Genomic DNA, 57,361 nt, shown 5'->3' on the forward strand with positions numbered 1-57,361 from the left:
CACCACGATGAGCCCGTCCAAGATCGGGATGATCGTGCAAGCCGCGTTGGCGCTGACCAATATCGAGAAGCAAACTCGCTGAGATCACCTCATTGGATTCCCTTTAAATAGTGCATAAGTCAACTGACCCTGCTCTGACTTTTCGGAAATATATTCAGCAAGAGATTCTTCGTCAATAAATGACCTCCCCCCGATTTTCTGCACTCCAGGGATCTTCGAACCCTCCCCAACGGGAATAAGAGAACCTTCACCACGCCTTAGCATTGCGTCAAGGGTTGAATCAACATAACCACTGGTCCCCTGCATGACATCGGCAGGTCTCCCACCCTTCGGGGCATGAATCCTTGTGCCCAAGGAAGTCGTCGTGCTGGCCTTGGCCTCGACGATGACGATGTCCCCGTCTTTGGTCTCATAGATCAGGTCGAACTGACTGTTTCCGTTTCCAGGAGCCCCGGACCCACGGCCCAAAAGGGTCGCACCTTCCAGGTCCGGTTTGACGACCTTCTCCTCCCCGATCACGTTGCCTTGATCATCCTTGACCTCCCGCATAACCTCATTGCCATGCTTGTCAAGCAGAGGACTTCCGTCGAATTCGTAGCGGGCGGCGATCTTCGCCGACTCCTCGCCAAAGGTTTCGGCCACCTTCGTCGATTTGTGATAAGCATCCACCTTGTCCTGGTGTGCCCTTTCGAGCAGGCCATGATTTTCTCCACCTTCTACATATTTCCCGTATTTTTTCTCCGCCGCCTTGAAGGTTTCGTTTTTTCTTACCGCATCATCGTACGTCTTCGCCTTCTGTTCCGCCAAAGCATCAAGGCTCCTGAAATCTTCGCGGAGTTTCTCCTTCCTGGCGAGTTCGTCACCTGTAAGCGGATTTCCATTTGAATCCTTGAGGAAGTCAGGGCTATTGATCCTGACCTTGGTCTTGTCCCCATAGTAGTCCGGTGAATCCGGCTGCTTGAGAGGTGTGCGCCAACCAGTATTCTCATCGATGTGGAGCTTGGGAAGCTGCCAATTCTCCAGCCCAATCTTAAGATCTTCTTTAACCCGATGACCGATCCGGTTGTAATATTTCTTCCGGAAATCCTCGTCGTGGTTGACCAGATGTTCCACATCCCGCAGGAAGGCTTCCTCCGCGGCCGGGTCCTTCTGGTCACCCCAGCGGTGTTTCTCGAACTCCGCCAGGGTCTTGGGGCCGGGTGGCCTGGGATCGTCCCCGGTTCCATTGGCGAAGGGATCATCGGGGCGACCACCGCCTCCATCACCCCCGCCACCGAAGTGAGCGGGACCTCCGCCGGAACCGAAAGCACCGCCCGTGCCGGTCCCCCCAGAGTGACCGCCGGAGTCGCGCTCCAGCAAAGCGGTACTTCCAGGGCTCTGTCCGTCTCGCGCCCGGGTTCCATCATGTCCACCATGTGGTTCGCCGGCGGTGGAATTCTGAGCCTGGAAACCGTCCTCTCCATTGCGGCGTCCGAGACCGTCGGGCCCGGGGATCTCCATCCCGCCGGGTCCGACCGTTGCCCGGTCCAAACTGCGTTTCAGCAGACGGGCACGCTTTTCCGCGTCCATCGCGCTGAACCGGTCGACCTCCTCGGACAGTTCACGAACCGATCGGTCCTCGGTTTCGTTCCGACGCCCCGTCGAGGCGGGCTCCTCCGAATGGCGGTCGTCGCGGGAGCCTTCGGATTCGTCGGAGCGCGTAGGTCTGCTACCCGAGCCATCTGCGTCGCCGTGGTTCGCGAACGGTGGCGTGGGCCGGTCCGGAACCGACTGTTCCGGTGTCGACCAACGGGTGGTGAGTTCGTTGAGCCGCACGGAGAGGTCGTTCAACCGACCGAGCACTCCCCGGACCCATCCGGATTCCGGCCACGGAAGACATCGGACAGGTCGAAACCCGGACGTGCGGCCAACCCTGGGCCGAGGTGGAGGGATGGAGTGAACTCGTCGAGGTCCAGTCGGAACGCCCCGGTCCCCACCCTGGCGAGCATGGTCGCACCTCGCACCGGCAGACCACCCACCAGCGTCAGCGCGAGGTTTCCTCCGGCAGTGGTGATCGTGTACATGGGACGGTCGTCCCACTCCCGCCACGGCACCAGGTCGTGGGCGACCTCCTTCCAGGACTCGCCCATGTTCTGCAGCCAGGCTTCCCCGGTGAAATCACCATCGTCGAGGACGGTGCCGGATCCGCCGTACAAGCCCGCGAGCGCCCCGTATCCCTTGAGGGTCTCCTTCAGGTGGTCCTTGGCGTTGTCGTAGACTTCGGAACCGTTCTGGGCCCAACCACTGTTCGCGTGCCACAGCCCGGTCGCCGACACGGCGTTGACACCGATGCCCCAGACCATGCCGCCGCCGAAGTTGTCCCAGCCGGCCATACCGGCGTCGACCGCCCAGTTCATGCCCTTGGGCTTGTCGCCGTTTTCCAGGTAGTCCCAGGTGAACTCATGGACCCGTTTCCAATCGGAGAACTTGCCGGGGTCGAAGTTCGGATCGGGGACGTCGTTCGGGTCGATCCCGTAGACGACCTCTCCGGTGTCGGGTTCGCCCTCACCGGCGGCCACGTAGGTGTTACCGGAGCCACTGATCGATGAAAGCCCGGTCGCGCAGTCGCGCTCGGCGTCCTGGTACTCACCCCATGCCTTGTTGACCGCGAGTTTGAGTTGCAGGTTACGGAGCGTGTTGATCGGGTTCTCGCTCCAGGCGTCCTCGGCCTGCATCTCCTCACGAAACTCCCAGGCCTCCTCCCGGAGCGAACCGAGCCTCTCCTTGGCGGTCTCGGCCGCGTCGGCGAAGGTCTCCAATTCGGATACCGCCGAGGCGATGTCGCCATCGATGTCGTCCCCCCGTTCGGAGACCCGTCCCATGGCGGAGAAGAGGGTGTCGCTGCCAGGCGCCGAGTAGTGGTTGGGGAGGGCACCCCAGGTGTCCTCGATGTCGTGGCCGCTGTCGCTGATCGACCCGGCCGCCGACCTCATCGTGCCGATCGCCTCCCGAAGGTTCTCCACGATCGTGGCGGGTCGGGGGATCAGCGGAGGATAGATGAGGGTGTTGGGATCGTGGTCGATCGCTTGTTGGTTGCGGGGATCGTCATCGTGTGAGGGCCTGAAGTCCTCGATGAGGGGCATGTGATTCGTCTGTCCTAGCGAGAGTGGGGGATCAAGCCGGGTCGTCGATTGTTCCCGCGGCGCTCTGGGCCTCCGCCGCCATCTCCATGTCGCCGACGAGGAAGGCGTCGACGGCTTCCGCGCATCCTTCGACCGCGGATCCGGCCCGACCGACCATTTCCTCGCACATCTCGCCGACGTGTTCGAGCAACGCGTAAAGCTCGGATCCGACGGGTCCGCTCATGGACGAGCCGGCGGCCTCGACAAGTGAGTTCGCGAGCGAGGTGAGGTGACCGTCGAGCGCTTCTCCACCGCCGTCACCGACCTGGTCGGCCACGTTGTGGAGAACCCCGCCCACGCCGGTGGGGTCGACATCCCACTCGCTCATAGGTCGCCCCCGCCGGAGAAGAGTTCGGGACGGAAGTTCTCCGGGGGTGGGGACTCGTCTATGGCGTGGTGGTCCACTCGCTCGTGCTCGTAGCGAACGATGTTGGAGTCCAGTCGTCGCAGGACGGAGTGCAATGAGCGGGCGACCGTGGTGACACGGCCTCCCAAGGAGCCCGCACGCCGGGCCATCACGGTCCTGACCTCACCACCGGGTGACGGGGGCGAGCCGTTTCGAGAGGTGACCCGTTCTCGGTCTCCTCCGGCCGGTCCAGGGGTGGAACCAGCTCGAACCTCACGGTCCTCGCACCTGCTTTCCGTGTTTTCAGGGCGTTTGCAAACTCTGTACATCACTTATATCGACAATTGGTGACAGAGTGGACGTAGAAGTCACATGCGCCGTTCATGTGACCTTCCCTACAGATCCCCCGACCAGGCAGAGCCGAAGGACCCTGGATGAGTTATGACGTGGTGGCGCTCGTAGCGGAGAATCCGGACCTGCGGACACTCACCCGAGCGTTGGAGGATGCCGGTGCCGACTTGAGGGTGGGAGCGTTGGCCGGCGGTGGTCTCCTCCAGTTGCGCGATTCCCACGGGGTGCTGTTGACGTTGGAGCCCGGCCAGGCGGTCGAGGCTCCCGGAGAGGTGGAGAGGCTGCTCGGTCCTGACCTCGGGTCAGGGCTACCCGGGCGCTTCTGGTGGGTCGAGCTCCGGGCCCGTCCGGACGATGCCGGACGCGAGGTGGCGCACCGGGTCGCGGACCGACTGGCGCTGCGGCTGGGTGGGGCCGTATGGACTTCGGGACCTGCCGACTTCGGGGTCTGGGAAGAGACCCCGCACCCGACGGTGGAGCACTCGGCGAGCCGGGCCGTCGTAGTAGCGCAGGATCGCGAGGTCGTCCCCTACTCCTCCTGGATCGCCGACGCCTTGACCGTCCACGCGTCCCGGGGTGACGGCTTCCAACTACTGACCCCGACACACACCCGCCTGACCTACTCGCTGCGCACCCTGATGACCCTGCCCCTGGCTCGCTGGGTCGTGCGCGACGAGGCCGGTGGCCACTACGACGGCATTTCCGGGCTACCACTGCGCTGGGACCCCGAACACGGCCACGTGCCCGTACGGCGGGTGGGGGACATCGCGCCGGCCGAGGGGTTCCTGGACGACTCCCCGACCGGTCGGCAGCTCGTCCTCGAAGCCACCCTGCGGTTTCCAAAGTCGGATTTCACTCCGGGCAGGTCGGTCGAACTGATGGCGGAGCGATTGCGGGGATCCCTTCCGGTCGCGTGGGGACAGTACGAACCAGCACTGACCCCCTGGGACGGGGAACGTTTGGCACGCCTGGTCCGGCATCGGGCACCACGCACCACGTTGGTGCGTTTCCGGGGGAACGGATTCTGTGGGGACCTGCGGGTGAGCCACGACTCGGGGAGTGTGCGGGAGGAGGTCTCCTTGGTGTTGGGGTGCGAAAGCGCGGACGCGTTCCCCTACGACCACGTACCTTCGGCCGCGGCCTCGCTGGCGGAGGGCTTGGAGGTGCTACACGTGAGGCGGATGCGAGGGCGCACCGACTGCACCTACGCGCCGCGCTGGTACGGCCTGGCCGAACCGGTGGGATTCGCCGTGGGTTCGGGTCGGGCCGAAGCGGCCGAGGAACTCTCGGGGCGACTGAAGGGCGCCCGGGTGGGCGACGCCGTCTGGTTCGCCGCGCCGAAGGACGCCACTCGGGAACAGGCACTGCGGCTGATGGCGGCGCGCATTCGCCGGCTGTGACCGGGTGGGGGCACGGACCGCACAGAAGCTTAATCACCAGACGTAGTCATTCGACTACTTCATGCAAGAATGGGGGCACCGCAGCCGTTCCCCCGCCCAAGGAGAGAAACCCGTGAAATCGGCCCGATCGTTCGCCGCCCTGACCATGGGCTCGCTGCTCCTGCTTCCACTCGGTGTCGCGACCACCGCCCCGGCCGCCGCCGCACCCCACGAGGGCGTGGTCGGCGAAAGCCCCGTGGACTGGACGCCGCACGTGTTGAACGGCTCGGTGAAGGACATCCTTCGGATCGGCGACATCGTCGTGGTCGCCGGTGAGTTCGACCGGGTCTCCGACTCCAACGGCGATGGCACACACGATCGGCGCAACCTGTTCGCCTTCCGTCATGGCAGCGGGGAGATCCTGGGGGACTTCACCCCCTCTGTGGACGGGACCGTCACCTCCCTGGCGGAGGGGCCGGACGGGACGGTGATCCTCGGCGGACACTTCAATCAGGTCAACGGGAAGGACAGCCGGGGCGTGGCCCGGATCGACACCACCGCCGGCGACACCGTCGACGGGTTCGACGCCGCGGTGGGCGACGGGAACGTGTACCGACTCGCCTCCGACGGCACCGACGTCTACCTCGGCGGCAACTTCTCCACCGTGAACGGGGAGAGCCGCACCGGGCTGGCCCGTGTCGACTCCACAGACGGGACCGTGGACGCCGGCTTCACCCCGACCATCGCCGAGCAGCGGCGCGGAAGCCTGCGCGTGCAGGAGTTGGCCTTGAGTCCCGACGGGCGGCGTCTGGCCATCAACGGGACCTTCACCGAGGTGGACGGCGAGGACCGCTACCAGATCGCCATGATCGACACCGGATCCGGCGGCCTCACCCCATGGTCGACCTCGGTCTACGAGGCGCCCTGCGACTACGAACGCATGCACACCTACATGCGGCAGATGGACTTCTCCCCCGACGGTTCCTACTTCGCCGTGGTGACCGCGGGCGGCCCACGGGTCAAGCCGGGGTTGTGCAAGTCCATCGCCCGGTTCGAGAACGACTCCACCGCGAACGCCGAACCCACCTGGACCAACCTGACCGGCGGGGACTCCATCTACTCGGTCGAGGTCACGTCCAGCGCGGTCTACGTGGGCGGCCACCAGCGCTGGATGGACAACGAGGAGGGCGCCCTCAACCCGGGCCCCGGTTCCGTGGAGCGCGAGGGGATCGCGGCGGTGGACCCGATCTCCGGGCGCGCGCTGGAGTGGAACCCGGGCCGGGCGCGCGGCCACGGGGCCGAGGCCCTGCACGCGACCTCCGACGGGCTGTACGTGGGCAGCGACACCGAGCGGCTGGGGGGCGCCCGCCACGCCCGTCTGGGCATGTTCCCGGCCTCCTGAGGCCGGATTCCGCACCGGGGTGGTGGCCGCGTGGCGCGGCGGCCACCCCGTCGTCGTCGGGGGCTACTTGACGGGTTTGTCCGCCTTGGGCTCGACCTCGGACCCGGTGTCGGCTTCGGCAACGGTGTCGGTGGCGCTCTCGTCGGCGGTCCTCGCGTCGGAGTCGGCGCTCTCGGCGGCCTTCTCCTCCTGCGCCCGCAGGACCTCGTCCTGGATCTCGTCCTCACGGGCGGCTCCGCCGACCAGACGCCCCCCGACCGACTCCTCCTTGCGTTTGTCCGACCATTCGGTGACGGAGGAAGACATCTGATCGCGCCACTTGGACAACAGAACATAGGAGGCCAGACCACTGATCACCCACGCCAGGACCAGCGCGACCCAGGACCTCGCACCGAACAGGTAGACGACTCCGAAGGCGCCCGCGAAGAGCGCCACCCGGGCGGCGGTATAGGTCAACCAGCTACGCATCGAAAAAGCCTCACAACAGACGATTACCTGCACTAGATTGGTCAGCACACCCATCCACGTACGTTCACGTGCGTGTACGGCCGAGCCGGACGAGCGCGGCAGAAGGGGTGTTGTCCCGGTCAGACGGCCCTCACCCCAGGTTAAGGGCCTGCTGCGGGCATCGTGCACCAGGTCCGGGTGTGTTCCGTCGCCACTGGAACGGGGCACCCAAGGCATCGGATACGGGTATTCGTGGGATGTTTCCAATCCCGACAGTGGGGACCGAACATCACGTTCCGATCACATATCCCCCAGCTATCCCCCGATCGCCGTAAATTCTCCGAAAACTAGGGAGGAAACGGTCCAACTCGTGCACACTAGGGGATCAAACGCCCGCCGCCCCCTCACTCAAGGCGGGCATGATTGGGGGAATGTGAAGGTGGAACGAGCAAGCGAACGCCTGTTGACCCCCGGGGAAGTGGCCTCACTCTTCCGGGTTGATCCCAAGACCGTGACCCGCTGGGCCGCATCCGGGCGGATCAGCAGCATCCGCACTCCTGGCGGGCACCGCCGTTTCCGGGAGTCCGAGGTACGGGCACTCCTCCTCGGGGAACCCAGCGAGACCACCCCCTGACCTAAGACAGAGCAACGTCCTCGACGGCCCCGGGCACCCGCTCCGCGGGGTCTCCGGCAGCCCTGGGCCGGGCCACGGGGAGTGGACAGCGAGAGTAGGCTGGAACCATGGTGTGGCTCGGTGGCCTGATCACGCTCGTATCGATCGTTCTATGGGTGTACGCGTTCTTCGACGCGTTGACCACCCCTGCCCAGGAGGCTCGGAACCTACCGAAGATCCTGTGGTTGGTCGTCATCGGACTGTTCGTACCCGTGGGATGGATCCTCTGGTTCTTCCTCGGCCGGCCACGCAAGACCGCTCCTGTGCCGGGTGACGCGCCCTCTCCGGCCCAGGACGTGTCCGCGGATGACCTTGACCCGTCCGACTTCTCCAAACCCTCCGGCAGCCCGCACCCGCTCGGACCCGATGACGATCCGGAGTTCCTCCGTCGACTGAACCGACGGATCGACCCTGAGGACTAGTCGTCCCGAGTGGTACCGCCGCTCGAACCAACGTTGGGGGCCGCGCCCGAGGAAATCGGGTGCGGCCCCCAACGCGTTTCAGGGAGCGGGTGAGGACCTCACAGGAGTCCGGCCCCGACCTCCCGCGCGAGCCCGCGGATCGCGTGCACCGGTTCGACCTCGGCCGTGAACTGCGGCACCCAGGTGAGTCCGGTGCCCAGCGGCGCGTTCGGGTAGAGCACGTTGTGTTCGGCGACCAGGTCCACCGGGGTGAGACGACCGCCGCCCTGCGACATCGTCACGTTCCCGTGCTCCACGATGTCGGTGCCGCCCCAGTTGCGGAGCAGTTCCCCGGCCCCGATCCCGTCGTGCAGGTCGAAGACGTTGTTCTCCGCGTACAGGTGCGACTCCAGGCCGACTCCCAGGCTGTAGCCGAAGTGCTCCGGATCCCGGACGGTGTAGAGATTGTTGTGGACGTGCACCTGCCCGAACCGCACTCGGGGCGCCCGCTCCCCCAGCCCGTCGAAGTGGTTGTGCCGATAGGTCACCCGCAGATACCCGCGGTCGGTGGTCCGGCCGTCGCTGTTGCCCAACAGCATCGCCTTGTCCCTGCCGTCGAAGTGGTTGCGGGACACCGTCACCAGGTCGGTCTCCCGGACGATGTCGAGCAGTCCGTCGTGTACTTCGTACTTGCGGCCGAAGTACTCGGGGAGTTCGGTGCCGGGGTTGTCGCCGTCGTCGAAGGTGTTGTGGTCCACCCACACGTTGGTGGCGCCGGAGACCTCCACCTGGTCGTACTCTGAGTTCCAGTTGCCGGTCTCGCCATCGGTGGGGTCCCAGCCGGGGAAGCAGTCGTGCGCGTCGGAGAAGGTCAGGTCGCGCAGGATGACGTTGTCGACGTCGTGGACGCGCAGGTTCGTCCCGGAGAGGACGGCGTCGTCGCCCGCGCCCACGATGGTGGTGTTGGATCCGACCTCGACGCGGATCCGTTCCGCCTGCACCGCGGCGGAGGCCAGGCGGGCCTCTTCCAGGGGACCCTCGGGGTCGTCCCGACCCCAGACCTCTGGATCGTAGGCCTCCAGGTACTCCTCCATCGTGTATCCGTCGACCGCGTAGTCCTCGCACTTGAGCGGGGCACCGTTCGAGTCGGTGTTGGCGTCGATGTGCCCCTCGACGTAGACGATCTTGGGGGTGTCGTCGTCCTTGCCGCCGACCGCGTCGCGGAACTCCTCGAAGGTGGAGACCACGTGGACGTCCTCGGGGGCGGCCGACGAGCCGCCGGTCGTTCCGTGTCCGGCCGACCCCCAACCGTCGCCCTCATGGAGGGCCTCACGACCGATGCCGCGGGGGTCGACGTCGGGTTCGGCGCTCGCCGGAGCGGCGGCGACGAGAGTGGTCGTGGCCAGGACGGCCGCCAAGGTCAGGGACGGAATCGGGGGTGGCTTGCGCATCGGCGCTCCTCCGGGGGATGACGGGTCGGGACCCGTGTACAAACGTTTGCATGAACGTCCCCGATACACGTGACCCCCGTCAACCCTCCTCCATCGAGTTGTTGCGGGAAAATGCTGGAAAGCCGGGCCTTCGATGGGTCACGATGACAAAAGCGGCAAGGCCCGAAGGGTGCTCTTGGAGCAAACGCTTGCCGTCCCCAAGATCGAACAGCGGAACGGAGTCCACGGGTGGCCGTCACCATCAAGGACGTCGCCAGGGTGAGCGGGGTCCACGTCTCCACGGTCTCGCGGGCCTTCTCCGCGACGCACCTGGTCAACGCCGACACACGCGCGCGCGTCCTCGCCGCGGCCGAGGAACTCGGCTACCGCCCCAACCGGGCGGCGCGGGCGCTGTCCACCAGTAGGACCGGCAACCTCGGGCTCATCGTCGCCGACATCGCCAACCCCTTCTTCCCGCCCCTGATCAAGGCGGCCCAGGCCCAGGCCCGAGCCCGCGACTACCACGTGTTCATCGCCGACACCGACGAGCAGGCCCGGGTGGAGGAGGAACTCATCCGGTCCATGGCCAAGCAGGTGGACGGCGCCGTGCTGGTCGCACCACGTCTGACCAACCGGGCCATAGCGGAGCTGGCGCAGGAGATCCCGCTGGTCGTGGTGAACCGACGGCTGCGCGGGGTGTCCGGGGTCCTGATGGACGTCGGAACCGGCGCCCGCCGGGCCATGGAACACCTCATCGAACTCGGCCACCGGGAGATCGCCGTGGTGGGCGGGCCCTCACGCGCCTGGACCAGCGGGGAGATCGAGAGCGCCACCGAGCACATCGCGCGGGACCACGGGATCCTGATCCAACGCGTGGGCCCCAACCCACCGACCGAAGAGGGCGGCCGCGCCGTGGCCGACGAGGTCGTGGCCGGTAACGCCACCGCGGTCCTGGCCCACAACGACCTGCTCGCCTTCGGTCTCGTTCGGCGGGCCACCGAACTCGGCCTCGACGTTCCGGGCGACCTCAGTGTGATCGGCGTGGACAACAGTCACGTGGCCCGGTACTCCAGCCCCGCCCTGACCACGGTGGCCATGCCGGTCGCCGAGGCCGGGCACGGGGCCGTCGACCTCCTCCTGCGCTCGGTGGACGCGGCCGGATCCACCGGCACGGTCACCCTGGAGACCTCACTGATCGTCCGCGGGTCGACCGCGCCTCCGGGGATCGGCGAGGACCCTCGCTGACGCCTCGACCCTCGACCAAGAGGCCGAGGGGCGACCCGATCCCTCGGGCCGCCCCTCGCAGGAGTCGCGTTCGCTCTCCGCCGCCGATCAGGCGTAGGAGTGCAGACCGCTGAACATGTAGTTCACCGCGAAGAAGTTGAACATCACGGTCGCGAAACCGAGCACGTTGATCCAGGTGGCCTTGGGTCCGCGCCAACCGCCGGTGACCCGCGCGTGCAGGTAGGCCGCGTAGATGACCCAGGAGATGAACGACCAGACCTCCTTGGGGTCCCAGCCCCAGAAGCGGCCCCAGGCCTCGTCCGCCCAGATCGACCCGGCGATGACGCCGAAGGTCCACAGCGGGAAGGCGAACAGGATGAACCGGTGGGAGATGCGGTCCAGCAGCTCCGGGCTGGGCAGCCGTCCGGCGATACCGGCGACCTTCTCCCCCAGCGCCCTCTTGCCCTCGGCCCGGTGCGCGACCAGGTAGGTGATACCGGCGACACCGGACACCATGAACGCGCCGCCCGCGATGATCACCGCCGTCACGTGGATCGGCACCCAGTAGGACTGCAGCGCCGGGATCAGCGGACCCGGGTCGACGTACAGCCAGCGCACACCGATGCCGAGCAGGAGCAGCACCGGAACGAGCACGAAGGCGCCCAGGAAGCGGGCCTGGTAGCGCCAGGAGGCGAACAGCAGCGCGCCGACGGCGACCAGGCACATCGCCACGACGAACTCGAACATGTTGCCCCACGGCCAGCGGCCGGCGGCGATGCCACGGGTGATGATCTGGGCGAGGCTGAACAGGAAGCCCAGCGCGGTCACTCCGAGGGCGATGCGGCCGAGCACGCTCTGGGAGGCCTGGGCCTCTCCCTCGCTGGTTCGGACGTTGACCTCGATGTCGCTGTCGCCGCCCTCGACGGCTCCGGCGCCGACCGGCATGAGGCGACCGGCCTTGAGCTTGGTACGACGGCCGTACGCGGCCTCGATCGCGAACATGAAGAGCGCGGCGGCGTAGGTCACGATCATCGCGATGATGAGCGTGTCACTGGCCGACGCCATGCTCTCGTTCACCGGTGCGGCGAGTGTGTTCGTCACCGGTCACTCCCTCGTGTGGTCGACTCTTCGGTTGGGCTGGTGGGGTCGTCGGTGGACTCGCTCCGGAGCCGTCCGGCGAGCCGTGTGGTGATCTCGTGGAACTCGGCGTTGTTGCCGGCCACCTCGGTCTTGCCGAGTCCGGCCAGCTCCACCCGGGTCCGTCCGTCCTCGCCCTCGGTGGCCCGCACCCAGACCCGGCGGGGGCGTACGAACAGGGTGACGATCAGGCCCACGACGGCCAGGGTCGCGGCGGTGAGCGCCGGCACCCGTGCCCCGTCCCGGTTGCTCTGCAGGGTGGCGTACTCCTGGACACCGGTGAAGGTGACCGATCCGGCCTCGTCGGGAAGCTCCCAGGTGTCGCCGACCGCCATCACGGGGGACTCACCGAGCCCCTCCATGTTCTGGGTCTGGATCTGGTAGACCGACTGCGGGTCGACCATGCCGAGGTCGCCTCGGTAGGCGTCCAGTGTCACCTTGGGGTTCTCCGCGCCGGGGAAGGTGGACACCAGTTCCCCTTCGGCGTCCTCGTCGGCGGTGGGCAGGAAGACACCCACGAAGCCGAGTTCCTCGCCTCCGGTGTCGGGCACCTTGACGACACCGTCGGAGGCATAGGTCATGGTCTCGCGGTGCAGGAACGGGACCGCCTGGTCGAAGACCAGGTCGCCCTCGGCGTTGCGGACCTCGAACCGCGGCGCGTAGCCGTGGCCGAGCAGGTACACCTGCACGCCGTCGACGCTCAGCGGGTGGTTGACCTCCAGCCGGTGGGTCTTCTCCTCCCCGCCGGGTTCCTCGGTGTAGGTGACGTCGGCGACATAGGCCTCCGCCTGACCGCGCAGGTCACCGTCCTGGATGAAGGTGGCCTCGAAGTCGTCCAGGTGCATGGTGAACGGAGCGAACTCGTCGGTGTCGGTCCAGTGCCCCGGGTAGATGGCGTCGTAGGAGGGCAGCGTGTTGGCGAACCCGTCGCCCTCCACGATGAGCATGTTGCCGCGGTAGCCGAAGAAGGAACCGGCGGCCAGCGCCAAGAGCAACCCGAGCAGGGCCAGGTGGAACAGCACGTTCCCGGCCTCGCGCAGGTAGCCGGTCTCCGCGGACAACGAGTCGCCGTAGCGCTCGGTCCGGTACCCCTTGAGAACCTTGCGCGCCTGTTCCAGGGCGGTGTCGGGGGTGGCGTCGGTGCTGAACCGTGCCACGTACGGCATGCGGCCCAGGTTGCGCGGCGTGGCCACCGGCCTGGCCCGCACGGCCTTGGCGTGGACCATGGCGCGCGGAATGACGCACCCGGCCAGCGACACGAAGAGCAACAGGTAGATGGCCCCGTACCAGGGCGAGGAGAACACGTCGAAGAGGTAGAACCGGTCGAGCCAGGGGGCCAGCTCCGGGTTCTCCTGGAAGTAGGAGGCGACCTCGTCGACGCTCACCACGTTCTGCGGCAGGATCGATCCGGGGATCGCCCCCAGCGCCAGCAGGAACAACAGGATCAACGCGGTGCGCATAGAAGTGAGCGTGCGCCAGATCCAGCGCGCCCAACCCAGGACGCCCAGGCCCTTGGCGGCGCGCGGCTTCTCCTCGGGGTTCGTCGGTGTGTCGGTCTTGGTCGTGGTCAAGTCAGATCACCGTCTGGAAGTTCGCGGCCCATCCCTGCATGGCGATGGTCATCTCGGTCCACAACCCCGTCACCATGGCCAGGCCGACCAGGACGAGCATGACCCCGCCGACCATCGTGACCGTGCGGGTGTGCCTCTTGAGTCGGTCGAAGGAGTTGAGCGCGCGCCGGTAGAGCAGCGAGGCCAGGATGAAGGGCAGCCCCAGGCCGACGCAGTAGATCAGGGACAGGAGCATGCCGCGGCCGGCACCGCCCTCGACGAAGGCGAGGGTCTGCACGGCGGCCAGGGTCGGCCCGATGCAGGGGGTCCAACCCAACCCGAACAGGACCCCGAGCAGGGGCGCGCCCGCCAGACCGGCCCGGGGCAGACGGTGGAACCGGAACTCGCGGCCCATCCCCGGCATGAAACCCATGAAGGCCAGACCGAGCACGATCGTGAGCGCGCCGAGCACCCGGGTTATGGGGTCGGTGTAGGCCATGAACAGGTCGCCGAGCCAGCCGATGAACCCGCCCACGGCGATGAACACCAGGCTGAACCCGACGATGAACAGGACGCTTCCGGTGACCATCGTCCAGCGCCGGGAGGCGAGTTCGGTGTCGATGTCGGTGACGGTTCCGCCGTCTCCCGCCGCCTCTTGGCGTTCCCGCACGTGCGAGCCGCTCATCCCGGACACGTAGGAGAGGTATCCGGGTACCAGGGGCAGGACACACGGGGAGAGGAAGGAGACCAGCCCCGCGGCCAGGGCCAGCGGAGCGGCGAGCAGGAGCGAACCGGACAGGATCGTGGTGCCGATGGGATCCATCAGCCATCGTCCTCGGCGGAGCCCTCGGCGTCCGCCTCGTCGCCGTCCTCCGTGCCGTCGGTGGCCTCGGCGCTCTCCGCGTCCTCGGCCCCGTCGTCACCGCTCTCCTCCTCGGCGACCCGAGGACGTTCCTCGGGGTCGCCCAGGTCGAACTCGACGACCAGCGGGTCGAGGAGTTCGGTGAGCTGCCCATAGGTGGTGGGGCCGATGACGCGGGCTGCGATGTCGCCGTTCGGGTCCAGGATCAGGGTGCTCGGGATGGCGCGCGGCGGGACCGTCTCCCGAAACGCCTGTGGGATCTCTCCCGGCTGGTCGTGCAGGCTCGGGTAGGCCACGCCCTTGTTCTCGGTGTAGGCCCGCGCGGCGGTCTCGTTGTCCTTGATGTTCACGCCGAGGAAGTCCACACCGAGGCCCTCGTACTCGGTGTGCACCTCGTCGAGCACCGGTTGTTCGGCACGGCAGGGACCGCACCAGCTGGCCCACACGTTGAGGACGAGGATCTGCCCCTCGTAGTCCGAGAGGGCGAGGTCGTCGCCCTCGAAGGTGTTTCCCTCGACGTCGGGCGCGGGTTCGCGTTCGCCGGTCTCGAAGACGGTGGCGCTGCCGTCACCGGAGATGAAGCGGTCCTCTTCGCCACCGCTCTCGATCTCGGTTCCCCCGGCGCAGCCGGACAAAGCGAGGACGGCGGCCAAAACGGCGGCCGACAGGCGCGGCACGGCGCGACCGGGTCGCGTACCCGTACTGGTACTGGGCATCCAGGCAACCTCGCGAACGGGGTGTGATCAGGGCGGACTACAACAACGACAAAGTGTAGTAGATGCCCTGCCATGCCCTTCGTCGCCCCGGGGCAAGAGCCGTTCGGCCCGTTCCCGGAGCGACCGCCGACGAGGGAAGGTCACCGTGGGGGACGGCGCCGGGGGGCGCGCCGTCCCTCAGGTGGTGGACCGGGTGTCGAGCGTGTCCGCCCCACACCCGGATCCCACCGATCAACCGGCCTCGACGAAAGCCTCGCGGAGGTAGTCGTGCACGGCACGTTCGGGGACCCGGTAGGACCGCCCCACACGGATTGCGGGGAGAACTCCCGAGTGCACCATTCGGTAAACGGTCATCTTGGATACGCGCATGATCGTGGCGACCTCCGCCACGGTCAAGAACCTGACCTCTTCGAGAGGCGGCTTGCTCCCGTTCATCTTGCGACGCCCTCATTCCCGGACGTGATCAATTGTCTACCCTTCAGCCCTGGCACACCGGACGTTGGTCGGACGACCCCGGAAACCGTGTTCGTCCCACCGACACGCCGGCGTGTCATGCTGTCACTACTGACACGTCCGTTTTCAGAGTAGAGCCGAGTTCCCGTCTAGGGAAGGTCGTTCGCGCCCGCTTCCGGGTTATACGTTGAGCACGGGTCGGATGAGGTTTAACGGTGGGTATAAATGGCCCACCCTGCTCAGAGGAACCCGGCTCGGCGGAGAACGTAATCCCGGAGAGGGGCGTAGTCCTCGGTCAGATAACCGTCGTCCAAAGGCACCGTGACCAGTAGCTTTCCCTCGTGTTCGGCGAGGAAGAGGGCCGGGTCGTTGCAGTCGGCGAAGCCCACCGTCGGGACCCCCATCTCCCCCGCGGCCCCGGCGAATCCATGATCGGCGATGACCAACTGCGGCCATGCCTCACCGCGGCCTCCGAGCTCGTTCAGGATCGCCCGCATGGCGAACGGATGGTGGCTGTGCCGGGGTAGTCGGCCGTCGGTCACCATGGCGACGTCGTCCCGCCAGACCACGATCCTTCGGTTGGGCGGGCGTTCCGTGGTCACCTCGTAGGAGTACCCGCCGGCCGCGGTGAGCACGGTGCAGCCGCGCTCGACCAGGGCGTCCTTCCACGCGGCGTAGGTCTCCCGGAGGTTGCGGGGGTGACCGGTGGCGAACATGACGCGTTCACGGCGTTCCGCGGCCAACGCCAACCGGTCGGCGAGGGCCTCCAGCGCGTCGATGGTCCGGTCCGGGTCGATCGTGTCGATCCCCCACACGTACTCCTCGTCGTCCACCACACCGCACCGCTTGCTCAGCAGTGAGAGGACCTCGCTGAAGGTCCAGTCGTGCGAGAAGGTCAGGCCGAACTGGTGATAGGGGTCCTTCTGGACGAGCCGTCGATAATGGCGCAGGTTGTTCTGCCGTGGGGTGTCGACATGCCCCGCGATCCCCGTGCGAACCAGATAGGTGATGAGTTCGGCGCGTGTCGGCGGCGTCACCTGCGTTCCCCTTCCTTTCCTGAGCGGCGATCGCGGTGACACGTCGGGCGGCCACCGAGGCGCCGACTCGCGTTCGCCCGGTATTCATCCCCTTCCTACCCGCCACGGGCCGGCCACTCCGCGAACACGCGGATTTCAACCATCGTGTGACCCGACGATCCGATCGAGTGGGATCGGAAGGTTCAGAGAGTGGGGTCGATACCGTGGCTGGGGAAGATCGCGGTGCGGGTGGCGTGGATGGCCCGGTCGATGGGGTCGCCCGGGTCGTAGCCGTTCTCGAAGGGTGTGAAGGTGACCTCGCGCCCGTCCGTCATGTACAGCGGCGCGAGTTCGCCGGTGCGCTCACGTACGAAGTCGCGCCACTTCTGCGGGGTCTCGCGGTCGGGGTCGATGGGGGCACCGGCCGCTTCGCCGAGCAGGTGACTCCAGGCCCTGGGCACGACGTGGACCAGGCCGTACCCGCCACCGCCGAACATCAGCCAACGACCGCCCGCGGTCTTGCGGGCCAGCTTGTGCAGTTCCTGGTAGGCGCGACGCTGCCCGTCCACGCTGAGCGTGAGGTTGGCCAGGGGGTCCAGCGCGTGGGTGTCGCACCCCTGCTGGGTCACCAGGATCTCCGGCTGGAACTCGTGCAGCAGCGGTGGGACGACCGCGTCGAAGGCGCGGTGCCAGCCGGTGTCGCCGGTGCCCGCGGGCAAGGCGACGTTCACGGCGTAGCCCTCCGCGTCCGGACCACCCGTCTCAGAGGCCTGGCCGGTGCCGGGGAACAGAGTCACCGGGGATTCGTGCAGGCTGATGGTGAGCACGCGCGGGTCGTTGTAGAAGGCCTTCTGGACGCCGTCGCCGTGGTGGACGTCCACGTCCACGTAAGCGATCCGCTTGGCCCCCTGCTCCAACAGCCAGGCGATGGCCAACGCGGGGTCGTTGTAGACGCAAAAGCCCCAGGCGTGTCCGCGCATGGCGTGGTGCAGGCCGCCCGCGATGTTCGCGGCGTGCGCGCTCTTTCCCGTCCACACCGACTCGGCGGCGGCCACCGAGGCGCCGGAGATCAGCGCGGCCGCGTCGTGCATGTCGGGGAAGACGGGATTGTCGACGGTGCCGAGCAGGTGTGTGTCGTCGGGTTGGAGGGTCTTGCCCGCCCGCTTGACCGCCTTGATGTAGGCGGGGTCGTGCACCAGGGAGAGCAGTTCGTCGGAGGCCGGCTCCACGTCGATCAGGTCCACGCCCGGCCCGTCGAAGACGCCGAGTTCACGACTGAGCGCCATGGTCAGTTCGACCCGGATCGGCGCCATCGGGTGCTGCGCCCCGAAGTCGTAGGTGGTGAGTCCTTCGTCCCATGCCACCCGAAGCGAGCAGGACGTGTGCCCTCCCATATGGTGACCCCCGTTCCAGGTGTACGTGCTCCGAAGCACACAGTACGCAAACCGGGTCCACCTCAGAACCTCGGGGCCCGCACGATGGTGACTCGTGCGGGCCCCGTTCGGTTTCCTCGTGGTCGTGAAACGCTCGGGATCACTCCATGTAGAAGCAGTCCGCGTACGTCTCCCCGGCCTTCATGTCGATGGTGTTGTGCAGGGGGCGGCTGGTGAAGCCGTCGACTGATCCGATGACGATCCGGTACTCGCCCGGGTCCAGCGTCAGGTCCATCGCGTTGGAGTCGCTGAGGCAGGAGGTGTCGGTGGGCGCGGAGGACGTGTCACAGCTGTCGCAGGGCTCGATGATGACCTCACCGTGCACCGCGTCAGGTCCGACGTAGAGGAAACGCATGTCCTCGTCGGTGTGGTTGACGTACTGGACCTCGACCTTGTCACCACCACCGGTCTCCCAGGCGGTGCCGTCCAGGTCGCTCTCTCCGACGATGACCGCGAGGTCCATCTGCTGCTCGATGCGGCCGGCGCCGACGTGCCGCTCCAGGTCCTCGACCTCGTCGGCCTCGTGCTCGGGGTAGTCGGCGGCGAGGAACTCGACCTGCTCCTCCGCCTCGTCGAAGTTCCCCTCGTCGATCTGGTCCCAACCACACTGAAGGGCGGCGTTGGGACGCTCCTCCTCGATGCGGTCGGCGATCTCGGGCGCGGAGTCCCAGTTCAGACCGTCGAACATGCCGATCTGACCGAAGGCCCCACACCAGCTCTCTTCGGCGTAGTCGCCGGTCGCCAGGTCGTACAGGTCGACCAGGGCCGCGGGCACCTCTCCCGCGGCGGGGGTGTCCGAGAAGTCCTCGGCCACGAAGGTGTAGGTCTCCTGGGCCTGACGGAAGGCCTCCTCGACCTCCGAGGTCACCTCTCCGCTGTACAGCTCGTCGGCCTCCGTCGCGAGCTGGGAGGCGTAGTCCAGGTGAACCTCGGCGACGCTGCCGTCGGTGTCCTCCCACTGGGCGGACCCATGCGCGAAGTACTCGCTGTAGGACTCCAGGGCGTGGTCGTAGGCCTCGTTCTCCACGTCGGCCTGGGCGCGACGCAGCAGCTCACAGGCCTCCACGCCAGAACGTGCCCGGTTCATCAGGCTCGGGGACATGGAGAGTTGGAACCCGGCCTCGACCCCGTTGTAGGCGTCGATCGCGGCGTCGCAGTCACCACGCGCGTGAGCCGCGTCGGCCACCCGCAGGCGCCACTCACCGGCCTGCCACACCCCGACCAGCGAGGCGGCCATCACCAGCACCAGGCAGGCCGCCAGGATCATCGGCATGGGCTTGGCGGAGGGTTGTTGTCCCACGCCCATGAGCCGTCGGTCGTGCGAGCGGCCGGCGAACAGGCCGTGCACGACGGTGATCAAGATCCAGAAGAGCAGCGAGGGAACCCACACGAGCAGGTTGTCGGCCGCGCCGAGGATCGCCGCGGTGACCAGGAGTGCGAGCGTGACACCTACGTTGATCCCGAAGAACAGCCAACTGCGCAGGTAGAAGTAGCCCGCGCCGACCCCGGACAGGTTGAGCAGCGCGGCGCGCAGGCCCGACTTGGACTTGAACAGGCCGAGCGGGGGCAGGGGCGGCGGGCCGGGAGGACCACCATAGGGACCGGGGGGCGGCGGCATGCCCGGGCCTCCGGGGCCGCCGGGTCCACCGGGACCGCCCGGGGGCAGACCGCCGGCGCCCATCCCGCCAGGGGGCATTCCTCCGGGAGGCGGCGGACCACCCGGCGGCATTCCGCCCGGGGGCGGACCCATGGGGCCGCCCCCGGGCGGCCGTCCCGCGCTCGGAGGTCCGAAGTTCGGCTGTCCACCGCTCGGGGGGCCGAGCGGCGGCCGACCACCGGAGGGGGCTCCCCCCTGGGGTGGTGGTCCACCGGGTGGTGGTCCACCCGATGGCGGGCCGGCCGGTGGCGAGCCCGCCGCGGGCCGCCCTCCCGTGTTCGGCCCGGGAGGGGTCTGGCCGCCGGAGGGGTTCCCAGGGACCTGGGGGCCACTCGGAGCTCCGGGCGGGGGCGTGTTCGGCCCGGGCTGTCCGGGCTGGTGGGAAGGGTCCGATGGCGGTTGAGAGTTGGTCATGGGGCCCCGGAATCTGTGGAGGAGGTACTGGGAGTGCGTGGGGTGGAAGGAGGCGGGGTTCCACCCGCTCTGCCCGACTTTATGCATCCCATACGACGCCACTTCCAGCGCCCCTCGATCACGAACCGTTACGGATTTTTATGTGATTTACGCCACATACCCTGCGGTCAGTGCCCGGAGAGAGCCCTGCTCCGGTCCCTCGCGGCCTCGATCGCGTCGGTGAACGCGGTCCGCACACCGTGCCGTTCCAACTCGCGCAGGGCGGCGGCGGTGGTCCCACCCGGTGAGGTGACCGCTTCGCGCAGGACCACCGGGTGTTCCCCCGAGCCGTCGAGCATGGCGGCGGATCCGGTGATCGTCTGGCCGACCAACCGCTGTGCCGTGGCGCGCGGCATACCCATCGCCACTCCGGCCTCGATCATGGTCTCGGCGATGAAGTAGAAGTAGGCCGGCCCGCTCCCGGAGATCGCGGTCACGGTGTCCATGTGCTGCTCACCGACCCGGATCACCTCGCCGACCGTGCTCAACAACTCCTCGGCCCGGTCCAGGTGTTCGGTCCGCGTGTGCGCTCCGCCGGAGACGGCGGTCATCCCCTTCCCCATGAGGGCCGGGGTGTTGGGCATGGCCCGGACCACGGGGACACCGGAGGGCAGATGGCTCTCCAACACGGCGGTGGTCAGCCCCGCCGCGACCGAGATGACCAGTCGCTCCTCGGACAGGTGCGCGGAGACCTCGTCCAGCAGGGCGAGCATGTCCTGGGGCTTGAGGGCCAGGAGCAGGGTGCCGGCGCGCTTGACGGCGTCGACGGCCGGCACGGTCTCGACCCCGTAGCGCGCGCGAAGCTCCGCGGCGTGCTCCTCGCGCGGTTCGGTGACCAGGACGTCCCCTGGGGAACGGTCCTTGGCCAACAGCCCGGCGAGCAGTGCCTCGCCCATCTTGCCTGCACCGATGATCGCGATCATGAAGGGGTCCTCTCTGCGGATCCCTCCACGCTAACCGTCCCGCCGGGCCGAGGTGGACCACACGTCCCAACCCGTGGACAACCTCTCCGGGGCGGTGGCGACGGGTGCCTCAGTCCGGGTCGACGGTGCCCTCGTCGTCGACGGCCCCGCCCTCGTCCACGGCGAAGCGTCGCGGCGGCGCCTGGGGGCGGCGGCGCAGCAGCGCGATCCGCTCACGACGGCCCAGCGCGGGTTCGGGCTCGCGTGGTCCGGCGAAGTGCAGTCGGGTGAAGGCCAGCGCCTCGGCCAACTCGCGCATCCGGGTCTGCCGATCGGGGGCCTTGCGGGTGCTCACCTCCAGGACGAGCTGACCTTCGTACCGGTTGCCCGCCAGATGTTCGAGGAGTTCGGCCACGGGCTGGCTCCCCCGCCCGGGGATGAGGTGCTCGTCCAGGTTCTGGCCGCCCAGACCGTCGGCGACGTGCACGTGGGAGAGGCGATCGCCCAACCGCTTGGCCATGTCCATCGCGTCGGAACCGGACATGGCGGTGTGCGACAGGTCGAGGGTCACGTCGGCGTAGTCGCGGTCGAGCGGGTTCCAGCTCGGGGCGTAGGGGACGACCTCTCGGTCGCGCACCCGGACCGGGTACATGTTCTCCACCGCGAAGACCACGTCGGTCTCGTCCTGCATGCGGGAGACGCCGATCTCGAAGTCCTTGGCGTATTCTCGCTGCCAGCGGAAGGCCGGGTGGACCACGATCGCCTTGGCCCCGAGGGCCTCGGCCATCTCCTTGGAACGGACGAGCTTGCCCCAGGGATCCTTGCCCCACACCCGTTGGGTGAGGACGAGGCAGGGCGAATGGACTGCGGTGACGGGCATCTGGTGGTAGTCCGAGAGGCGCCGGAGGAGTTCGATGTCCTGGCTGGCCGGGTCGGAGGAGACGAGCACCTCCACACCGTCGTACCCCAGCTTCGCCGCGATCTCGAAGGCGGCCGGGGTCTTCTCCGGGTAGACCGACGCCGTCGATAGGACCACGGGCGCGTCTGGGACCTGGATAGGGCTCACAGGTTCCAGGGTATGCGCTTTCGGCGTCCTTGGGGCGACCGGGTACGCCAACGCGGCGTGGCGAGGGACCTTCGTCCCGACCGTTCCGGCGCACTCCCGTGAAAGGGGCCGACGGCCGTGGCCCCTGTGGGCGACGACCGTCGGGAAGAGTGACGGGGCCGGAGCGGCTACAGCCGCACACCTCCGGCGAGGTTGTAGCGCGTCACCGCGCGCTCTCCGACCTTGCCGCCGGAACTCGGGGCGTCGATCATGCGGCCGCCTCCGAGGTAGATGGCGACGTGGTAGGCGTAACCGCCCGAGTCGGTCCAGTAAAGGAGATCACCGCGCTCGGCGTTGGCGTAGGAGACACGGGTTCCGGAGGCGACCTGGTCGTGGGCGATGCGGGGCAGGCTCACACCCGCCTTCCCGAAGGCGTGCTGTACGAGCCCGGAGCAGTCGAAGGAGCCGGGGCCGGTGCCGCCCCAGCCGTAGGGTTTGCCCGTCTGGGCCTCCGCGGCGCCGATGGCCTTCTCGATGGCGGACGAGGTGAGTGCCTGGTGGACACGTTCCGGTCCGCTCTGCTGCGCGGCGGCGACCGGAGCGGTCGGCTGATGGGGCTGGGAGAGCGCCGGTGCGGTCCCGGTGGCCAGGGCCGCCGCGGCGAGCGCGGCGACGACGAGTGCCCGCTTTCCCCGACGGTGCGCCCCGACGGTGACGGCCTGCTGTTCCGGGTCCGTGATGGAACGGCAGGCCCGCGTTTGCTCGTGGTGTCGCGGTAGGCACATGTGGTGACCCTCCTCGATCGACCGGGGCGGACCACGCCGCTGTGACGTGGATCTCCCACCACCGGCCCATCACCATTGGTCACATATTGATTACGTTAAGTCACTCTCCGTGATTCAGGCGATCCCCAAGAACGGTAAAGACTGCTTGACCCCGGCGGACATTTCGGTCGGAGAAGTACCAACCGAACACCATCCACCGGGGTCATCACCGGGGACCAAGGGTCATTGGAACCCAGGGCGCGTTCCGTGGACGCCGCCCTAGGGGGCCGGGACCCCGAGGGCGTCACGGACGAAGTCGGTCGTCGCCTGCATGCCCAGGTTGTTCGGGTGGACCGGAGCACCGTCCTCGGGGATCAGCCCCTCGACCCAGCGGGTGTCCGACCCCTGGCAGACGTCGTGACCCCGCTCGAAGGTGTCCACGAAGACCGCGCCGTGGGCCGCGGACTCCTCGGCGATCATCGTGTTGAGCGCGGTCTGCGCCTCGTCCAGGAACGGGACGTCACCACGGGCGATCGGCGTGCTCGGCCAGCAGCCGCCGCTCTCCGGCATGATCTGGAGGTACCCGACGGCGAGCACGGTCGCGTTCGGGCTGCGCTCGGCGATGTCGGCGTAGACCTGGGACACCTCGCCTCGCATCCCCTCGATCCGGTCGTCCAGCTCGGTGCCGTAGTGGTCGGCGCAGGGGCTGCCCACCGGGTTGCTCAGGCTCTGCTTGGCACACTCCACGAGCATCTCGGAGAAGCCGAAGTCGTTGCCGGCGATCCCGACCGTGACCAGGTCGGTCTCGGGGCGAAGGGCGTCGAGCTGCGGTTCGGTGTCGTCGAACTGCTTCTCGTACAGGTGGCTCATCACCGCGCCGGAACAGCTGACGTCGGTGATCTCCTCGATCCCCAGCTCCTCGGCGAGGCGCTTGGGGTAGTTGACGGACGACTGCATGCAGCCCAGCAACGGCATCTGCGCACTCACCATGGGGCCGGCGGTGAAGGAGTCACCGATGGCCACGTAGTGCGAGTAGGCGGCGGTCTCGGCGTCGTCGGCCGCGGCGGGCGCCGATGCCATCGTGACGCCCAGTGCCGCGATGGCGACGGGGGCGACGATCCGGGCCAGACGGCGCCGGAGCCCGGTACGGGAGCGGTGGGGGGTGGGGGATTCGTGTGAGCGGGACACGAGGGACTTCCTCTCGAAGGAGCGGGGGACAGGAATTGTCAGATACCGCCGGGGAGTGACTCCCCACACATTCTCTAACATGATTTACCGGATTCATGACCTAACTCGTAGGTAACTTTCATGTGTCTCCCTCGGAATTCCGGTGGCCGCGGAGCACCTGTGGACGACGCTCCACGCATGTCACCGGCACCCGTTAGCGTGGCGACCATGGCAAAAGCAGTGAAGACCTCGTTCCGGTGCGTCGAGTGCGGCTGGAGCACCCTCAAATGGGTCGGGCGCTGCGGTGAGTGCCAGGCCTGGGGCACCGTCGAGGAGGCCGGGGCGCCCGCCCCCAGCGCCGTCGCGCCCGCCCCCGTCACCGCCAGGGCCCGCCCCATCACCGAGATCAGCGTGGAGACCGCCGAGGCGATCCCCACCGGCGTGGACGAACTCGACCGCGTCCTGGGCGGCGGCGCCGTCCCCGGCGGGGTGGTGCTGCTGGCCGGTGAACCCGGTGTGGGCAAGTCGACCCTGCTCCTGGAGGTCGCCGCGATGCGCGCCGCCGACGCTCCGGTCCTGTACATCACCGGCGAGGAGTCGGCCGGGCAGGTACGGCTGCGCGCCGAACGCCTGGGCGCCCTCTCCGAGCGGCTGTACCTGGCCGCGGAGACCTCGGTGGCGACCCTGGCCGCCCACGTGGACGCGGTCGCGCCGAAGCTGCTCATCGTCGACTCCGTGCAGACCATGGTCTCCCCCGAGGCGTCCGGCGTCCCCGGCGGTGTCACCCAGATCCGCCAGGTCTCCGGCGCCCTCATCCAGATCGCCAAGGAACGCAACATCGCCACCGTGCTGGTCGGCCACGTCACCAAGGACGGTTCCATCGCCGGCCCCCGGATGTTGGAGCACCTGGTCGACGTCGTCCTGCACTTCGAGGGCGAACGCCACTCCCAGTTGCGACTGCTGCGCGCGGTCAAGAACCGCTACGGCCCCACCGACGAGATCGGCGTGTTCGAGCTGAGCGACAAGGGCATCGAGGGCCTGCCCGACCCCAGCGGGCTGTTCCTCTCCGATCGCACCGATCCGGCCCCGGGCACCTGCGTCACCGTCACCCTGGAGGGGCGGCGCCCCCTCATCACCGAGGTACAAGCGCTGGTCGCGCCCTCACCGCTGCCGGCTCCGCGCCGCGCCACCTCCGGCCTGGACACCTCACGGGTGAACATGATCCTGGCCGTGTTGGAGAAGCGTTCGGGCATGAAGCTCGCCAACCTGGACGTCTACGCCTCCACCGTGGGCGGTGTGAAACTGACCGAACCCGCCGTCGACCTGGCGCTGGCCATCGCCGCCGGCGGCTCCCACAACGACATCGCCCTGCCCAAGGGGTTCGTGGCCATCGGCGAGGTCGGGCTGGCCGGGGACGTACGTTCCGTCCAGGGGGTACGCCGCCGGGTGGCCGAGGCGCAGCGCCTCGGTTTCACCCAGGCGGTCGTACCGAAGGGCTTCGGCGACCCCATCCCCGGCATCCGCGTTCACGAGGCCGAGGAACTGAAGGACGCCCTGAAGTGGATCGCCAAAAGCCGCCGCAAGAAGGGCGCCCCGGACAGGCCGAAGGACACCAAGAAGCAGGCGCGTCCGAAGCTCACCATCGCCGAGGAACCCCCGTTCTGACGGGCCGGGGCGCCACGTCCGCGATCAGAAGGCGAAGACCGCGCCCTTGGCCTGGCTCAGGAGGCATTCGTTTCCGAAGGTCTCCTCGTAGCGCTCTCCCCCACCGTCGGCGACCACGGTCACCGGTCGGTGGATCATGGTGCAGGCTCCACCGGTTCCGGTCTCGACGTCGGAGACCCGCCCGCCGGCCTCCCCGATGAGGTCACAGGCCGCCTCGGCCTCCGGGTGCGTCCCTCCGGCCGGTCCGCACTCCAGGACCACCGAACGGATCGGTGTGGTCCCGGTGGTCTCGGCCCCACCCGGCGACGCGGGAGAGAGGCGGAGTTCGTAGCTCGTGGCCTCGGCCTGCGCGGGCGAGGCCAGGGAGAGGGCGAGGGCGGTGGCTGCGACGAGCCCCAGGGCTGTCCTCATGGTTTCACTCCAACGACGACGAGATCAGGTCACCACGAATCGTAGTGACCTGATGACGAAGAGTCCTGGTGTTCGTGAAAACCGGTGTGCCGACTTCGTGCCCCGGGCGTAGCGCCCTCAGGCCTTGAGCTGGAAGACCAGTTGGTCCACGCCGCTGACGATGTCGCCCCGGAGGTTGGCCTTGTACCAACCGGCCTGGGCCTGCGACGAGGTCGACCGGCAGTCGGTGAAGGAACGGTCCCGCTCCCAGGTGATCGTGTAGTCGTGCGGGCGGCCCTGCTCCAGCTGGCGTTCCTGGGCGGCCTTGCCCTCCACGCAGTCCGCGGTGGAGTAGATCCGGTCCTCGCCGGAGTGCACGATCAGTTCGAGTGCCTCCGGTCCCACGTCCACGGTGCAGGTCTGTTCGCCGACGTTGACCACGGAGACCTTGAACCCGGGATCGGTGTCGGCCCCGTAGGCCTCCCGGTCGGCCTCGGCGAAGTCGAAGGAGACCACCACGTCCTGCGGACGGCAGGGGTCCTCGGGCTTCTCGGGCGCGGCGGCCTCGGCGGAGTCACCACCGGAGGAACCCTCCTCCGATTCCTCGTCCTCACCCTCGTCCTCGCCCTCGGAGGGTTCGTCGGACGGTGACGGGGAGGCGTCCTCCTCCGGTTCCTCGGAGGCCTCCTCGGAAGGCTTCTCCTCGGGCTCACTGGGGGAGGGCGAGGGGTCCTCGACGCCCGCCTGGTTGCTGCCCGACGTGTTCTCGCTCTCGGAGGGACTACAGGCGTAGGCGATCAGCGCGAACAACAGCAGCACGCCGATCAGCACGAAGGCTCTGCGCCTCCAGTAGATGTCCTTGCCGACGGGTGCGGTGTGTCCGGTACTTGACGCCATGGGCCGTAGTATTGCGGTTTTGTGCGCCCCCCATCCACTCAACCCGCCGATTTGCCGTTAAAGATGAGCGATAACCCTTACAGCACCGCAGTTCTGGCGTGGTACGAGACCAACGCCCGCGACCTTCCCTGGCGTCGCCCGGACGCCTCCCCTTGGTCGATCCTGGTCAGCGAGATCATGCTCCAGCAGACCCCGGTCGTCCGAGTCCTGCCTGCTTGGGAGGCGTGGATGGAACGCTGGCCCACCCCCGCCCACCTGGCGAAAGAACCCTCGGGCGAAGCCGTGCGCATGTGGAATCGGCTGGGGTACCCACGCCGCGCCCTGCGTCTGCACGCCTGCGCGGTGGCCATCACCGAGGAGCACGGCGGCGAGGTCCCCGACGACCACGCCACCTTGTTGGCCCTTCCGGGTATCGGTGTCTACACCGCGGCGGCGGTGGCGAGCTTCGCTTACGGGCAGCGGCACGCCATTCTGGACACCAACGTTCGGCGTGTCCTGGCCAGGGCCGAAACCGGGGTCGAGTACCCGCCGAAAACCCAGACCAAGGCGGAGGTCGCCCTGGCCGAGTCACTGCTGCCGCCGCTGCCGTCGGTGGCCGCCCGCTGGGGCGTGGCCGTGATGGAGCTGGGAGCCCTGGTGTGCACCGCCCGCTCCCCGCGCTGCGCCGACTGCCCCATCGCCGGTCAGTGCGCCTGGCGGCTGGCCGGCCGCCCCGCCTACGACGGACCGCCCCGGCGCGGTCAGACCTACGCCGGGACCGACCGCCAGGTGCGCGGCAAACTCCTGGCCGTCCTGCGCGACTCCACGGAACCCGTCGCCAAGTCGGCCCTGGACGCCGTGTGGGACGACCACGTCCAACGCGAACGCGCCTTGGACGCGCTCATCGACGACGGCCTGGTCGATCCGCTCGGGGACGGCCGTTTCGCCCTGCCCGGCTGAGGCCCTCGGACACGTGACCGGGGCCCTCGAACGGCGAGGTCAGTTCATCCGGGCGTCGACGGTCTCGGGGTCGAAGTCGGCGTCGTTGCCGTCGTAGGCACCACTGCACGGCGCGCCCGGTTCGGGGGCCGCGGGGCTCTGCTCGTACTCGCGCAGGAAGTCGCCGATCCGTTCGTCCGAGGCGTCCTCCAACTGGATCTGGGCGCCCCAGGCCGAGGCCACGATCGGCGTGGGAAGGTCCTCCATCGGGCTGACCAGAACGTACGAGCCGGGCGCGTGGTAGGAGGCCAATTGTTCGACCTGGCCCGAGTCCAGCGACGGATCGTAGGTGATCCAGACCGTGCCGTGCTCCAGGGAGTGGACCGCGGCCTCGGTCAGCACCGGCTCGTCGTAGACGCCACAGTTCTGCCAGAAGGGGTAGTGCTCGCCGCCGACCGGAGGGTGTTGCGCGTAGTCGACGGTCTCTGCGGGATCCACGTGCTCGGCGGACAGCCCCTCGAAGAGTTGGACCTCGCCCTGGCCGTCCCCGCTCGCACCGCTCTCACCCGGGTCGGCGTCGCCGGGATCACCCATGGCCCACCACAGCCCGAGGCCCGTGACACCGATCAGGACGATGGCGAGGGCGCTTCCACCGATCACCCAGGGCAGCGCGCCGCCGCGCTTGCGCGGTGGGCCCTGGTAGGGGTATCCGGGCGGGCCCGCCGGCGGGTGTCCGGGCGGAGGCCCCTGCGGCGGGTACCCGGGCGGCGGAGCGCCTTGGGGCGGGTATCCCGGCGGAGGCCCCTGAGAAGGTGGCCCCTGCGGCGGCCCCTGGTGCGAGGGAGCGCCGTGCGGACCCTGAGGTGGGTACGAGCCGGGGAACGGTTCCTGGGGCCGCTGGGGGCCGTTCTGGTGGGGATCATTCGGTGAGGACACTGGGGCACCCTACCCCGCGGCCCTCCCCCGGGCATGGGAAAGGGGGCACCCCCGAAGGGATGCCCCCGTTCGTACCGGCGCTCGGCCGGCCGATGTCCCTACTCGCCCTTGGCGGCGGACTCCACCTCGGGGGTGTCCGGAACCGCGGCGGGCTTCGGCACACCCTTGAAGGTGAACTTGGCGTCCGTGCCCTCGCCCTCGGCGTCGATCACCACGATCTGGCCGGCCTTGAGGTCACCGAACAGGATCTTCTCGGACAGCTGGTCCTCGATCTCCCGCTGGATCGTGCGACGCAGCGGACGCGCGCCCAGCACCGGGTCGAACCCACGCTCGGAGAGGACCTTCTTGGCGTTCGACCGAAGCTCGATGCCCATGTCCCGCTCCTTGAGCCGGGAGTCCAGGTTCGTGATCATCAGGTCGACGATCTGGAAGATCTCCTTCTGGGTCAACTGGTGGAAGACGATGACGTCGTCCACACGGTTGAGGAACTCGGGCCTGAAGTTGGTCTTCAGCTCCTCGTTGACCTTGGCCTTCATCCGCTCGTAGTTGGTGGTGGCGTCGTCCTCCTTGGCGAAGCCCATGGCCTGGCCCTTGGAGATGTCACGCGTACCCAGGTTGGTCGTCATGATGATGACCGTGTTCTTGAAGTCGACGTTGCGACCCTGGGCGTCGGTGAGACGACCCTCCTCCAGCACCTGCAGGAGCGAGTTGAAGATGTCGTTGTGGGCCTTTTCGATCTCGTCGAACAGGACCACGGAGAACGGCTTGCGGCGCACCTTCTCGGTGAGCTGGCCGCCCTCTTCGTAACCGACGTAGCCGGGAGGCGAACCGAACAGCCGCGAAACGGTGTGCTTCTCCATGAACTCGGACATGTCGAGCTGGATCAGCGCGTCCTCGTCCCCGAAGAGGAACTCCGCGAGGGTCTTGGACAGCTCGGTCTTACCCACACCGGACGGACCGGCGAAGATGAACGAACCACCGGGACGCTTGGGGTCCTTCAGGCCCGCGCGGGTCCTGCGGATGGCCTGCGAGAGCGCCTTGATGGCGTCCTCCTGGCCGATGACCCGCTGGTGCAGCTCGTCCTCCATGCGCAGCAGGCGCGAGCTCTCCTCCTCGGTCAGCTTGAAGACCGGGATGCCGGTGGACGCGGCCAGGACCTCGGCGATGAGCTCCTCATCGACCTCGGCCACGACGTCCATGTCGCCGGCCTTCCACTCCTTCTCCCGCTGCGCCTTCTTGTTGAGCAGCTGCTTCTCGTCGTCGCGCAGGGACGCGGCCTTCTCGAAGTCCTGCTCGTCGATGGCCGATTCCTTGTCGCGGCGCACCTTGGCGATCTTCTCGTCGAACTCGCGCAGGTCCGGCGGAGCGGTCATCCGACGGATGCGCATCCGCGAACCGGCCTCGTCGATGAGGTCGATCGCCTTGTCCGGCAGGAAGCGGTCGCTGATGTAGCGGTCCGCGAGCTGCGCGGCGGCCACGAGCGCGCTGTCGGTGATGGAGACCCGGTGGTGGGCCTCGTACCGGTCGCGCAGACCCTTGAGGATCTCGATGGTGTGCTTGGTGGTGGGCTCGTCGACCTGGATCGGCTGGAAACGGCGCTCCAGCGCGGCGTCCTTCTCCAAGTACTTGCGGTACTCGTCGAGCGTGGTCGCACCGATGGTCTGCAGCTCACCCCGGGCCAGCATGGGCTTCAGGATGGAAGCGGCGTCTATGGCACCTTCCGCCGCCCCCGCGCCGACCAGCGTGTGCAGCTCGTCGATGAAGAGGATGATGTCACCGCGGGTGCGGATCTCCTTGAGCACCTTCTTGAGGCGCTCCTCGAAGTCACCGCGGTAGCGGCTGCCCGCGACCAGGGCGCCCAGGTCGAGGGTGTAGAGCTGCTTGTCCTTGAGCGTCTCGGGGATCTCCCCCTTGACGATCTTCTGCGCCAGCCCCTCGACGACCGCCGTCTTACCGACGCCGGGCTCACCGATGAGGACCGGGTTGTTCTTGGTCCTGCGGGACAGGACCTGCATGACCCGCTCGATCTCGTTGTCACGACCGATGACCGGGTCGAGCTTGGACTCGCGAGCGGCCTGCGTCAGGTTGCGGCCGAACTGGTCCAGTACCAGCGAGGTGGAGGGTGTGGACTCGGAGGAGGCTCCGGTGGCCTGCGGCTCCTTGCCCTGGTAACCGTGCAGCAGCTGGATGACCTGCTGGCGGACCCGGTTGAGGTCGGCGCCCAGCTTGACGAGGACCTGGGCGGCGACGCCCTCGCCCTCGCGGATCAGGCCCAGCAGTATGTGCTCGGTACCGATGTAGTTGTGACCGAGCTGAAGCGCCTCGCGCAGCGACAGCTCAAGGACCTTCTTGGCCCGGGGGGTGAAGGGAATGTGCCCCGACGGAGCCTGTTGGCCCTGGCCGATGATCTCCTCGACCTGCTGCCGAACCGCTTCGAGGCTGATCCCAAGACTCTCCAGGGCCTTGGCGGCGACACCCTCACCCTCGTGGATGAGGCCGAGCAGGATGTGCTCCGTACCGATGTAGTTGTGGTTGAGCATCCTGGCTTCTTCCTGAGCCAGAACCACCACTCGCCGCGCGCGGTCGGTAAACCTCTCGAACATGTCTCGTCGCTCCTCTACAGAGCGGTCAGGCAGGGACGGTCGATACCGACCCGACTCTTCCGCATATAGGCCCCACAGGGATAACCGCCCCGGGGAGCGCTGTCGCACCGCTCGTCCTCACCGACCATGGCCGGCTCGGACGAACATCTCCCGCACGACCGACCGCAGCCGTCCGTGCCAGAGACTTTCCCCGACGATAGGGCGTTCACCCAACATCCAACTACCAATTGCCGCGTCAGATTTCCCTGTACGCCGAAGGCGAACGGCCCGGGCATCCCATCCATCACGAGAGTGCCCGGGCCGCACGTGCGTTAGCCCCATTATCGGCTCTTAGCGAACAAGCCGAAGCGTGTTGTTCTTCGAGCGGAATTGGTCCGCGGATGTCGATGCTTCCGACCCGACCGGGTCGGTGGCCCATAGGGGCGGCGGCCCACGATGGGACCGCCACGCACCGGACCACCGAATGCGCGGTCTGCTCATGGATCGGAGTGCGTCGAGGTCGGGCCAAACAGGAGCGGGGACCGCGTGCCCGCGGCGCGGGGTGTCCTCCAACGAACGGTCTCCGCACCGGCTTGGCGCTCACGACCGAGCGGCTCCGCCCGATTCCACCGACAATCCTCGCCTCCCCCGTTATCCCCTGCGTCCGGTGGATCACGGTCCGTTCGATGACGGACCGAAGCCTGCCGGAGGATCGGGTGCGACGTCGGCGGGACTCAGGTCGAAATTCGATCAAGACCTGACAACATTTCGGCGGACCGAGCCGACGGCGAAATCAGCCCTTGATGGCCTCATATTCGGCGACGATGGCGGCGGGGATACGGCCACGCTCATTGACCGGCTTCCCCGCGGCCTTCGCCCAGGCGCGAATCTCGGCGCTGCGCTCACGGCTCGGGGCATTCCGGCTTCCACGCCGAGCGCCGCCACGACCCTGCTTCGCGGGGGCCTTACGAGAGGCCTCGACGAACGGGCTAAGGGCCTCGCGGAGCTTGCCGGCATTATCCGCGCTGAGGTCGATTTCGTACGTCGACCCGTCGAGACCGAACGTCACCGTCTCCTCGGCCTCACCGCCGTCGAGGTCGTCCACCAGGAAAACCTGGACCTTCTGTGCCATGGAATCAAACCTTTCAGAAGAGAGGTGTCTGTAGCACCTGAATATAAAGCTATCTCGCGGGAACGCGAAAGACAATTCCCGACGCGATGAAATCGACGTCGTCCACCGGACGAGGATTCGGGGTCACCGGAACCGCACGGGGCACATGAGTAGGCCCGCGCTCACGGGTCCCCCGACGCCGGGGAGTCGCGATGGCCGGGTCGAACCGGCAGCGTATCTAACGCCCCTCGGATTCGGTGCGTTCGCCATCCTGGGTAATCGGCGTCTCGTTCGTCGCCTTGGTCTCCTCGACCTTGGCCGCGCCCTTGTCACCCGCACTGTCATCCGAGGTGGCGTCCTCGTCGACCAGGCTTCCGTCCATCCGCCTCGGAGCCATCTCCCTGCGGAGCAGCTTGATGACGAAGGCACAGAAGACGGTCCCGACAACCACCGGTGGGATGAGCGCGGACAATACGTCGATCAGCCCAGGGGGAAGCACCGATGACAAAAAGTCACCCATCGAAGCGCCCTACCCTTCCTGGTTGTTACTTATTGCAGCAAATACCCGACTCAGTGTCGGGCCGGTCCGGGGGGATGGCGCGCCGGTGGGCCCGGGCAATCGCATACCAGACATCATAGACATCGTTTGCCCCCGGTTCGACACCGGACGTACCGAAGAGGTCTCGTCAAAGCCCTTGGGCGGCCAATGTCCGATCGGTTGTTCCCGCCCCGCACCGGTTCGCGGACGGAAGGTGAGGAGCGGCCACTCGATGGAAGCGAAAAACGCGCGATCCCGTCATCTCATCGGTAGTCGACGGACCCCGCCGCCCCGGCGGACGCAGGTACACATTACCCGCCCTCTTCCACTCCCATACCCCCGGTGCACTTAAGCGCTCGATCTCTCCACCACATGGACCCGATGCCCGGGGACGTATGGCCGGCGGGTACCTATCGACACCCGAAACCTTTAGCGCGAGGCACCTACGGGGTCATCGTCGAGATGTACAAGCATCCTCGTGTTCCCGAGAGTGTTGGGTTTGACCCGCTCCAGGTCGAGGAATTCCGCGACACCCTCGTCATAGGAACGTAGAAGTTCCTCGTACACACGGAAGGAGACCGGAGTGCCCTGGATCGGGACAAAGCCGTGTCGGGCGAAGAAACCGGTCTCGAATGTCAGGCAGAACACACGACGCACACCCAGCCCGCGGGCCGTATCGAGCAATGCGGTCACGATTCGGTGACCCACGCCAAAACCACGCAACGCGGGATCGACCGCGACCGTGCGGACCTCCGCGAGGTCCTCCCAAAGAACGTGCAGCGCCCCGCAGCCGACCACGGAGAGGCCCTCTCGCTCGGACACGGGATCCTCGGGTCCGTCGGAGGCGGTCTCCACCTCGGCCACCCAGAACTCCTGGACGTCCTCATAGAGGTTGACCGTGCTCTTGGAGAGCACACGGCGGTCGACGGAGTAGGTGTCGACGAGGCGGCGAATGTGGGTGACGTCGGACGTACGCGCCCGACGCACCCGAACATGACGAACGGGCATAGCCGGACCAGACTACGCCTTCACGACCTCCGACCGGAACGCTCTTCCACCGGTGGGGCGCGCTGGCGCGCGGGGCCGGTATGCCCGTATGTGTCACCCGGGCGTCTCCCGGGCGTGGTCGGCTCAGATGAGCTGACGCCTCGCGGCCCAGACGACCGCCTCGATGGGTGTGTTCACTCCGAGTACGTCACAGATGTTGCGAATGCGACGTCGCAGGGTTCGAGCACTGAGCTCTAGGTGCCGCGCGGCCACTTCGGTGGTGACACCCGTGGCGATCTCGGCGAGCAGTTCCAGCTCTTCGTGGCCCAGTTCGACCGGGGTGTACACGCCCGATTGGGCGTGCTCCCGCCGGCCCTGCAGGGGAACCACGTTCTCCCGGGGGGCTCGTATGAGGCTCTGGTCCTCAACGGCACGGCGTACGAGTGTGGCCTGTTCCACTCCGTCCTCCCTCATTCATATGAGTGCGGAACATCGACTCATCGACCGAAGGGCGCATCCGACCGGCTGTCGGCGCGTGGTGAGTCCCGGCCACCCGACCCTCCCCGACGAACCCCTCTGGCACAGGGGTTGGGGGCGGTAGGGAGCACGAGACACACGTGATGCCAGGGATGTTGTGGTCTGGGACGGACAGACCACACCGTGGCTACGTGTGCGGGGGACGCTGGACCGGTCCTCGGTCCGACATCCCGGCTCACCGTTCTTCTCGATCCACTTCGGCGAACTCACGGACCAAGGTCCGCTCTCAGCACGCTAGGCCGCTCCGTTGTTACCGTCAAGGGCCGATAAATGACCATGCGTGATGGACAATGGACACTGGGTCGCAATGCCATGGAAGATGAAATACCCCTCCGGCGCTGACCTGCGTAAACAATCTTCACCCGAGAACGGTGCCGCGCACACCGGAACCCCTCGGAAAAAGAAGGTTCTGGCCGGGTGGCCATCTCGACCTGACCGGAAGTTTGTTCCCTATACCCGGAAGGTGAGCGACATCTCGTGCCTTAGGCCACATTCCTCCAGGTGGCCGAAGCGACGAACGAGGGCCGCCGCTTCGATGCCGCGACGGCCCCCTGACTTCTTTCGGTCATCCCGTAACGGGATTCCCTCTGCACCTATTCATCCCAAAGCAGGGTCAAGGTGCGCGACGTTACTCCCCGGACGGCTTCACGATCGGGAAAAGGACGGTTTCCCGAATGTTCTTACCGGTGAAGGCCATCAGCAGTCGGTCGATACCCACACCCACACCACCGGTCGGCGGCATGCCGTACTCCAGCGCCCGCAGGAAGTCCTCGTCCAACTGCATCGCCTCGGGGTCGCCCTCGGCCGCCATCAGCGACTGCTCGGTGAGTCGACGGCGCTGCTCGACCGGGTCGACCAGTTCCGAGTAGCCCGTGCCCAGCTCCATGCCGAAGCCGATGAGGTCCCACTTCTCGGTGAGCAGCGGGTCCTCACGGTGCGGGCGGGTGAGCGGGCTCGTCTCCACGGGGTAGTCGCACACGAACGTGGGCTGGACCAGGGTGTGCTCCACCAGCTCCTCGAAGACGTGCTCGACGAGCTTGCCCTGACCCCAGGCGTGGTCGAACTCCACACCCTTGGCCTGGGCCGATCGACGGACCTCCTCGATCGGGGTGCGCGGGGTGACCTCGGTCCCCAGGGCCTCGGATACCGCCCCGTAAAGGGTGATCCGCGGCCACTCCCCGCCCAGGTCGAAGGTCTGGCCGTCACGTTCGATCGTGGTGGAGCCGTAGACGGCGCGGGCCGCGTCCTGGATCAGGTTCCGGGTGATGTCGGCCATCACGTTGTAGTCCGCGTACGCCTGGTAGAACTCCAGCATCGTGAACTCGGGGTTGTGCGTGGAGTCCGCGCCCTCGTTCCGGAAGTTCCGGTTGATCTCGAAGACCTTCTCCAGGCCGCCCACGACCAGCCGCTTGAGCGACAGTTCCGGGGCGATGCGCAGGTACAGGTCCATGTCGTAGGCGTTGATGTGCGTGGTGAACGGACGCGCCGTGGCGCCACCGTGCACCCGCATCAGCATGGGGGTCTCGACCTCGATGAAGTCGCGGTCGCTCAGGCCGTCCCGGATCGCGCGGATGGCGGCCGAGCGGCGACGCACCATCTGCTGGGAGTCGGGGTTGACGATGAGGTCCACGTAGCGCTGACGCACGCGGGCCTCGGGGTCGGTCAGGCCCTTGTGCTTCTCCGGGAGCGGACGCAGGCACTTGGCCGTCAGCGTCCAAGAGCTCACCAGGATGGACAGCTCACCGCGGCGAGAGGTGATGACCTCGCCCTCCACACCCACGTGGTCACCGAGGTCGATGTCGGTCTTCCAGGCGTCCAGGCTCTCCTTGCCGACCTGGTCCAAGGACAGCATGATCTGCACGTCCCCGGTCTCGTCGCGCAGGGTGGCGAAGCAGAGCTTGCCGCCGGTGCGGTAGAGCATGACGCGGCCGGCGATGGCGACCTTGTCCCCTGTGTGGGTGTCGGGCTCCAGGCCCTGGTGTTTGTCGCGCACAGGGCCGATCGACATGGTCCGCGGGTAGTTCACGGGGAAGGGGTCGATGCCCTCCTCCCGGAGCCGGTCCAGCTTCTGCCGCCGGACTCGCATCTGTTCGGGCAGGTCGTCGTAGGTGTCGTCGTGCGCGTCATTCACGGGCCCGATCCTACCCGTGTCGAACACTCCCACCGACCGGATCGGGCCCATGCGCGAGAGGCTCAGCGCAACCCCACCACCACCCGGCTCCGGCCCTCGTTCCCGGTGTGGACGAACACGGTCTCGTGGACCGGGACGAAGAGCGCCCCCGCCACGTTCGGCCGACCACCGGCCAGGTCCTCCCCGTCCAGGGGGATCGATCTCGGTTCGGCGTCGTCCCAGGGGTGGACCGCCATCTCCCATCCGGAATCACCGGAGACCAGGCGGATCACGACGTCCTCCAGGAACAACGCCTCGGACACGGGCCGGTCCTCGGCGACCGGCAACGATCCCGTGGCGCGTGTCCCATCGCCGTCCCAGTCCCGCTCCACGAACCGGACGAGGTCTCCGTCCCGAACCGACACCGTGAACGAGTCCGCGCTCACACCCGCGAACTCGGCACCGGCCCAGAAGGGTTCGGGGCCCTCGTACAGGGCCTCCCCCGTGGTCAGATCGGCGACCAGGTCCCCCTCCGGCGTGTACACGGCGCTCTCGTCCGCCGAGACCCGCAGGTCCCTCGGTTCGGGGATGGAATGATCCTCCGACCACACGTGAGCCATCGGTACCCGCCAGAGCTCTCGCCCGGTGCTCGCGTCCAGAGCCACGATCAAACCGTCGAGGTCCGCGTCATCGATCCGCCTCCCCCGGTCATCGCGGTCGACTCCGCAGACGAGCGGCAGCAGGATCGTCTCCTCGACCCGCGCGGTGTCGTCGGACCAATGCCGGCTCGACCCGAAGTCGCACCCGTCCTCAAACTCGTACTCCCACGAGTGCTCCGCGTACCCAGTGTCGTGCCGCACCTCCCCGTATCCGAAGCGCAGGGTGCCCGTGTCCGTCCGCTCGAATTTCGCCGGATCCATCTCGAAGGCGCGCTTCCCAACCCAAAAGTACGCCGTCGACTCCATTTCTCCGGTGGCCACGTCCAACACGATCCGCCCGTTGTGGCGCCGCCCCAACCCGAAACCCAGGTGCACCGACTCCCCAGCCGGGTCGACCCGGGACGACGTGTACCCGTGGTCGTCCCCGCCCATCGCCGGATGCCGGTAGCTCCACACCTCCCGCCCGGTGACCGGATCCAGCCCGACGACCCCATGGTCGAGCAACACCAGTCCCACGCTCGGGGTGGCCACCACCGATTCGATCCGCCCATACCCCTCGGGGACCCAGGTCCACGCGTGCTCGCCCAACGTCGACGCCGGTTTCCCGGACCACTCCGGCACCGTCTCGGCCGCGACCGTGTGCCCGATCTCCGGAACGAGCGTCATCGGCACCCATACCGTGGGCACCCCCAGCAGAAACGTGACCAGAACGGCCACCCGGCGAAGTTCCGGACCGGCCTGCTTCGGCGAGCCCGCCAGGAGTAGGACCGCGGCGCCGACCAGGACGAGCCAGGAACCGACCTCTTCCAGGTACAGGGCGGGCTCGCTGGAGACGGGGAGCAGGAAACGCTCACTTCCCGCTCCCACCGGGAACAGGGCGACCATGAACGTGAACAGCGCCACCAGCCGGATCATCACGTGGCCGCGACGGGTCGCGAGGAACGACAGGAGCGTGGCGAAGACGCACAGCAGCCCGACCGAGAAGGGAACATCCGATTCTCGGAACAGACTCAGCACCATCGAGAGCAGGCCGGCTCCGGTGAGCAGGGCCCCCGCCAGAGCGAAGGGCGCGGCCGCCGAGGAGTGTTCGAAGGCGTCATGAACGTTGGAGCCGTCGTGGGCGATGGGAAACGCCATGGAGGTCCTTCGTTCGGAAGGGGCTTCCCCATCCAGCGTCGCGGCTCCACCACGCGACCGGGTTCCGTCCCGGTCGCGTTCCCGTCACGGCCTCGTTCGAGGCCGCGCCCGGTCGGCGGCTCAGTCGACGTTGCGTTCGAAGACCAGGCGCAGGCCGGTGAGGGTCAACCAGGGCTCGTGCACGTCGATGGTCTCGCACTCGTCCACCACCGTCGTGGCCAGGCCACCGGTGGCCACGACCGTGACCTCGTCCGGGTTGTCGGTCAGCTCCGCGACCATCCGGTCCACGATCCCGTCGACCTGGCCGGCGAACCCGAACACGATGCCCGAGCGCAGCGCCTCGGTGGTGTTCTTCGCGATCGCCGTACGCGGCTTGACGATCTCCACCATGTGCAGCTGGGCGCCCCTGCGGGACAGCGCGTCCACGGAGATGTCGATGCCCGGGGCGATGGCGCCGCCCACGTACTCGCCCTTGGGACTGACCGCGTCGAACGTGGTCGCCGTGCCGAAGTCCACCACCACGCTCGGGCCGCCGTAGAGGTGACCGGCGGCCAGCGCGTTGATGATCCGGTCGCTGCCGACCTCCTTGGGGTTGTCCATCCGGATCGGCACACCCGTCTTCACACCCGGCTCGACGATCACCGCGGGCAGGTCCCCGAAGTGCCGGCGGAACATCTCGCGCATCTCGTGTTGGACCGAGGGCACCGAGCAGCACATGGCGATGCCGTCGATCCCGCCCAGGTCGCTCAGCGAGCTCCCGTCGATGAGGCCGCGCAGCACCACCGCCCATTCGTCCGCGGTGCGGCGGACGTCGGTCCCCACCCTCCAATGTTCGAGAAGGTCATCGGAGTCGAAGAGTCCGAGCACCGTCTCGGAGTTACCGACGTCGATCGCCAGCAGCATTCTGAAGGCCTCATCTTTGGTCGAAGTGGTGGGTACCAAGGGAATCTTCCACCACCCGGGCGGTTCAGGCCAGGTCGAGTGCGATATCCAGCGCCGGGCTGGAGTGGGTGAGCGCACCCACCGCCAGGTAGTCGACCCCGGTGGCGGCAACGTCTGCGGCGACCCTCAGGGTGAGGCCCCCGCTGGACTCCAGGCGGGCACGGCCCGCCACCAGGGCGACCGCCTCGCGCAGTCGCGGCACCGAGAAGTTGTCGAGCAGGATCTCCTCCGCGCCCGCTGCCAGGGCGTCCTCGATCTGATCGATCCGGTCGACCTCCACCTCCAGGGGAAGATCGGGGAAGCGTTCCCGGATGGCGCGGACCGCCGCACCCACTCCTCCGGCGGCGAGGACGTGGTTGTCCTTGATCAGTCCGGCGTCGCTGAGGCAGTACCGGTGGTTGACGCCGCCGCCGCACCGCACCGCGTACTTGTCCAGGGCCCGCAGTCCGGGGGTGGTCTTTCGGCTGTCCCGAATACGGGCTTCCGTCCCGGCCACGGCGTCCACCCAGGTTCGGGTGGCGGTCGCGATCCCGGACATGTGGGTGAGCAGGTTGAGGGCGGTGCGCTCGGCGGTGAGCAGGTCGCGGGTGCGGGCGGTGACCGTCATGAGCACGTCGCCACCCTTGACGGAGTCGCCGTCACGCGCCGACCGGGCGATCTCCAGGGCGCCGTCGGCGACCAGCCAGAACACCAGCTCCGCCAAGGGCAGGCCACTGACGGTGCCGTCGGCGCGCGCCACCACGTGGGCGGTGCGCACCTGATCGGCGGGGATGGTCGCCACGGTGGTGACGTCGATGCGGGGGCCGGCGGTGAGGTCCTCGGACAGGGCCCGCAGCACGGTGTCCACGTGGCCCTGGTGCGGCGCGGTCCAGGGCAGCGTGAACTCCGCGCGCGCCTCCGGTGCCGGGTCGGGCCGGCCCAGGGGGAAGGTGATGCCGTCCAGCTCGGCTTCCAGGGCGGGCGGGAGCGAGGGCCCGCGCTTGTCGTCGGTGGTCACGATGGTGTCCCCTTCAAGTCGGACGATCACGGGCCGCGTGCGCAGCTCGGGTCGGGGCTCCGGTGTGTCGGCGCGCTGGTGGGAGCCTCGGCTCTCCGCGCGGCTCATGGCCGCGGCGGCCACCAGTCGGGCCACGGTGAGCAGGTTGGCGGTCTCCCAGGACGCGGTGTCGGGGGCGACCTCGCCGGTGTTCTCGACCAGGGCGTCGAGTTCGGTGACCAGGGTCTGGAGCCCGTCGCCGGTACGCAGGACCCCGGCGTGACGAGACATCAGGGCGCGGACCCGAGCGGCCGTCGACGGATCGACCGGCGGAGCGGGCGCGCCGACGGTCACGGCCTCCGTCCGCTCGGGGGCGGGTTCCTCGACGAGTCGGGCGGCGATGCGGTCGGCGTAGACCAGACCCTCCAGCAGTGAGTTGGAGGCCAGCCGGTTGGCGCCGTGCACTCCGGTGCGGGCCACCTCGCCCACGGCCCACAGCCCGGGAACCCCGGTACGGCCGTCGATGTCGACCTCCACCCCGCCGGAGGCGTAATGGGCGGCCGGCGCCACGGGGATGGCCTGGGTCAGTGGGTCGATGCCGTGGGCGCGACAGGACGCCAGGATGGTGGGGAAGCGGCGCTCCCACGTGGCCCGGCCGAAGTGGCGGGTCTCCAGGTACACGTGGTCGGTGTCCTGCGCGGCCATGACCCGGGCGATGGTGCGGGCGACCACGTCGCGGGGGGCGAGGTCGGCGAGTTCGTGCACCCCCGCCATGATGCGGCGGCCCTCGGCGTCGACGAGGTAGGCGCCCTCTCCGCGCAGCGCCTCCGAGACGAGGGGTTGTCGGCCCCGTGCCTCCGGGCCCAGCCACAGGACTGTGGGATGGAACTGGATGAACTCCAGGTCACGCAGGCGCGCACCGGCCCGGGCCGCCAGTGCCAGGCCGTCCCCGGTGGACACTGGCGGGTTGGTGGTGGCCGCGAACACCTGGCCCATGCCACCGGTGGCCAGGACCACGGCGGGGGCCCGGACCGCGCCCACCCCGTCGCGTTCGCCCTCCCCCATGACGTGCAGGGTGACTCCGCCGACCCGGCCGGTGGCGGGGTCGCGCAGGACGTCCAGGGCCAGCGCGTGTTCGATGATCTCCACGCGTTCGGCGTCGCGTACGGCGCGCACGAGGGCGCGTTGGATCTCCGCGCCGGTGGCGTCCCCTCCGGCGTGGGCCACCCGGTCGGTGCGGTGGCCGCCCTCGCGGGTGAGGGAGAGCCCACCGTCGTCGTCGCGGTCGAACTCGGCGCCCAGTCCGATGAGCCAGCGCAGGGCGTCGGGTCCCTCGGTGGCGAGCACGTTGACGGCGTGGGGGTCGCACAGGCCGGCCCCGGCCAGGTGCGTGTCGACCATGTGGGCGACGGGTCCGTCCTCGGGGGCCATGGCCGCGGCGATGCCGCCCTGGGCGAAGGCGGTCGAACCGGTGGACAGACGGTCCTTGGTGACCAGGACGACCCGACCGACGTCGGTGCCCTGGACGTAGCGCAGCGCGGTGCTCAGGCCGGCGATGCCCGAACCGACGACCACGACGTCGGCGTGGGTGGCCCACCCGGGTTCGGGGGCCGTGATCCGGGTCTGTCTGTCAGCACTCATCCGGGGGTCGCTTTCTGAACGATCTGAACGGACTCGGCCCGGCCGACCCCACTAGAGGGACACCGACACGTTGTCGATGAGTCGGGTGGGGCCGACCCTGGCGGCGACGGCCAGGACGGCGGCGCCCCGGTGTTCCGAGGAGGCTTCGGCGAAGGTCGCCGGGTCCACCAGGGCGAGGTAGTCGAGTTCGACCGGCGGGGTCGCCTTCGCCGCCTCGTCGAGGACGGAGCGGGCGGCCTCTCGGACGCCATCGGCCCCGTCGGAGGCGGCCTCGGCCCCGGCGCGCAGGGCGCGGGAGAGCGCGAGGGCGCTGCCGCGCTGTGCGTCGTCGAGGTAGACGTTGCGGCTGGAGGAGGCCAGGCCGTCGGCGTCGCGCAGGGTGGGGGCGCCGACGATCTCGACCGGGAGGTTCAGGTCGACGACCATGCGGCGGACGAGGGCGATCTGCTGGGCGTCCTTCTCCCCGAAGACGGCGAGGTGTGGGCGGACCAGTTGGAACAGTTTGGTGACCACGGTCAGGACACCGGTGAAGTGCCCGGGCCTGGAGGCGCCCTCCAGCCGTTCACCCATGGCGCCGGCGTCGACGGTGACCATCTGCTCGGCGGGGTACATGGTCTCGACCTCGGGGGCGAAGACCACGTCCACCCCTTCCTCGGCGCACACTCGGACGTCGGCCGCCAGGTCGCGCGGGTAGCGGTCCAGGTCCTCGTTCGGACCGAACTGGAGGGGGTTGACGAAGACGCTCACCACCACGGTCTCGGCCTTCTCCCGGGCCAGGCGCATGAGGGTGCGGTGGCCGCCGTGGAGGGCTCCCATGGTGGGGACCAAACCCACACGGCCACGACCGTCGAGGGCACGGCGCAGCTCGCCCGGCGTTCGGACGACGAGGGGCCCGTCTGCGGCGGGCATGGTGGGGGCGGTCATCGGTCTCTCCCTGGTGGGCACGATGGCGCGCGGACCGGGGTTCGCGCGCCGGGGTGGTTCGGGGCTCGGCGGTGCGCTTCCTCAGCGGCGCAGGACATCGAGCAGCCGCGCGGCGTCCTCCGGCTTGAGCAGCCCGGCGTTGATGGCCCGGTCCGCGGTGAGTCGGGCGAGTTCGACGTAGCTGGCCACGCTCTCGGGCGCGTTCTCGCGCAGCTGTTCGATGTGGCCGGCGACCGTTCCGGCGTCACCGCGCAGGACGGGACCGCTGAGCCCGTGGATGCCCAGGCGCAGGGCGTTGTCCAGGGCGGCGGAGAGCATCGGGGCGAGCAGGCGCCCGGGCTCGGGCACCCCGGCGGCGGAGAGCAGGGAGGCGCTGTCGGCGACCAGGGTGACCAGGTGGTTGGCGCCGCCGGCCAGGGCCGCGTGGTACAGGGTGCGTTTGTCCTCGGCGATCCACACCGGTTCGGCGCCCATCTCGACGACGAGGGCCTCGGCGATGGGACGCAGCTGTTCGGGGGCGGTGACCCCGAAGGTGCAGTCGGCGAGCCTTTCGATGTCCTCGTCGCGACCGGTGAAGGTCATGGCGGGGTGCAGCGCCAGGGGGAGGGCCCCGACGATGGTGGCGGGGGCGAGGACGCTGTAGCCGTGGGCGCCGCTGGCGTGGACCAGGATCTTGCCGCGCAGGTCGACCCCGGTTCCGGCGAGCCCCTCGACCAGGTCGGGGAGGGCGTCGTCGGGGACGGTGAGCAGTACCAGGTCACTGGCCTCGACCACCTGTGCGGGTTCGAGGACGCGGGCACCGTCCAGACGCTTCTCCGCCCGGGTCACCGACGCCTCGGAGACCGCACTGGCCGCCACGACCTTGTGTCCGGCCCTGGCCAGGGCGAGGCCGAGGACGGAGCCGACACGTCCGGCTCCGACGACGCCGACCCGCAGACGGGCGGGACGCCCCTGTGTCGTCTCCATGTACTCCGTGTCCCCTCCTGATCCGGTGCGCGTTCGCTTCCGGCGCGCCGAGGTCTGAGCACACGATAGTCCTCCCCCCGTGGTGGACCGTCGCCCCGCCCCTGGTGAGGAAGGCCCTGGGAGGTGACCGGTGACATGGAGCGGGGACGGGCATCGTCGCCCGCCCCCGCGTGTGTTCCGTCCGTCCCGGCCATCCGTCTCGTGGTGGCCGGGTCCGGGGATCAGTCCTGGATGATGACCCCGGCGTTGTAGCAGGAGGCGAGGGACTGGCCCAGCACGGCGTTGGAGTTGCCGCAGCCGGCGTTGGTGTTGTCCACACCGTTGATGTAGGAGATGTTGCCACTGACATCGGAGCCGTAAGCGGAGGTCCAGGCTCCGGCCTGTGCCGCGGCCGGTGTGGCGGAGAGGATGATCCCGGCGGAGGCGAGGGTCACGGCACCGACTGCGAGCGTCTTCTTCAGCACTGCTTTGTCTCCTTAGGCGTCCGGTCGGGGGGAGCCGCCCGGACTCGCGGTGTTGCGACGCCTGTTGGCGTCGGGGATGAAATTACCTACGAAGACGCCCACGAAACACACCCTGAACTGCACTGATCACAAAAAGTCGACGCTCGTCACCCACGGTCGCGGTACTTCCCGGGGCCCACCCGGACAAAGGCTCAGACTTCGCATCGCACCCGATCGCACAACGTCACCACCACTTCGGGGTTATCGCGCGGCGACAACGCCGGTTGCGGTCGACCATCTTCTCCCTCGACGACACCAGGCCCCGACCGCTGTGGGATAGCGGCCGGGTCCTCTTGCCTGGTTTCTCGGCGGGGCGGGTCTACGACAAGCCCTGACTCATCGCGGCTACGGGCTGACAGCGCCGGCTCTTGAGGATCTCCGACTCGGGCGACCCCTCCAAGGCCTCCACCACCTCCGGGCGACCGCCCGTACCGGTCACACGAAAAGCGCCACCCCGTCGTCACGGGATGGCGCTTGACGCGATGAAGCCAGGGACCCGAGGGCGGTTCGGCGGAAGGCGCCTTCCGGCCGTTCAGCCCGCCCGAGTCGGGTCGGTTCGGTGACCCGAACTAGTTCTTCACGGTGGCACCGGAGTCGACGCAGTTGGCGCCGGAGACACCCAGGATGGCGATCGAGTTGCCGCAGACGTTGACCGGCACGTCGAGGTCGGCGATGAGCTGGTTGCCGCTCAGGATGCCACCGTTGCCGGAGGTGAACGCGTTGCTGTTGGCCATGGCCGGGGACCCGGCAAAGAGGACGCCGGCAGCGGCGGCGGTGATGGCGGTAACGGCGAAGGCCTTCTTCAGCATGAATATCTCCCGTCAGGACCGTTTGGCGGGGGGCGCCAAACGGTCGAAACCATTGACGATGTGTATGACAGTGAACACTCCCCGTGTTCAGACACCATTTAGCCATACTCAGCCGCCGAGCGTGACCAGAAACCCGAAGCTTTCATGGCCCGTGACCAGGAAATATCACCCGTTGCGATCAGACATGTCGGACATGCAACCCACAACTACAGCCACTTACAGCCCTTCATGTGACACACACCACACTCACGTCTCGGGGGTGTCATCCGAAGAAACCTCCACTTCCTCGCCCGAGTGCTCCCTCTGCCCGGATTCCGCGTGCATGGTCGCCCGGGTCGCCCACCGTTCCGTGCCCGCGGAGGGCACCCGTGCGCGCCTGCCGGCCTCGGCCAAGGCGTCCAGGAAACGACGGCCCTCCACCGCGTCCCGGTCGGTCGCGCGCGCCGACACCGGCCCCGGAGGCGTGTCCACGTCGACGGTGACCCGACCTCGCAGGCGGGCGATCGGCCCGGCGGAGAGCCGCAGCGTCTGCATCCGCTCCACCGGGACGATCTCCGTGACCCGACAGAACACGCCGCGCACGCTCACGAACAACCGCTCGTCCACCCCGGCCGCGCCCGTCGACCGCCCCCGGTCGGCCACCAGCGGCACCACCGCCGCCTCGCTCCCGGGGAAGACCTCGTTCACCAACGTGAACGCCCTGGACCGCGGCGCCACCGGCAGCAGGTCCGCTGAGTCGCCCTGTCGAGCCCCCGCGTATCCCGCGACGGTCGCCTCCACCCGGGCCACCCCGAGTGCCCGCCACAGCATCGGTTCCACGATCCGCACCGCCTGTACCCGGCCGGGCGGGACGGTCTGCATCCGACGCTGGAACATGCCGTAGCGCAGCCTCAGCCCGTCCGAGGACAACGACGCGTAGAAGTCCGTGTACCGCGCCAGCGGGCCCCAGTAGTAGCGCAGCAGCCCCAACGCGAGCGGCACCACCGCGCCCAACACACCCGGCTCCAGGAAGACCACGAACGCCGTGGCCAGCATGAGCAGCAGGATGAAGGAGACCAGGATCGGCACCCTGAAGGTCAACGCCCCCAGCAACAGGGGGAAGGGCAGGCGGTAGAACGGCCACTCCGGGGCCTGCGGAGCGCGGCCGGGAAGCCCCGCCGCGTGGGCGAGCACCGCCGCCCGCATCCGCTCCGCGACGCCCTTGGGCAGACAGCGCAACCGGATGGCGCTACCGTCTCCGCCGGCCAGTTCGACGCGCAGTTCCGCCATCCCGAACACCTGCATCAGCAACGGCTGGACCACGTCCACCGCCTGGAGCCGACTCAGCGGAATCTCCCTGGCGCTGCGCAGGACCAGCCCCGTGTGCACCACCAGGTGGTCCTCTCGGAGCCCGAAGGTGCCGTACCACCAGGAGGGCAACGCGTAGGCGAAGGAGCCGAACAGCACGGCCAGCGCCATGAACAGCACCCAGGCGAACCCGAACATCACCAGGATCGGCCCGATCAACGCGACGAACACCAGCGTCACCGCGATGATCTGCAACGGGATGATCATCCAGTGCGCCCGGAACACTCCGGTGGTGATGTCGTCCTTGGGAGGCGGCGGCGGTAGCGGCGGCCCCCACCTGAGCCCCGCCGGCATGGCCGGCCCCTGGAAACGCGGGTAGGGGCCCGGCTGCGGTGGATAGGGCGCGGGCCCCGGTGGACGCGCGCCTTGGTGCTGCCCCGGGTACGGACCTTGGTACGGGTTCGAGCGCGGCCCCTGGGGCGGCCCTTGGTAGGGGCCGCCGGGAGGCGGGCCCTGCACAGGGCCCTGCGGCGGCCGGTGCGCCCCACCTCCCGGCGGCGCCCACCCTGGTTCCTGCTGAGGCGATCCGTGCACTTACAACCCCGTGGAGAAACTCTCGCTGCGCGCGGCGAGCCGGTCGCGCAACTGGACGGCATCGGCCAACGGGAGCCCGACCACCCGCGCGTCCGCGGTGCTCGCCGCGGTGCGCACACGCACCGTCGCGATCCCCAACGCCTGTTCGAGCAGGTCGGTGGTGACGTCCACGACCTGCATCCGGCCGTAGGGCACCACCACGAGTTGCCGAACGAACACCCCGTAGGTCAGATACAACTCGGCCGGCGCCTCGGTGTAGCCCCAGGAGCGTTGGAACCGACCCGCGAGGAACCACATGCCGACCGCGACGACCAGGGCGAGAGCGGCCCAGATCCCGGCCCACAGCGGACGGCCCCACATGAACAGCAGCACGCCGCCACCCACCCCGGCGACCAGGCATCCCGCCGTGGTCACCAGCCGTCGGTACCAGGCCAACGCCGGTGGGATACGCCGCCAGAGCAGACCCTCGGGCGCGGCGAAGGCCACGTCCAGGGGCCGCTCCACTTTCGTCGATCCCGTCTCGGACTCGGTCTCGGGTGTCGATTCACTGGTCTCCACGGCCTCAGTCAACCATCAGCGCGCAAGGGTCGGTGAAGGCGCGCAGCGAACAACGGATGTTCAGCCGGCCCGCGGCGTGTCGTCGGTGTCGTCCTCGCCGTCGTCGTCGGGGACCCGGCAGGCGTGCTCCAGGTACAGCGCGGCGGCCAGGAGCAGGCCGGCGGCCAGGGCGGTGCCCACCGAGACCAGGAAGGCCTCGCGATGCGTGGGCAGGTCCAGTCGTTCGGTGATCGACAGGGCCATGCCCGCGAAGAAGCCCGCGGCCATCGACGCGAACAGGGCGCTCGCCTTGGCCAGGGCCAGTAGGCGGGCGGCGCTGAGCGGTTCGATGGGTTCGGTCCCCGGCTCGCGTCGAATGCGCCGCGCGGTCCGCCCCGCCGTGTAGGACTCGGCGAAGGCCAGCAGCAACAGGGTCGGGATCGCCGACCACGGGATCAGTGGCAGCCCGGACAGCGAGTTGGCGACGAAGAGGCCCACCAGGGCCCCGAGGGCCGCCAGGACGGACGGGACACGCCACCCGGTCGGGGAGAGCGTGCCCCCGCCGTCATCGGACATCAGCGATCCGCCTCCCCCGGAAGCCGCAGGGCAAGGTCGTCGCGTCGCGTCAGCTTCTGTTCCCCGGTGGTGTCGGCGTCCTCCACGTCGGCGAGCAGCGTCGCCACCGGCGCCCGGCCGGGCACGACCGCCGCGGGATCGGCGTCCAACCAGGGGCGCAGCACGAACGCGCGCAGGTGGGCGCGCGGGTGCGGCAACGTCAGGACCGGATCGTCGTCGACGGTGTCCCCGAAGGCGATCACGTCCACGTCCAGCGTGCGCGGACCCCACCGCACCTCTCGGACCCGATCGAAGTCGCGTTCGGCCGCCTGTGCGCGCTCCAGCAGTTCCCGGGCGGTGCCGTCGAAGTCGACGACCAGGACGGCGTTCAGGTACGCGTCCTGTTCGGGTCCCCCCACCGGGGCGGTCTCGTAGACCGGCGAGAGCGCGACGGGCGTGGGCGCCCCCGGCCCGGACGACAGCGCCTCCACGGCCCCCCGCAGGGTGGCGTGGCGGTCCCCCAGGTTGGAACCCAGGGCGAGTACGGCACGGGTCACCACGCACCCCGCTTCCCACGGGTCACCGTGACCGAGACGTCCTCGAACTCGTGCTCGATCGGCGCCGACGGCTTGTGCACGGTCAACTCGACCCCCTCCACGAGCGACTCGACCATGCACTCGGCGGCGAGCCGTTCGGCCAGCGTCTCGATCAGGTTGACCGGTTCGCCGGTGACGATCGCGACGAGACGGTCGGCGAGCAGCCCGTAGTGCACGGTGTCTCCGACGTCGTCGCTGACCGCGGCCGAACTCGTGTCCAGGTACAGCACGGCGTCGACCACGAAGTCCTGGCCCTCACGACGCTCGAAGTCGAACACGCCGTGGTTGCCCCGGGCCCGCAGTCCACGGAGCGCGATGCGGTCCGACATCAGTCCTCGCCCTCCGGTTCGTCCTCCTCCATCAGGACCGGCGAGGCGTGGTGCGACCACAACCGCCACCCCTGCTCGGTGTCGACGAACAGGTTGGTGGTGACCACCTGCCCGCCCGCGACGAACCCGGGACTGCCGTCCTCGGCCGTCAGCACGTTCTCCTCACACGTGACCATGGCGATGTCACCGCCCACCCCGATGTGCGTCTCGGTGAGCACGTACTGGATGTAGGTGACGTTGGCCATGATCAGGGACCAGGCGCGCATGATCTCGGTACGACCGCGCAGCAGCGGCCAGCCGGGGTTGACGCACACCAGGTCCGGGGCCTCGTACTCCTCGGCCCACACCGCGCCCATCAGGTCGATGTCGCCGTTCTCGATGGCGCTGTAGAACTGGGAGTTGGCCTCGGCGACGCTCTCCATGACCTCCTGGCGGGACTTCACAGGCCACCCCGGACCAAGGGCTCGGAACGGCCCTCGTCGAGCCCACGGCCACCGTCGGACCAGGCGGCCGCCACGCGTACGGCGTCGGCGTTGGGACGGACGTCGTGTACGCGTACCGCCCACGCGCCCCGATCCGCGGACAGGGTCGTCACCGCGGCGGTGGCCGCGTCACAGTCGACGAAGGGGCGATCCTCGCCCTTGGCGTCACCGAGCAGTCGGCTCAGGAAGCGTTTGCGGGAACCGGCGACCAGCACCGGACGGCCCAGTTCGTGGAACCGTTCGAGGTGCTGGAGCAGCGCCCAGTTGTGCGCCTGTTCGGGGCGTTTGGAGAATCCCAGTCCCGGGTCCAGAACGATCTGGCCGGGGTCGACTCCTGCACTGATCATGGCCTCCATACGGTCGCGGAGCTCATCGAGGACCTCCTGGACGACATCCGTGTACACGGCACGGCTCTGCATGTCATGACTATGCCCACGCCAGTGCATCAACACGTAGGCGACACCGGAAGATGCGACCAGTCGTGCCATCTCGGGGTCGGCCAACCCACCGCTGACGTCGTTGACCAGGACCGCGCCGGCCTCGACCGCGCGCTCGGCCACCTCGGCCCGCATGGTGTCGACGCTGACCGCGATCCCGCGGGAGGCGAGTTCCCGCACGACCGGTTCGACGCGGCGCAGTTCCTCGGCGGCGCCCACACGTTGGGCGCCGGGCCGGGTGGACTCACCGCCCACGTCGATGATGTCGGCTCCCTCTTCGACCAGCCGCAGACCGTGTTCGATCGCGCGTTCGGGATCGAACCAGGATCCGCCGTCGGAGAAGGAGTCGGGGGTGACGTTGACGACCCCCATGACCAGGCACCGCCCGCGGTCGGGCAGTCCTGGAAGTGTGTGTTTCGGCGCCATGCGTTTCACCCTACGCGTACGCGTAGGGGCCGGGGGCACACCGCCCCCGGCCCCTGTGAAGGTGTTCTCCGGGTCGCCCCGGACCGGCCGCACAGGCCGACCCGACGCCGACTCGTCGCGACCGGCCCTCGGGACGGTTCGGTCCCGGTCTCAGCCCCGGTCGAGGATGAGACTCATGGCCTCGGACCGAGTACGGTCGCTGCTGCGGAATATCCCTCGCACCGCGGAGGTGACCGTCTTGGCACCGGGTTTGCGCACCCCGCGCATGGTCATGCACAGGTGTTCCGCCTCGACCACCACGATCACGCCGCGCGGGTCCAGGTGGTCCATGATGGCGTCGGAGACCTGACCGGTCAGCCGCTCCTGCACCTGCGGCCTGCGGGCGTAGACGTCCACGAGGCGGGCGAGCTTGCTCAGGCCGGTGATGCGGCCGTCCACTCCCGGTATGTAACCCACGTGGGCCACCCCGTAGAACGGCACGAGGTGGTGCTCGCACGTCGAGTAGAGCTCGATGTCCTTGACCAGGACCATCTCCTCGTGGTCGGCCTCGAAGACCGTGGTGAGCACGTCACCCGGCTTCTGGCCCAGACCCGAGAACTGCTCCTCGTAGGCCCTGGCGACACGATCGGGGGTCTTGACGAGCCCGTCACGGTCGGGGTCCTCCCCGATGGCGATGAGGATCTCACGGACCGCGCGGGCGATCCGCTCACGATCCACGGGTCTGGAGGGAAGGTCGCTCACGCCTGTTCTCCTTCGTTGCCGACTCCCTCGGGGAGCCGACCATTGAACTCCGATCCCTGCACCTCGGCGCCGTTGAGTGGGGTCATCTCCTTCTTGGAGCGCACCGGCGGCCGGTTGGAGGGCTGACGTTTGCCGTAGCCGGTGTAGGAACCGCGCGAGGGACGCTTACGGACGGGGGCGAAGACCGCCAACACCTCGTCCTTGGTGAGCGTCTCCCGCTCCAACAGCTGCAGGACCAGGTCGTCGAGAACGTCCCGGTATTCGACGAGGACCTCGTAGGCCTCATCGTGCGCCGACTCGATGAGGCGACGCACCTCCTCGTCGATGATGGAGGCGATCTCCTCGGAGTACTCGCGGGCGTGCGACATCTCGCGGCCCAGGAACGGCTCGCTGTTGGCGGAACCGAACTTGCGGGCGCCCAGGCGCTCGCTCATGCCGTACTCGGTGACCATGTTGCGGGCCAGGTCGGTGGCCTTGTCGATGTCGTTGCTCGCGCCGGTGGTGGGCTCGTGGAAGACGAGCTCCTCGGCGGCGCGACCACCGAGCATCATGGCCAGCTGGTCCATCATCTGCGAACGCGAGGTGAGGAACTTGTCCTCGGTCGGCACCGACATGGTGTAACCGAGGGCGCGACCGCGCGGCAGGATCGTGATCTTGTGCACCGGGTCGGCGTTGGGCAGCGCGTGCCCGACCAGGGCGTGACCGCCCTCGTGGTAGGCGATGACCTTCTTCTCACGGTCCGACATCACCCGGGACTTGCGCTCGGGGCCGGCCATCACACGTTCGATGGCCTCCTCCAGGATCGCGTGGGTGATGACCTTCTTGTCCGCGCGCGCGGACAGCAGGGCGCCCTCGTTGATGACGTTGGCCAGGTCGGCACCGGTCATCCCTGCGGTCTGGCGAGCGATGACCGCGAAGTCGACGTCGTCGGCCATCGGCTTGCCCTTGGAGTGCACCTCAAGGATGTCGCGACGGCCGTCCAGGTCGGGACGGTCCACGACGACCTGGCGGTCGAAGCGGCCCGGACGCAGCAGCGCCGGGTCGAGGATGTCGGGCCGGTTGGTGGCGGCGATGAGGATGACGCCGCCTTTGACGTCGAAGCCGTCCATCTCGACCAGCATCTGGTTGAGGGTCTGCTCGCGCTCGTCGTGACCGCCGCCCATGCCGGCGCCGCGGTGGCGGCCGACGGCGTCGATCTCGTCGATGAAGATGATCGCGGGCGCGTTCGCCTTGGCCTGCTCGAACAGGTCCCGCACGCGGGAGGCGCCGACGCCGACGAACATCTCGACGAAGTCCGAACCGGAGATGGAGTAGAACGGCACCCCGGCCTCACCGGCGACGGCTCGGGCCAGCAGCGTCTTACCGGTACCGGGCGGGCCCATGAGCAGGACGCCCTTGGGGATCTTGGCGCCCATCGACTGGAACTTCTCCGGGCTCTGCAGGAACTCCTTGATCTCGTGGAGTTCCTCGATGGCCTCGTCGGCCCCGGCGACGTCGTCGAAGGTGTTCTTGGGCGTGTCCTTGGTGATGAGCTTGGCCTTGGACTTGCCGAAGTTCATCACGCGGGAGCCGCCGCCCTGCATCTGGCTGAAGATGAACCAGAAGATGACGATGATGATGATCAGCGGCAGGAGGCTGAACAGCGCGGTCGTCCAGACCGGGGTGGTGGCGACGGAGACCTTGTAGTCCTTCAGCGCGCCGTCCGGGTTCTGGCTCGACTCCTGGAGCAGGGTGGCCAGTTCCATGCCCTGGCCTTCGACCCAGTAGGCCTCCAGGATCTCGCCGTCGACGGTGGTCAGCTCGATGCGCTGATCACGATCGACGATCTCGGCATCCTCGACCTCGTCCTGCTCGATGAGCCGGTAGACCTCGGAGATGTCGGCTTCCTCCGGCTGTGGGCCTCCACCGACGTCGAACACGCGGAAGCCGATGACGAGCATGAGGGCGACGACCAGGATCCAAATCCACGGGCCGCGGAAAATACGCTTCAGATTCATGTGAGCGGAACCCTGTCGGGTCCGTCCCTCCAGACCAGGCCGCCCGCCCCAGAGGACTGTCCGGAGCAGGACCTATCGGACACGTGCTCCCCGCGCTGACGCCGGGATATTCGACGGTACACCTCGCCGCGCCGGGCGGGCACACCGCTGAGGCCGGACGCGAGCCGTCATGGAAGCAACGACGACGACCCGTTCCGTTGTTCCCGAGCCCCGCCCGCGTGGGCCATGACACGGTCGCGCGGGCGGGGATCGGGCTAGTTCTCGTAGACGTGCGGAGCGAGGGTGCCGATGAACGGAAGGTTCCGGTACTTCTCCGCGTAGTCCAGTCCGTAACCGACGATGAACTCGTTGGGCAGGTCGAAACCGATGTACTTGACGTCGAGGTCGACGTCGAAGGCCAGCGGCTTGCGGACCATGGTGCAGACCTCGACCGACTTCGGGCCGCGCGAACGCAGGTTGCCCACCAGCCAGGAGAGGGTCAGCCCGGAGTCGATGACGTCCTCGACGATCAGGACGTCACGGTCCTTGATGTCGGTCTCCAGGTCCTTGAGGATGCGCACCACACCCGAGGACGTGGTGCCCGCTCCGTAGGAGGACACCGCCATCCAGTCCATCGAGACCGAGGTGTGCAGTACTCGGGCCAGGTCGGCCATGACCATGACGGCACCCTTGAGCACACCGACGATCAGCAGGTCCCGGCCCGCGTAGTCCGCGTCGATCCGCGCGCCCAGCTCGGCCAGACGCGCATTGATCTCTTCCTCGGTGACCAGAACCTTCTCCAGGTCTTGGCCCATGTCCTTAGCGTCCACGCTCACTGTCCTCGCTGCTGGATTCCCCGTTTGCGGCAACCAGGATAAACGTGCCGAACGTGGCGACAGCGCCGGACCGCGACACAAGAGGGCAGGGTCACCGCCCGCGACGGGCCGACTTCAGTGAACGAAGTGGATGCGACCGGCCGTGCGGCGGCCACGAACGCCACCGGGCAGGTCGATGTGGGCCTGGCCACGCCACTCCGTGATCAACCGTTCGAGCTCGCGTACGTGGCGGGCGGTGAGGTCGGTGGCCGGACAGCCGGCGTCGAGCGCGGCACGGCGCAGCACGCGGGTACGCAGTGAGGTGTCGGCCTCCTCCAGCGGTCCGACGGCCAGGCCCTCCGCACCGGAGGCCGCCTCCAGCGCACGGTCGTACAGCGTGGCGGCGAGGTCGTCCAGGGTGTCGGCGTCGGCCCGGAGCATCGTCGCGGTACGTGCCAGGGCCGCCGTGATCCCGGGGCCGAGCGTCCGTTCCAGGGCGGGAAGCGCCTCATGCCGTACCCGGGATCGGGCGAACCGCGGGTCGTGGTTGTGCGGGTCCTCCCAAGGGCTCAGGTCCATGAGCCGGCACGCCGCACGGACCGTGGCCCGGTCCAGTTCCAGCAGGGGACGACGATAGGGCCCGGAGGAGGCGGACATCCCCGCCAGGGAACGGGCCCCCGAGCCGCGGGCCAGTCCGAGCAGGACCGTCTCCGCCTGGTCGTCGAGGGTGTGTCCGAGCAGCACCACCGCGGGAGCGTGCTCCCGTACGGCCGTGTCCAGGGCGTCATAGCGGGCCCTTCTGGCGGCGGCCTCGGGACCGCCCGAGCCGGCCACCCGCACGGTGGCCACGTCCACGGGGTCGAGGCCGATCCCGCGCAACACCTTGGCGACCCCTTCGGCCCGTTCGGCCGAGCCCTCCTGGAGTCCGTGGTCCACGGTGACGGCGCCCGCCGCGCGCCCCATCCGAGGCGCCTCGAAGGCGAGCGCCCCGGCCAGGGCCAACGAGTCCGCTCCGCCGCTACAGGCCGCGAGCGCGGTGGTGTCGGCCGGCAGAGCGGACAGCACCCGCCGGACCGCCGAGCGAACGGCGGCCACGGCGGGGGGCGGACCGCTCACTCGCTGATGGCGGCGGGGCGCACGACCCGTTCGATCCACGTCGAGGGATTACGGATCTCCTCGATGGTGGGCAGGGTCTCGGGCGAGGTCCACACCTTGTTGAACTCGGCCATGCCGACCTGGGCGACCACCTGTCGGACGAAGGTCGCGCCCTCCTCGTACTGCTTCATCTTCATGTCCATGCCCAGGAGCTGGCGCATGATCCGGTCGAGCGGGTTGCCCCCCTCGCGCCGCTTCTGGAAGCGGGCCCGGATGGTCTCGACCGAGGGCACGACCTCGGGACCGACCGCGTCCATCACGTAGTCCCCGTGCCCCTCGGCCAGGCTCATGACCGCGGTGACCCGATCCATGAGCTCGTTCTGTTCCGGGGTCTGGAACGCGGTGAGGAGGTTCCCCTCGCCGCCCCGCACGGCTTCGGCCACGGCCTCACCGGCCTGCCGGAGCCGGTCGATGAGGTCGGAGGCGTCCATCTCCGTGGACAGCAGGAGTTCCTGCATGAGCTGCTGGACGTGGTCGCGCAGCCACGGCGTGGCCGTGAACTGCATCCGGTGGGTCTCCTCGTGCAGGCAGACCCACAGTCGGAAGTCGCGAGGGTCGACGTCCAACTCGCGTTCGGTGTTGACGATGTTGGGCGCCACCAGGGTCAGTCGCCCGGTCGGCGAGTGGCCGTTCGGGTCCGGTGGCAGGAAGAGCTCGTACTGGCCGAGGACCTTCCCCGCCAGGTAGGACAGGACGGCGCCGAGCTGCATCCCGGTCACACGTGAACCGACCGCGCCGGCCAGGTTCCCGGCCGGGCTCTTGTTCAGCCGATCGGCGCCCATCTGTTCGAGTACGGGTTCGAGCACCACCCGGAACCCGTTGACGTTGGCTCGAATCCACCCGGGTCTGTCCACGATGGTCGCGGGACCCGAGGGTTCGAGGGGGTTCATACCGGTGAAGTCGCGCACGTGCCCGGCCGCCACAGAGGAGAGGTCGCGCAACTGCGCGACGGCCTGCCGTGCGTCGGCCAGATCCACCTGCGGCCCAGGGCGCACGAGGCGGACACCGGTGTTGACGGCTACGTCCCAGTCGATCACAGTCACATCGCCAGCCTACCCACGGGACGCCCGGTGGCACGGGGATCAGGGATCGAATTCAGGGCAGACCCCGGGATCGCCCTGAGGTGAGCCGAAACGAACCCGAGCGAATCGCCCATCAGCGGGCGGGCCCCACGGTGGATCCCACCCTGGGGCCCGCCGACGACCTCACGAACAGCCGCACTCGGCGAGGGCGGCGGCGAGGGTGTCCAAGGCCGGCCCGGTGGCGGCCTCGTCGTTGGCCATGAAGGCGAACACGAACGCGTTGCCCTCCTGGTCGTGGATGGTGCCGGCGAGTGTGCTGACGCCGTCGAGCGTCCCGGTCTTGCCCCGGACCATGCCGGCCGCGTGGTGCGAGGTGGAGTACTCGGAGTAGCGACCGGCGAGCGTGCCGGTGGAGTGCGCGGTGGGCAGCCCCGTGAGGGTCGCGTTGAGTTCGGGGTGCTCGCCGGCTGCTTTGAGCAGCTGGACGAGGGCCCGCGGGGTGATGCGGTTCTCGGTGCTCAGACCGCTGTTGTCCGCCAGGTCGACCCCGTCGATACCGAGGTCGTCCATGACACGGTGAGTGGTCTCGGAAGCACCGGTGAAGCTCGCCTCCGCCCCCGACTCCAGGGCGGCCACGCGGCCCAGGGCCTCGGCCATGTTGTTGTCGCTGGCCAACATCATGAACTCGACGAGGGAACTCACCGGAGCGGAGTCCACCGAGGCCACCGGTTCGCCGACGGATTCGGCCTCCCTCGGGTCGCCCTCGACGGTGAGTCCGGCCCGCTCCAGTTGGTCGGCGAAGGCCTCGGCGGCGGCCCGTGGTGGGTCGGGCACACGGGTGGACACGTCCGGTTCGACCCTGCCCTGGTCGACGAGCAACGCGTGGATGGTGGCGGTGCTGCCCTCGGTCACGTAGTTGGGCTTCCACCCCGGCCCGGTGTCCGAGCCGGTGAAGAGAGAGTCGTCATAGCCGATCTTCACGGTGTCCACGCCCTGCTCGGCGAGGGAGGCGGCGGTGTCGGACGCGAGCTCCTCCAGGGTCGCTACCTGTGGGTAAGCTGCGGAGTCGGCGGTCACGGTCAAAGTCGCGTCGCCCCCACCACGGAGCACCACACGGTTCTCCGCGGGATCGAGGTATGCCTCGGTCCGTAGAACGTGGTCGGGGCCGACGGTGTCCAGGACGGTGACGGCCGTGGCGATCTTCGTCGTCGA

Annotated in this window: 54 protein-coding genes (1 of these 54 cut by a window edge); 7 read left to right on the forward strand and 47 right to left on the reverse strand. The window is 68.5% G+C overall.

The genetic code is table 11. The annotated features are described in order from the left end of the window. Positions 1-84: 84 nt before the first annotated feature. Genes ACWGKS_RS25330 through ACWGKS_RS25345 form a run of 4 tightly spaced genes read right to left on the reverse strand, consistent with a single transcriptional unit; the run spans position 85 to position 3,677 of the window. The gene (locus tag ACWGKS_RS25330; RefSeq protein ID WP_452524262.1) at positions 85-1,830 is read right to left on the reverse strand and encodes a hypothetical protein; all 1,746 of its coding nucleotides are present in this window, start codon (positions 1,828-1,830) and stop codon (positions 85-87) included. Continuing rightward, positions 1,827-3,122 carry a coiled-coil domain-containing protein gene (locus ACWGKS_RS25335; protein WP_452524263.1) on the reverse strand — a complete coding sequence of 432 codons (1,296 nt, stop codon included), beginning with the start codon at positions 3,120-3,122 and terminating at the stop codon, positions 1,827-1,829. The genes ACWGKS_RS25330 and ACWGKS_RS25335 overlap by 4 nt, the downstream gene beginning before the upstream one ends. Positions 3,123-3,153: 31 nt before the next feature. Continuing rightward, a complete protein-coding gene (locus ACWGKS_RS25340) occupies positions 3,154-3,489 on the reverse strand; it encodes a DUF6507 family protein (RefSeq protein ID WP_067597520.1) in 336 nt (111 codons plus the stop codon). Further along, positions 3,486-3,677, reverse strand: coding sequence for a hypothetical protein (locus ACWGKS_RS25345; RefSeq protein WP_452524265.1), 192 nt, complete (start codon positions 3,675-3,677; stop codon positions 3,486-3,488). Before ACWGKS_RS25345 ends, ACWGKS_RS25340 begins: the two co-directional genes overlap by 4 nt. Positions 3,678-3,941: 264 nt before the next feature. Here ACWGKS_RS25345 and ACWGKS_RS25350 point away from each other — a divergent pair, with 264 nt between their 5' ends. Next, a complete protein-coding gene (locus ACWGKS_RS25350; protein WP_452456369.1) occupies positions 3,942-5,258 on the forward strand; it encodes a DUF6177 family protein in 1,317 nt (438 codons plus the stop codon). A gap of 112 nt (positions 5,259-5,370) precedes the next feature. Then, on the forward strand, positions 5,371-6,639 hold the full coding sequence (locus tag ACWGKS_RS25355; protein ID WP_452456370.1) for a hypothetical protein: 1,269 nt from the start codon (positions 5,371-5,373) through the stop codon (positions 6,637-6,639). A 63-nt stretch (positions 6,640-6,702) separates the two neighbouring features. Here ACWGKS_RS25355 and ACWGKS_RS25360 read toward each other — a convergent pair whose 3' ends face one another. Continuing rightward, positions 6,703-7,107, reverse strand: coding sequence for a DUF4229 domain-containing protein (locus tag ACWGKS_RS25360; RefSeq protein WP_452456371.1), 405 nt, complete (start codon positions 7,105-7,107; stop codon positions 6,703-6,705). A gap of 412 nt (positions 7,108-7,519) precedes the next feature. On the opposite strand from ACWGKS_RS25360, the gene ACWGKS_RS25365 reads away from it, so the two are divergent. Continuing rightward, on the forward strand, positions 7,520-7,720 hold the full coding sequence (locus ACWGKS_RS25365; RefSeq protein WP_017603819.1) for a BldC family transcriptional regulator: 201 nt from the start codon (positions 7,520-7,522) through the stop codon (positions 7,718-7,720). A gap of 107 nt (positions 7,721-7,827) precedes the next feature. Then, the gene (locus ACWGKS_RS25370) at positions 7,828-8,181 is read left to right on the forward strand and encodes a PLD nuclease N-terminal domain-containing protein (protein ID WP_358507717.1); all 354 of its coding nucleotides are present in this window, start codon (positions 7,828-7,830) and stop codon (positions 8,179-8,181) included. 98 nt (positions 8,182-8,279) lie between these two features. Here the strand turns inward: ACWGKS_RS25370 and ACWGKS_RS25375 are convergent, their stop codons facing one another. Beyond that, complete coding sequence (locus tag ACWGKS_RS25375; RefSeq protein ID WP_358507719.1) at positions 8,280-9,611, reverse strand: pectate lyase family protein; 1,332 nt, start codon at positions 9,609-9,611, stop codon at positions 8,280-8,282. Between the two features lie 228 nt (positions 9,612-9,839). Here ACWGKS_RS25375 and ACWGKS_RS25380 point away from each other — a divergent pair, with 228 nt between their 5' ends. Further along, positions 9,840-10,835: a LacI family DNA-binding transcriptional regulator gene (locus tag ACWGKS_RS25380; protein ID WP_358507721.1), complete on the forward strand. Its 996-nt coding sequence runs from the start codon at positions 9,840-9,842 to the stop codon at positions 10,833-10,835. Between the two features lie 87 nt (positions 10,836-10,922). Here the strand turns inward: ACWGKS_RS25380 and ccsB are convergent, their stop codons facing one another. The 12 genes from ccsB to ACWGKS_RS25440 all read right to left on the reverse strand — a co-directional run bounded on the left by ccsB (position 10,923) and on the right by ACWGKS_RS25440 (position 23,990). Further along, a complete protein-coding gene (ccsB, locus tag ACWGKS_RS25385; RefSeq protein ID WP_358507723.1) occupies positions 10,923-11,915 on the reverse strand; it encodes a c-type cytochrome biogenesis protein CcsB in 993 nt (330 codons plus the stop codon). After that, the gene (gene resB, locus ACWGKS_RS25390) at positions 11,912-13,411 is read right to left on the reverse strand and encodes a cytochrome c biogenesis protein ResB (RefSeq protein WP_358507812.1); all 1,500 of its coding nucleotides are present in this window, start codon (positions 13,409-13,411) and stop codon (positions 11,912-11,914) included. The genes ccsB and resB overlap by 4 nt, the downstream gene beginning before the upstream one ends. A gap of 112 nt (positions 13,412-13,523) precedes the next feature. After that, positions 13,524-14,324, reverse strand: a complete 801-nt coding sequence (locus ACWGKS_RS25395) for a cytochrome c biogenesis CcdA family protein (RefSeq protein WP_452524270.1) — start codon at positions 14,322-14,324, stop codon at positions 13,524-13,526. Beyond that, on the reverse strand, positions 14,324-15,079 hold the full coding sequence (locus ACWGKS_RS25400) for a redoxin domain-containing protein (RefSeq protein ID WP_452524272.1): 756 nt from the start codon (positions 15,077-15,079) through the stop codon (positions 14,324-14,326). The genes ACWGKS_RS25395 and ACWGKS_RS25400 overlap by 1 nt, the downstream gene beginning before the upstream one ends. Positions 15,080-15,310: 231 nt before the next feature. Beyond that, complete coding sequence (locus ACWGKS_RS25405; RefSeq protein WP_013155995.1) at positions 15,311-15,514, reverse strand: helix-turn-helix domain-containing protein; 204 nt, start codon at positions 15,512-15,514, stop codon at positions 15,311-15,313. A gap of 257 nt (positions 15,515-15,771) precedes the next feature. Continuing rightward, positions 15,772-16,569, reverse strand: a complete 798-nt coding sequence (locus tag ACWGKS_RS25410) for a phosphatase (RefSeq protein ID WP_358507729.1) — start codon at positions 16,567-16,569, stop codon at positions 15,772-15,774. A 182-nt stretch (positions 16,570-16,751) separates the two neighbouring features. Further along, the gene (locus tag ACWGKS_RS25415; protein WP_358507731.1) at positions 16,752-17,912 is read right to left on the reverse strand and encodes an acetoin utilization protein AcuC; all 1,161 of its coding nucleotides are present in this window, start codon (positions 17,910-17,912) and stop codon (positions 16,752-16,754) included. Between the two features lie 169 nt (positions 17,913-18,081). Further along, the gene (locus ACWGKS_RS25420) at positions 18,082-19,599 is read right to left on the reverse strand and encodes a DUF1109 domain-containing protein (RefSeq protein WP_358507733.1); all 1,518 of its coding nucleotides are present in this window, start codon (positions 19,597-19,599) and stop codon (positions 18,082-18,084) included. A 620-nt stretch (positions 19,600-20,219) separates the two neighbouring features. Next, positions 20,220-21,014 carry a pyrroline-5-carboxylate reductase gene (proC, locus tag ACWGKS_RS25425; protein WP_452456372.1) on the reverse strand — a complete coding sequence of 265 codons (795 nt, stop codon included), beginning with the start codon at positions 21,012-21,014 and terminating at the stop codon, positions 20,220-20,222. A 109-nt stretch (positions 21,015-21,123) separates the two neighbouring features. Further along, positions 21,124-22,059 carry a sugar phosphate isomerase/epimerase family protein gene (locus tag ACWGKS_RS25430; RefSeq protein ID WP_358507736.1) on the reverse strand — a complete coding sequence of 312 codons (936 nt, stop codon included), beginning with the start codon at positions 22,057-22,059 and terminating at the stop codon, positions 21,124-21,126. A gap of 167 nt (positions 22,060-22,226) precedes the next feature. Further along, positions 22,227-22,823: a C40 family peptidase gene (locus tag ACWGKS_RS25435; RefSeq protein WP_358507738.1), complete on the reverse strand. Its 597-nt coding sequence runs from the start codon at positions 22,821-22,823 to the stop codon at positions 22,227-22,229. Between the two features lie 258 nt (positions 22,824-23,081). Further along, entirely contained in the window at positions 23,082-23,990 is a 909-nt protein-coding gene (locus ACWGKS_RS25440; RefSeq protein WP_358507740.1) for an SGNH/GDSL hydrolase family protein, read from the reverse strand. A 207-nt stretch (positions 23,991-24,197) separates the two neighbouring features. Here ACWGKS_RS25440 and radA point away from each other — a divergent pair, with 207 nt between their 5' ends. After that, entirely contained in the window at positions 24,198-25,634 is a 1,437-nt protein-coding gene (radA, locus tag ACWGKS_RS25445) for a DNA repair protein RadA (protein ID WP_358507742.1), read from the forward strand. Between the two features lie 24 nt (positions 25,635-25,658). On the opposite strand, the gene ACWGKS_RS25450 is transcribed toward radA, so the two are convergent. Both ACWGKS_RS25450 and ACWGKS_RS25455 read right to left on the reverse strand, forming a co-directional pair. Further along, a complete protein-coding gene (locus tag ACWGKS_RS25450) occupies positions 25,659-26,045 on the reverse strand; it encodes an SSI family serine proteinase inhibitor (protein ID WP_358507743.1) in 387 nt (128 codons plus the stop codon). A gap of 117 nt (positions 26,046-26,162) precedes the next feature. After that, positions 26,163-26,921, reverse strand: coding sequence for a hypothetical protein (locus ACWGKS_RS25455; protein WP_358507745.1), 759 nt, complete (start codon positions 26,919-26,921; stop codon positions 26,163-26,165). Between the two features lie 63 nt (positions 26,922-26,984). On the opposite strand from ACWGKS_RS25455, the gene ACWGKS_RS25460 reads away from it, so the two are divergent. Next, the gene (locus tag ACWGKS_RS25460) at positions 26,985-27,860 is read left to right on the forward strand and encodes an HhH-GPD family protein (RefSeq protein WP_358507747.1); all 876 of its coding nucleotides are present in this window, start codon (positions 26,985-26,987) and stop codon (positions 27,858-27,860) included. Between the two features lie 39 nt (positions 27,861-27,899). On the opposite strand, the gene ACWGKS_RS25465 is transcribed toward ACWGKS_RS25460, so the two are convergent. The 27 genes from ACWGKS_RS25465 to dacB all read right to left on the reverse strand — a co-directional run. Continuing rightward, on the reverse strand, positions 27,900-28,499 hold the full coding sequence (locus ACWGKS_RS25465; RefSeq protein WP_358507749.1) for a DUF3105 domain-containing protein: 600 nt from the start codon (positions 28,497-28,499) through the stop codon (positions 27,900-27,902). A gap of 374 nt (positions 28,500-28,873) precedes the next feature. Beyond that, positions 28,874-31,378 (reverse strand): ATP-dependent Clp protease ATP-binding subunit, encoded by a 2,505-nt coding sequence (locus ACWGKS_RS25470; protein ID WP_358507751.1) that lies wholly within the window; start codon positions 31,376-31,378, stop codon positions 28,874-28,876. A gap of 772 nt (positions 31,379-32,150) precedes the next feature. After that, positions 32,151-32,489, reverse strand: a complete 339-nt coding sequence (locus tag ACWGKS_RS25475) for a histone-like nucleoid-structuring protein Lsr2 (protein ID WP_067606297.1) — start codon at positions 32,487-32,489, stop codon at positions 32,151-32,153. Positions 32,490-32,706: 217 nt separating this feature from the next. Continuing rightward, a complete protein-coding gene (locus ACWGKS_RS25480) occupies positions 32,707-32,988 on the reverse strand; it encodes a hypothetical protein (RefSeq protein WP_358507752.1) in 282 nt (93 codons plus the stop codon). A gap of 447 nt (positions 32,989-33,435) precedes the next feature. Then, positions 33,436-34,014, reverse strand: a complete 579-nt coding sequence (locus tag ACWGKS_RS25485) for an amino-acid N-acetyltransferase (RefSeq protein WP_358507754.1) — start codon at positions 34,012-34,014, stop codon at positions 33,436-33,438. Between the two features lie 123 nt (positions 34,015-34,137). After that, complete coding sequence (locus tag ACWGKS_RS25490) at positions 34,138-34,452, reverse strand: LuxR C-terminal-related transcriptional regulator (protein ID WP_358507756.1); 315 nt, start codon at positions 34,450-34,452, stop codon at positions 34,138-34,140. A gap of 706 nt (positions 34,453-35,158) precedes the next feature. Continuing rightward, the gene (gene lysX, locus ACWGKS_RS25495; protein WP_452524278.1) at positions 35,159-36,661 is read right to left on the reverse strand and encodes a bifunctional lysylphosphatidylglycerol synthetase/lysine--tRNA ligase LysX; all 1,503 of its coding nucleotides are present in this window, start codon (positions 36,659-36,661) and stop codon (positions 35,159-35,161) included. Positions 36,662-36,723: 62 nt separating this feature from the next. After that, complete coding sequence (locus ACWGKS_RS25500) at positions 36,724-38,436, reverse strand: hypothetical protein (protein ID WP_452524279.1); 1,713 nt, start codon at positions 38,434-38,436, stop codon at positions 36,724-36,726. 120 nt (positions 38,437-38,556) lie between these two features. Then, positions 38,557-39,339: a type III pantothenate kinase gene (locus ACWGKS_RS25505; protein ID WP_358507760.1), complete on the reverse strand. Its 783-nt coding sequence runs from the start codon at positions 39,337-39,339 to the stop codon at positions 38,557-38,559. 64 nt (positions 39,340-39,403) lie between these two features. Continuing rightward, positions 39,404-41,995, reverse strand: coding sequence for an L-aspartate oxidase (locus ACWGKS_RS25510; protein ID WP_452456375.1), 2,592 nt, complete (start codon positions 41,993-41,995; stop codon positions 39,404-39,406). Between the two features lie 51 nt (positions 41,996-42,046). Then, positions 42,047-42,919, reverse strand: coding sequence for a pantoate--beta-alanine ligase (gene panC / locus ACWGKS_RS25515; RefSeq protein WP_358507763.1), 873 nt, complete (start codon positions 42,917-42,919; stop codon positions 42,047-42,049). 81 nt (positions 42,920-43,000) lie between these two features. Further along, positions 43,001-43,885: a Rossmann-like and DUF2520 domain-containing protein gene (locus ACWGKS_RS25520; protein WP_358507764.1), complete on the reverse strand. Its 885-nt coding sequence runs from the start codon at positions 43,883-43,885 to the stop codon at positions 43,001-43,003. 221 nt (positions 43,886-44,106) lie between these two features. Continuing rightward, positions 44,107-44,349 (reverse strand): hypothetical protein, encoded by a 243-nt coding sequence (locus ACWGKS_RS25525; protein WP_358507766.1) that lies wholly within the window; start codon positions 44,347-44,349, stop codon positions 44,107-44,109. 608 nt (positions 44,350-44,957) lie between these two features. Beyond that, positions 44,958-45,197: a chaplin family protein gene (locus ACWGKS_RS25530; RefSeq protein ID WP_358507768.1), complete on the reverse strand. Its 240-nt coding sequence runs from the start codon at positions 45,195-45,197 to the stop codon at positions 44,958-44,960. Positions 45,198-45,443: 246 nt separating this feature from the next. Continuing rightward, positions 45,444-46,838: a PH domain-containing protein gene (locus ACWGKS_RS25535; RefSeq protein WP_358507770.1), complete on the reverse strand. Its 1,395-nt coding sequence runs from the start codon at positions 46,836-46,838 to the stop codon at positions 45,444-45,446. Between the two features lie 240 nt (positions 46,839-47,078). Continuing rightward, a complete protein-coding gene (locus ACWGKS_RS25540; RefSeq protein ID WP_358507814.1) occupies positions 47,079-47,525 on the reverse strand; it encodes a PH domain-containing protein in 447 nt (148 codons plus the stop codon). Positions 47,526-47,696: 171 nt separating this feature from the next. Then, positions 47,697-48,191 carry a DUF3180 domain-containing protein gene (locus ACWGKS_RS25545; RefSeq protein WP_358507772.1) on the reverse strand — a complete coding sequence of 165 codons (495 nt, stop codon included), beginning with the start codon at positions 48,189-48,191 and terminating at the stop codon, positions 47,697-47,699. Beyond that, positions 48,191-48,727 carry a 2-amino-4-hydroxy-6-hydroxymethyldihydropteridine diphosphokinase gene (folK, locus tag ACWGKS_RS25550; RefSeq protein ID WP_358507773.1) on the reverse strand — a complete coding sequence of 179 codons (537 nt, stop codon included), beginning with the start codon at positions 48,725-48,727 and terminating at the stop codon, positions 48,191-48,193. The genes ACWGKS_RS25545 and folK overlap by 1 nt, the downstream gene beginning before the upstream one ends. Then, a complete protein-coding gene (folB, locus tag ACWGKS_RS25555) occupies positions 48,724-49,095 on the reverse strand; it encodes a dihydroneopterin aldolase (protein WP_358507775.1) in 372 nt (123 codons plus the stop codon). The genes folK and folB overlap by 4 nt, the downstream gene beginning before the upstream one ends. Continuing rightward, a complete protein-coding gene (locus ACWGKS_RS25560) occupies positions 49,095-49,538 on the reverse strand; it encodes a nuclear transport factor 2 family protein (RefSeq protein ID WP_067606263.1) in 444 nt (147 codons plus the stop codon). The genes folB and ACWGKS_RS25560 overlap by 1 nt, the downstream gene beginning before the upstream one ends. Beyond that, positions 49,535-50,440 (reverse strand): dihydropteroate synthase, encoded by a 906-nt coding sequence (gene folP / locus ACWGKS_RS25565; RefSeq protein WP_358507777.1) that lies wholly within the window; start codon positions 50,438-50,440, stop codon positions 49,535-49,537. The genes ACWGKS_RS25560 and folP overlap by 4 nt, the downstream gene beginning before the upstream one ends. Before the next feature lie 150 nt (positions 50,441-50,590). Then, entirely contained in the window at positions 50,591-51,181 is a 591-nt protein-coding gene (folE, locus tag ACWGKS_RS25570; protein ID WP_358507779.1) for a GTP cyclohydrolase I FolE, read from the reverse strand. Beyond that, positions 51,178-53,178 carry an ATP-dependent zinc metalloprotease FtsH gene (ftsH, locus tag ACWGKS_RS25575; RefSeq protein WP_358507781.1) on the reverse strand — a complete coding sequence of 667 codons (2,001 nt, stop codon included), beginning with the start codon at positions 53,176-53,178 and terminating at the stop codon, positions 51,178-51,180. Before ftsH ends, folE begins: the two co-directional genes overlap by 4 nt. A 254-nt stretch (positions 53,179-53,432) precedes the next feature. Continuing rightward, on the reverse strand, positions 53,433-53,987 hold the full coding sequence (gene hpt, locus ACWGKS_RS25580) for a hypoxanthine phosphoribosyltransferase (RefSeq protein ID WP_358507783.1): 555 nt from the start codon (positions 53,985-53,987) through the stop codon (positions 53,433-53,435). A gap of 120 nt (positions 53,988-54,107) precedes the next feature. After that, a complete protein-coding gene (gene tilS, locus ACWGKS_RS25585; protein ID WP_358507785.1) occupies positions 54,108-55,088 on the reverse strand; it encodes a tRNA lysidine(34) synthetase TilS in 981 nt (326 codons plus the stop codon). Next, positions 55,085-56,164, reverse strand: coding sequence for a zinc-dependent metalloprotease (locus ACWGKS_RS25590; protein ID WP_452524291.1), 1,080 nt, complete (start codon positions 56,162-56,164; stop codon positions 55,085-55,087). Before ACWGKS_RS25590 ends, tilS begins: the two co-directional genes overlap by 4 nt. 168 nt (positions 56,165-56,332) lie before the next feature. Then, positions 56,333-57,361, reverse strand: the 3' portion of a protein-coding gene (dacB, locus tag ACWGKS_RS25595) for a D-alanyl-D-alanine carboxypeptidase/D-alanyl-D-alanine endopeptidase (RefSeq protein ID WP_358507787.1). It continues 327 nt past the right edge of the window; only the last 1,029 of its 1,356 coding nucleotides appear in the window; its start codon lies off the right edge, out of view; its stop codon occupies positions 56,333-56,335.

This window comes from Nocardiopsis sp. NPDC055879, assembly GCF_053615935.1.

What these genes read in the sequence shown, in the direction of transcription:
- ACWGKS_RS25335 (WP_452524263.1), bottom strand. Translation starts at nt 3,122, where the DNA reads ATGCCCCTCATCGAGGACTTCAGGCCCTCACACGATGACGATCCCCGC.
- ACWGKS_RS25340 (WP_067597520.1), bottom strand. Translation starts at nt 3,489, where the DNA reads ATGAGCGAGTGGGATGTCGACCCCACCGGCGTGGGCGGGGTTCTCCAC.
- ACWGKS_RS25345 (WP_452524265.1), bottom strand. Translation starts at nt 3,677, where the DNA reads ATGGCCCGGCGTGCGGGCTCCTTGGGAGGCCGTGTCACCACGGTCGCC.
- ACWGKS_RS25350 (WP_452456369.1), top strand. Translation starts at nt 3,942, where the DNA reads ATGAGTTATGACGTGGTGGCGCTCGTAGCGGAGAATCCGGACCTGCGG.
- ACWGKS_RS25360 (WP_452456371.1), bottom strand. Translation starts at nt 7,107, where the DNA reads ATGCGTAGCTGGTTGACCTATACCGCCGCCCGGGTGGCGCTCTTCGCG.
- ACWGKS_RS25370 (WP_358507717.1), top strand. Translation starts at nt 7,828, where the DNA reads ATGGTGTGGCTCGGTGGCCTGATCACGCTCGTATCGATCGTTCTATGG.
- ACWGKS_RS25375 (WP_358507719.1), bottom strand. Translation starts at nt 9,611, where the DNA reads ATGCGCAAGCCACCCCCGATTCCGTCCCTGACCTTGGCGGCCGTCCTG.
- resB (WP_358507812.1), bottom strand. Translation starts at nt 13,411, where the DNA reads ATGCGCACCGCGTTGATCCTGTTGTTCCTGCTGGCGCTGGGGGCGATC.
- ACWGKS_RS25395 (WP_452524270.1), bottom strand. Translation starts at nt 14,324, where the DNA reads ATGGATCCCATCGGCACCACGATCCTGTCCGGTTCGCTCCTGCTCGCC.
- ACWGKS_RS25400 (WP_452524272.1), bottom strand. Translation starts at nt 15,079, where the DNA reads ATGCCCAGTACCAGTACGGGTACGCGACCCGGTCGCGCCGTGCCGCGC.
- ACWGKS_RS25405 (WP_013155995.1), bottom strand. Translation starts at nt 15,514, where the DNA reads ATGAACGGGAGCAAGCCGCCTCTCGAAGAGGTCAGGTTCTTGACCGTG.
- ACWGKS_RS25420 (WP_358507733.1), bottom strand. Translation starts at nt 19,599, where the DNA reads ATGCCGCCGCCCCCCGGTCCCTATGGTGGTCCTCCCGGCCCGCCGCCC.
- proC (WP_452456372.1), bottom strand. Translation starts at nt 21,014, where the DNA reads ATGATCGCGATCATCGGTGCAGGCAAGATGGGCGAGGCACTGCTCGCC.
- ACWGKS_RS25435 (WP_358507738.1), bottom strand. Translation starts at nt 22,823, where the DNA reads ATGTGCCTACCGCGACACCACGAGCAAACGCGGGCCTGCCGTTCCATC.
- radA (WP_358507742.1), top strand. Translation starts at nt 24,198, where the DNA reads ATGGCAAAAGCAGTGAAGACCTCGTTCCGGTGCGTCGAGTGCGGCTGG.
- ACWGKS_RS25450 (WP_358507743.1), bottom strand. Translation starts at nt 26,045, where the DNA reads ATGAGGACAGCCCTGGGGCTCGTCGCAGCCACCGCCCTCGCCCTCTCC.
- ACWGKS_RS25455 (WP_358507745.1), bottom strand. Translation starts at nt 26,921, where the DNA reads ATGGCGTCAAGTACCGGACACACCGCACCCGTCGGCAAGGACATCTAC.
- ACWGKS_RS25460 (WP_358507747.1), top strand. Translation starts at nt 26,985, where the DNA reads ATGAGCGATAACCCTTACAGCACCGCAGTTCTGGCGTGGTACGAGACC.
- ACWGKS_RS25470 (WP_358507751.1), bottom strand. Translation starts at nt 31,378, where the DNA reads ATGTTCGAGAGGTTTACCGACCGCGCGCGGCGAGTGGTGGTTCTGGCT.
- ACWGKS_RS25475 (WP_067606297.1), bottom strand. Translation starts at nt 32,489, where the DNA reads ATGGCACAGAAGGTCCAGGTTTTCCTGGTGGACGACCTCGACGGCGGT.
- ACWGKS_RS25480 (WP_358507752.1), bottom strand. Translation starts at nt 32,988, where the DNA reads ATGGGTGACTTTTTGTCATCGGTGCTTCCCCCTGGGCTGATCGACGTA.
- ACWGKS_RS25485 (WP_358507754.1), bottom strand. Translation starts at nt 34,014, where the DNA reads ATGCCCGTTCGTCATGTTCGGGTGCGTCGGGCGCGTACGTCCGACGTC.
- ACWGKS_RS25500 (WP_452524279.1), bottom strand. Translation starts at nt 38,436, where the DNA reads ATGGCGTTTCCCATCGCCCACGACGGCTCCAACGTTCATGACGCCTTC.
- ACWGKS_RS25505 (WP_358507760.1), bottom strand. Translation starts at nt 39,339, where the DNA reads ATGCTGCTGGCGATCGACGTCGGTAACTCCGAGACGGTGCTCGGACTC.
- ACWGKS_RS25510 (WP_452456375.1), bottom strand. Translation starts at nt 41,995, where the DNA reads ATGAGTGCTGACAGACAGACCCGGATCACGGCCCCCGAACCCGGGTGG.
- panC (WP_358507763.1), bottom strand. Translation starts at nt 42,919, where the DNA reads ATGACCGCCCCCACCATGCCCGCCGCAGACGGGCCCCTCGTCGTCCGA.
- ACWGKS_RS25520 (WP_358507764.1), bottom strand. Translation starts at nt 43,885, where the DNA reads ATGGAGACGACACAGGGGCGTCCCGCCCGTCTGCGGGTCGGCGTCGTC.
- ACWGKS_RS25530 (WP_358507768.1), bottom strand. Translation starts at nt 45,197, where the DNA reads ATGCTGAAGAAGGCCTTCGCCGTTACCGCCATCACCGCCGCCGCTGCC.
- ACWGKS_RS25535 (WP_358507770.1), bottom strand. Translation starts at nt 46,838, where the DNA reads ATGCCGGCGGGGCTCAGGTGGGGGCCGCCGCTACCGCCGCCGCCTCCC.
- ACWGKS_RS25545 (WP_358507772.1), bottom strand. Translation starts at nt 48,191, where the DNA reads ATGTCCGATGACGGCGGGGGCACGCTCTCCCCGACCGGGTGGCGTGTC.
- folB (WP_358507775.1), bottom strand. Translation starts at nt 49,095, where the DNA reads ATGTCGGACCGCATCGCGCTCCGTGGACTGCGGGCCCGGGGCAACCAC.
- folP (WP_358507777.1), bottom strand. Translation starts at nt 50,440, where the DNA reads ATGGCGCCGAAACACACACTTCCAGGACTGCCCGACCGCGGGCGGTGC.
- ftsH (WP_358507781.1), bottom strand. Translation starts at nt 53,178, where the DNA reads ATGAATCTGAAGCGTATTTTCCGCGGCCCGTGGATTTGGATCCTGGTC.